48 protein-coding genes and 3 tRNA genes (2 of these 51 cut by a window edge) are annotated in these 57,671 nt (G+C 28.6%); 26 read left to right on the top strand and 25 right to left on the bottom strand.

Translation table 11 applies throughout. The features are described from left to right. The 5 genes in view from CXF68_RS08965 to CXF68_RS08945 are tightly spaced (at most 9 nt apart) and all read left to right on the top strand, a layout consistent with a single transcriptional unit that may run on beyond the window. Positions 1 to 202 carry the final stretch of a glycosyltransferase family 39 protein gene (locus CXF68_RS08965; RefSeq protein ID WP_157821885.1) on the top strand. Its footprint begins 1,235 nt before the window's first position, so the window shows 202 of its 1,437 coding nt (coding positions 1,236-1,437); the start codon falls outside the window, past its left edge; the stop codon is at positions 200 to 202. A 9-nt stretch (positions 203 to 211) separates the two neighbouring features. After that, positions 212 to 1,198, top strand: coding sequence for a polysaccharide deacetylase family protein (locus CXF68_RS08960; protein ID WP_101044023.1), 987 nt, complete (start codon positions 212 to 214; stop codon positions 1,196 to 1,198). A gap of 3 nt (positions 1,199 to 1,201) precedes the next feature. Beyond that, positions 1,202 to 2,131, top strand: a complete 930-nt coding sequence (locus CXF68_RS08955) for a GNAT family N-acetyltransferase (protein ID WP_101044022.1) — start codon at positions 1,202 to 1,204, stop codon at positions 2,129 to 2,131. Between the two features lie 3 nt (positions 2,132 to 2,134). After that, the gene (locus CXF68_RS08950) at positions 2,135 to 2,974 is read left to right on the top strand and encodes an FkbM family methyltransferase (RefSeq protein ID WP_101044021.1); all 840 of its coding nucleotides are present in this window, start codon (positions 2,135 to 2,137) and stop codon (positions 2,972 to 2,974) included. A 3-nt stretch (positions 2,975 to 2,977) separates the two neighbouring features. Beyond that, complete coding sequence (locus CXF68_RS08945; protein ID WP_101044020.1) at positions 2,978 to 4,024, top strand: glycosyltransferase; 1,047 nt, start codon at positions 2,978 to 2,980, stop codon at positions 4,022 to 4,024. Positions 4,025 to 4,047: 23 nt separating this feature from the next. Here CXF68_RS08945 and CXF68_RS08940 read toward each other — a convergent pair whose 3' ends face one another. Genes CXF68_RS08940 through CXF68_RS08930 form a run of 3 tightly spaced genes read right to left on the bottom strand, consistent with a single transcriptional unit; the run spans position 4,048 to position 7,616 of the window. Beyond that, a complete protein-coding gene (locus CXF68_RS08940; protein ID WP_101044019.1) occupies positions 4,048 to 4,887 on the bottom strand; it encodes a 2OG-Fe(II) oxygenase in 840 nt (279 codons plus the stop codon). A gap of 54 nt (positions 4,888 to 4,941) precedes the next feature. Beyond that, positions 4,942 to 6,561, bottom strand: a complete 1,620-nt coding sequence (locus CXF68_RS08935) for a glycosyltransferase family 39 protein (RefSeq protein WP_101044018.1) — start codon at positions 6,559 to 6,561, stop codon at positions 4,942 to 4,944. After that, positions 6,558 to 7,616, bottom strand: a complete 1,059-nt coding sequence (locus tag CXF68_RS08930) for a hypothetical protein (RefSeq protein WP_157821883.1) — start codon at positions 7,614 to 7,616, stop codon at positions 6,558 to 6,560. The genes CXF68_RS08935 and CXF68_RS08930 overlap by 4 nt, the downstream gene beginning before the upstream one ends. 326 nt (positions 7,617 to 7,942) lie before the next feature. On the opposite strand from CXF68_RS08930, the gene CXF68_RS08925 reads away from it, so the two are divergent. From CXF68_RS08925 to CXF68_RS08905, 5 genes are all read left to right on the top strand, one after another. Further along, complete coding sequence (locus tag CXF68_RS08925; protein WP_101044016.1) at positions 7,943 to 9,073, top strand: hypothetical protein; 1,131 nt, start codon at positions 7,943 to 7,945, stop codon at positions 9,071 to 9,073. A gap of 207 nt (positions 9,074 to 9,280) precedes the next feature. Then, the gene (locus CXF68_RS08920) at positions 9,281 to 10,360 is read left to right on the top strand and encodes a radical SAM protein (protein ID WP_101044015.1); all 1,080 of its coding nucleotides are present in this window, start codon (positions 9,281 to 9,283) and stop codon (positions 10,358 to 10,360) included. A 2-nt stretch (positions 10,361 to 10,362) separates the two neighbouring features. Then, positions 10,363 to 11,904, top strand: a complete 1,542-nt coding sequence (locus CXF68_RS08915) for a radical SAM protein (RefSeq protein WP_101044014.1) — start codon at positions 10,363 to 10,365, stop codon at positions 11,902 to 11,904. Further along, entirely contained in the window at positions 11,905 to 12,570 is a 666-nt protein-coding gene (locus tag CXF68_RS08910) for a methyltransferase (RefSeq protein ID WP_101044013.1), read from the top strand. An 11-nt stretch (positions 12,571 to 12,581) separates the two neighbouring features. Further along, positions 12,582 to 13,715, top strand: a complete 1,134-nt coding sequence (locus tag CXF68_RS08905; RefSeq protein ID WP_101044012.1) for a hypothetical protein — start codon at positions 12,582 to 12,584, stop codon at positions 13,713 to 13,715. Positions 13,716 to 13,717: 2 nt separating this feature from the next. On the opposite strand, the gene CXF68_RS20975 is transcribed toward CXF68_RS08905, so the two are convergent. From CXF68_RS20975 to CXF68_RS08855, 11 genes are all read right to left on the bottom strand, one after another. Next, on the bottom strand, positions 13,718 to 13,876 hold the full coding sequence (locus CXF68_RS20975) for a DUF5989 family protein (RefSeq protein ID WP_255398681.1): 159 nt from the start codon (positions 13,874 to 13,876) through the stop codon (positions 13,718 to 13,720). Continuing rightward, positions 13,877 to 14,278 carry an SxtJ family membrane protein gene (locus CXF68_RS08900; protein WP_101044011.1) on the bottom strand — a complete coding sequence of 134 codons (402 nt, stop codon included), beginning with the start codon at positions 14,276 to 14,278 and terminating at the stop codon, positions 13,877 to 13,879. Beyond that, complete coding sequence (locus tag CXF68_RS08895; RefSeq protein ID WP_101044010.1) at positions 14,265 to 16,016, bottom strand: carbamoyltransferase N-terminal domain-containing protein; 1,752 nt, start codon at positions 16,014 to 16,016, stop codon at positions 14,265 to 14,267. Before CXF68_RS08895 ends, CXF68_RS08900 begins: the two co-directional genes overlap by 14 nt. Continuing rightward, positions 16,017 to 16,979, bottom strand: coding sequence for a hypothetical protein (locus CXF68_RS08890; protein WP_101044009.1), 963 nt, complete (start codon positions 16,977 to 16,979; stop codon positions 16,017 to 16,019). Next, entirely contained in the window at positions 16,976 to 17,731 is a 756-nt protein-coding gene (locus CXF68_RS08885) for a class I SAM-dependent methyltransferase (RefSeq protein ID WP_101044008.1), read from the bottom strand. Before CXF68_RS08885 ends, CXF68_RS08890 begins: the two co-directional genes overlap by 4 nt. Further along, a complete protein-coding gene (locus CXF68_RS08880; RefSeq protein WP_101044007.1) occupies positions 17,731 to 19,098 on the bottom strand; it encodes a radical SAM protein in 1,368 nt (455 codons plus the stop codon). The genes CXF68_RS08885 and CXF68_RS08880 overlap by 1 nt, the downstream gene beginning before the upstream one ends. Next, positions 19,095 to 19,877: a class I SAM-dependent methyltransferase gene (locus CXF68_RS08875; RefSeq protein ID WP_101044006.1), complete on the bottom strand. Its 783-nt coding sequence runs from the start codon at positions 19,875 to 19,877 to the stop codon at positions 19,095 to 19,097. The genes CXF68_RS08880 and CXF68_RS08875 overlap by 4 nt, the downstream gene beginning before the upstream one ends. Beyond that, positions 19,870 to 21,336 carry a radical SAM protein gene (locus CXF68_RS08870; protein ID WP_101044005.1) on the bottom strand — a complete coding sequence of 489 codons (1,467 nt, stop codon included), beginning with the start codon at positions 21,334 to 21,336 and terminating at the stop codon, positions 19,870 to 19,872. Before CXF68_RS08870 ends, CXF68_RS08875 begins: the two co-directional genes overlap by 8 nt. Beyond that, positions 21,329 to 22,231: a nucleotidyltransferase domain-containing protein gene (locus CXF68_RS08865; protein ID WP_101044004.1), complete on the bottom strand. Its 903-nt coding sequence runs from the start codon at positions 22,229 to 22,231 to the stop codon at positions 21,329 to 21,331. The genes CXF68_RS08870 and CXF68_RS08865 overlap by 8 nt, the downstream gene beginning before the upstream one ends. Next, positions 22,228 to 23,049: a glycosyltransferase family 2 protein gene (locus CXF68_RS08860; RefSeq protein WP_101044003.1), complete on the bottom strand. Its 822-nt coding sequence runs from the start codon at positions 23,047 to 23,049 to the stop codon at positions 22,228 to 22,230. The genes CXF68_RS08865 and CXF68_RS08860 overlap by 4 nt, the downstream gene beginning before the upstream one ends. A 1,320-nt stretch (positions 23,050 to 24,369) precedes the next feature. Then, positions 24,370 to 24,558, bottom strand: coding sequence for a hypothetical protein (locus tag CXF68_RS08855; RefSeq protein ID WP_101044002.1), 189 nt, complete (start codon positions 24,556 to 24,558; stop codon positions 24,370 to 24,372). Positions 24,559 to 24,621: 63 nt separating this feature from the next. Here CXF68_RS08855 and CXF68_RS08850 point away from each other — a divergent pair, with 63 nt between their 5' ends. Together CXF68_RS08850 and CXF68_RS08845 are read left to right on the top strand one after the other, a co-directional pair. Continuing rightward, positions 24,622 to 25,059: a hypothetical protein gene (locus tag CXF68_RS08850; protein ID WP_101044001.1), complete on the top strand. Its 438-nt coding sequence runs from the start codon at positions 24,622 to 24,624 to the stop codon at positions 25,057 to 25,059. A gap of 1,043 nt (positions 25,060 to 26,102) precedes the next feature. After that, on the top strand, positions 26,103 to 26,540 hold the full coding sequence (locus CXF68_RS08845) for a hypothetical protein (RefSeq protein ID WP_198553778.1): 438 nt from the start codon (positions 26,103 to 26,105) through the stop codon (positions 26,538 to 26,540). Positions 26,541 to 26,764: 224 nt separating this feature from the next. Here the strand turns inward: CXF68_RS08845 and CXF68_RS08840 are convergent, their stop codons facing one another. After that, positions 26,765 to 27,217 (bottom strand): hypothetical protein, encoded by a 453-nt coding sequence (locus CXF68_RS08840; RefSeq protein ID WP_101043999.1) that lies wholly within the window; start codon positions 27,215 to 27,217, stop codon positions 26,765 to 26,767. A gap of 1,500 nt (positions 27,218 to 28,717) precedes the next feature. On the opposite strand from CXF68_RS08840, the gene CXF68_RS08835 reads away from it, so the two are divergent. From CXF68_RS08835 to CXF68_RS08825, 3 genes are all read left to right on the top strand, one after another. Further along, positions 28,718 to 31,411: a hypothetical protein gene (locus CXF68_RS08835; RefSeq protein WP_101043998.1), complete on the top strand. Its 2,694-nt coding sequence runs from the start codon at positions 28,718 to 28,720 to the stop codon at positions 31,409 to 31,411. After that, positions 31,408 to 32,445: a nucleoid-associated protein gene (locus tag CXF68_RS08830; protein WP_101043997.1), complete on the top strand. Its 1,038-nt coding sequence runs from the start codon at positions 31,408 to 31,410 to the stop codon at positions 32,443 to 32,445. The genes CXF68_RS08835 and CXF68_RS08830 overlap by 4 nt, the downstream gene beginning before the upstream one ends. 438 nt (positions 32,446 to 32,883) lie before the next feature. Beyond that, the gene (locus CXF68_RS08825; protein WP_101043996.1) at positions 32,884 to 34,638 is read left to right on the top strand and encodes a hypothetical protein; all 1,755 of its coding nucleotides are present in this window, start codon (positions 32,884 to 32,886) and stop codon (positions 34,636 to 34,638) included. A gap of 206 nt (positions 34,639 to 34,844) precedes the next feature. Here the strand turns inward: CXF68_RS08825 and CXF68_RS08820 are convergent, their stop codons facing one another. The 6 genes from CXF68_RS08820 to CXF68_RS08795 form a co-directional block, all read right to left on the bottom strand. Continuing rightward, on the bottom strand, positions 34,845 to 35,201 hold the full coding sequence (locus CXF68_RS08820; RefSeq protein WP_101043995.1) for a hypothetical protein: 357 nt from the start codon (positions 35,199 to 35,201) through the stop codon (positions 34,845 to 34,847). A 260-nt stretch (positions 35,202 to 35,461) separates the two neighbouring features. Continuing rightward, positions 35,462 to 36,445: a CARDB domain-containing protein gene (locus CXF68_RS08815; protein WP_101043994.1), complete on the bottom strand. Its 984-nt coding sequence runs from the start codon at positions 36,443 to 36,445 to the stop codon at positions 35,462 to 35,464. A 330-nt stretch (positions 36,446 to 36,775) separates the two neighbouring features. Beyond that, positions 36,776 to 36,849: transfer RNA gene (locus CXF68_RS08810), tRNA-Arg, on the bottom strand. A 29-nt stretch (positions 36,850 to 36,878) separates the two neighbouring features. After that, positions 36,879 to 36,953 (bottom strand) — tRNA-Pro (locus CXF68_RS08805). Between the two features lie 14 nt (positions 36,954 to 36,967). Continuing rightward, positions 36,968 to 37,051 (bottom strand) — tRNA-Ser (locus CXF68_RS08800). 99 nt (positions 37,052 to 37,150) lie between these two features. After that, on the bottom strand, positions 37,151 to 39,199 hold the full coding sequence (locus CXF68_RS08795; protein ID WP_101043993.1) for an HD family phosphohydrolase: 2,049 nt from the start codon (positions 39,197 to 39,199) through the stop codon (positions 37,151 to 37,153). A gap of 105 nt (positions 39,200 to 39,304) precedes the next feature. Between CXF68_RS08795 and CXF68_RS08790 the strand changes: the two genes are divergently transcribed. Both CXF68_RS08790 and CXF68_RS08785 read left to right on the top strand, forming a co-directional pair. Then, a complete protein-coding gene (locus CXF68_RS08790; RefSeq protein ID WP_101043992.1) occupies positions 39,305 to 40,480 on the top strand; it encodes an acetyl-CoA C-acyltransferase in 1,176 nt (391 codons plus the stop codon). Positions 40,481 to 40,498: 18 nt separating this feature from the next. After that, positions 40,499 to 41,272, top strand: coding sequence for a C40 family peptidase (locus CXF68_RS08785; RefSeq protein WP_101043991.1), 774 nt, complete (start codon positions 40,499 to 40,501; stop codon positions 41,270 to 41,272). A gap of 95 nt (positions 41,273 to 41,367) precedes the next feature. Here the strand turns inward: CXF68_RS08785 and CXF68_RS08780 are convergent, their stop codons facing one another. After that, positions 41,368 to 42,603 carry a lipopolysaccharide assembly protein LapB gene (locus CXF68_RS08780; protein WP_101043990.1) on the bottom strand — a complete coding sequence of 412 codons (1,236 nt, stop codon included), beginning with the start codon at positions 42,601 to 42,603 and terminating at the stop codon, positions 41,368 to 41,370. Positions 42,604 to 42,625: 22 nt separating this feature from the next. Then, a complete protein-coding gene (gene gyrA, locus CXF68_RS08775) occupies positions 42,626 to 45,145 on the bottom strand; it encodes a DNA gyrase subunit A (protein WP_101043989.1) in 2,520 nt (839 codons plus the stop codon). A 309-nt stretch (positions 45,146 to 45,454) separates the two neighbouring features. Here gyrA and CXF68_RS08770 point away from each other — a divergent pair, with 309 nt between their 5' ends. The 3 genes from CXF68_RS08770 to CXF68_RS08760 all read left to right on the top strand — a co-directional run bounded on the left by CXF68_RS08770 (position 45,455) and on the right by CXF68_RS08760 (position 51,106). Beyond that, complete coding sequence (locus CXF68_RS08770; protein ID WP_101043988.1) at positions 45,455 to 48,010, top strand: ATP-dependent Clp protease ATP-binding subunit; 2,556 nt, start codon at positions 45,455 to 45,457, stop codon at positions 48,008 to 48,010. A gap of 213 nt (positions 48,011 to 48,223) precedes the next feature. Further along, on the top strand, positions 48,224 to 49,603 hold the full coding sequence (locus CXF68_RS08765; protein ID WP_101043987.1) for a TlpA disulfide reductase family protein: 1,380 nt from the start codon (positions 48,224 to 48,226) through the stop codon (positions 49,601 to 49,603). A gap of 117 nt (positions 49,604 to 49,720) precedes the next feature. After that, positions 49,721 to 51,106 carry a TlpA disulfide reductase family protein gene (locus CXF68_RS08760; protein WP_101043986.1) on the top strand — a complete coding sequence of 462 codons (1,386 nt, stop codon included), beginning with the start codon at positions 49,721 to 49,723 and terminating at the stop codon, positions 51,104 to 51,106. Positions 51,107 to 51,165: 59 nt separating this feature from the next. Here the strand turns inward: CXF68_RS08760 and CXF68_RS08755 are convergent, their stop codons facing one another. Both CXF68_RS08755 and CXF68_RS08750 read right to left on the bottom strand, forming a co-directional pair. Then, entirely contained in the window at positions 51,166 to 51,963 is a 798-nt protein-coding gene (locus CXF68_RS08755; RefSeq protein WP_101043985.1) for a TIGR00266 family protein, read from the bottom strand. Between the two features lie 51 nt (positions 51,964 to 52,014). Beyond that, complete coding sequence (locus tag CXF68_RS08750) at positions 52,015 to 52,470, bottom strand: DUF4442 domain-containing protein (protein WP_101047434.1); 456 nt, start codon at positions 52,468 to 52,470, stop codon at positions 52,015 to 52,017. A 154-nt stretch (positions 52,471 to 52,624) separates the two neighbouring features. Between CXF68_RS08750 and CXF68_RS08745 the strand changes: the two genes are divergently transcribed. The 6 genes from CXF68_RS08745 to CXF68_RS08720 all read left to right on the top strand — a co-directional run. Continuing rightward, positions 52,625 to 53,053 (top strand): DUF4870 domain-containing protein, encoded by a 429-nt coding sequence (locus tag CXF68_RS08745; protein ID WP_101043984.1) that lies wholly within the window; start codon positions 52,625 to 52,627, stop codon positions 53,051 to 53,053. A gap of 18 nt (positions 53,054 to 53,071) precedes the next feature. After that, positions 53,072 to 53,416 carry a PadR family transcriptional regulator gene (locus CXF68_RS08740; RefSeq protein WP_028888427.1) on the top strand — a complete coding sequence of 115 codons (345 nt, stop codon included), beginning with the start codon at positions 53,072 to 53,074 and terminating at the stop codon, positions 53,414 to 53,416. After that, entirely contained in the window at positions 53,409 to 55,385 is a 1,977-nt protein-coding gene (locus tag CXF68_RS08735) for a PspC domain-containing protein (RefSeq protein WP_101043983.1), read from the top strand. The genes CXF68_RS08740 and CXF68_RS08735 overlap by 8 nt, the downstream gene beginning before the upstream one ends. 16 nt (positions 55,386 to 55,401) lie before the next feature. Beyond that, a complete protein-coding gene (locus tag CXF68_RS08730) occupies positions 55,402 to 55,908 on the top strand; it encodes a nuclear transport factor 2 family protein (RefSeq protein WP_198553777.1) in 507 nt (168 codons plus the stop codon). 350 nt (positions 55,909 to 56,258) lie between these two features. After that, positions 56,259 to 57,167 carry a CPBP family intramembrane glutamic endopeptidase gene (locus CXF68_RS08725; RefSeq protein ID WP_101043982.1) on the top strand — a complete coding sequence of 303 codons (909 nt, stop codon included), beginning with the start codon at positions 56,259 to 56,261 and terminating at the stop codon, positions 57,165 to 57,167. After that, a protein-coding gene (locus CXF68_RS08720; RefSeq protein WP_101043981.1) for a sensor histidine kinase crosses the window boundary here: on the top strand, positions 57,142 to 57,671 show its 5' portion. It continues 523 nt past the right edge of the window; 530 of the gene's 1,053 nt are visible here — the first part of the coding sequence; it begins with the start codon at positions 57,142 to 57,144; its stop codon lies off the right edge, out of view. Before CXF68_RS08725 ends, CXF68_RS08720 begins: the two co-directional genes overlap by 26 nt.

Below are 57,671 nucleotides of genomic sequence, written 5' to 3'. Positions count from 1 at the left end.
ATATAGGAATATGTTCATAAGTCTCTATAAAGACATACATAAAAAGGATTTAATATTGTTTGACCCTTTACGTTATTCATATCAATGGAAAAATAAAAACCCTATGTTAAATTGGGAATTCATTCATTCTAACTACGAATTGAAAGTACTGGAAACAAACCCTAATGGATGGAAACTATACGAAGTAAACTCAAAAAAATAAACGCCAATAATGCTTTTAAAACGTATTAAATATCGATTATTAATGCTCTATAGATCCTTTTATTTAAAATTTGGTCTTAGAAAATTTTTATTACAGAATCGTTATGGTGAACGAATTTTAGTGTTTCATGGTATAGATGCGATTGGAGAAACACGTTATAATAGTCGTTTTTTCTCAAAAAAATATTTTGAAAAATTTATTAAATATATTACTACACATTATAATGTAATTTCTTTAGACGATTACTACCAAAAGAAATTTAAACAGAAAACCCTAAACATTGCCTTAACATTTGACGATGGTTACTTAAACAACTATAAATATGCCGTTCCAATACTAGAAAAATATAAAGTGCCTGCGTGTTTTTACATTACTACTATTCATAAAAAAGCGCCCTATTTATGGCCAGACTTTTTAGATTTAGTTTCTTTTTATTCTAATAAATCCGATTTTATTTTCGAGCAGAATTTATACAAAAAAAATAAAAATGAATTTAGACGAAAAGACAACGTTTCAATAAAAAAAGCTGCTAAAAAACTAGCATACGATAAACTAGAGCTTATATACCCCATTTTTGACAGTGAATGGAAAAATTTGCTTCCAGAAAATTACGAAGATTATTGGAAATTAATGAGTATTGAGCAAATTAAAAAAATTGCAGACAACCCATTATTTACAATTGGATCACATGGGGAAACTCATGCTAACTTGACTAGTATCCCCCTAAAACATGCAAAAAAGGAGATTTTATCTAGTAAACGATATTTAGAAATTATTTGCAAGCAACCTGTAGAAGAATTTGCATTTCCATTTGGTTATTACACTAATGAACTTGCTGATTATTGTATTAAAATTGGCTATAAAAAAATTTTATTAATAGATTACAACACAACTGATGATAAAAAAAATGGTACTTTTCAAAATCGTTTTGTCATGAATCCTTATATTTCAATGGATTTACAAATAGTTTGTCTATTAAAAAATTCTTATTTTTAAATTATGCCTTATATTTTCAAACCTCTAAATTCAAATAACATTAAGGATCTCACATATCTTTATAAACATATTTTTGGGAATACAATGACTTTAAAAATGGTGAAATCAAAATTTAACACCTCATATTTAGGAATGGGATATTTTGGTCATCTTGCATATGATAATGAACAGCCTATTGCTTTTCATGGTGCCATTCCTGTTTTAATGCAATATAACGGAGTACAAGAAATGGCTGCTCAATATGGAGATGCTATGACCTTACCAAAATACACTGGAAATGGATTGTTTACCAAATTAGGAAAACTTACTGATGAGCAACTAAAAAAGGCAGGAATAAAATTTGTTTGGGGCTTTCCTAATCAAAACTCTGAATATGGTTATTTAAATAAATTAGATTGGAATTACAAAGAGCGTATGCAACGATTTAATTTTAAAGTTAGTTTTCCTATAGAGAAATTCGCTCGTAAATTTAGTATTACTAACAACTTGTACAATGCCAATATTCTAAAACGAATTGAAAAATATAAGACATTAAAACGAATTAAAGGAAGTGTGTATATTAAAGAAAATGTTGTATCTACTTACAGAAACCATTCTTATTATAAATATAAATCATTTACTAATAATTTCACTATTGATATTGACGGGGTTTTATTCTGGGTTAAAATTAAAAATGGTTTATTAATAGGAGATATTGAAGCTTCATCAGAAGAAAATTTTTTTATTTCTTTCGAAAAATTAAAGAAATTAGCAATGAATAATGGTATAGGAGAAATCAATATTCAAGCTTCACCAAATACCTTCATTACAGACTTAATGAAAAATTACACAAATGATTCTTTAGAATCTTGGGTAATTGGTTTTAAAAATTTTTCTTCGAAATTCCCATTGGAAAAACTAAAATTAACCTTAGGAGACTTAGATACATACTAATCTATGAATATTACACTTAGAAATTGTACTTATAAAGTTGACCCAGGCCAAAACAGATTCTACTGGAACGCTATACAAAACGGAAATTGGGAACCTCAAACTTTTGACATTTTTGATGCATTTATCCAAACTGATGATATTGTATTAGATATTGGTGCTTGGAGCGGTGTTTTAAGTCTATTCCTTGCAAAAAAAGCAAAAAAAGTGCATGCACTAGATCCTGATCCTGTTTGCTATAAAGAATTATTAGCTAACATAGAGTTGAACCCTGATTTATTAAATAAAATATCGGTATATCAAACTGCTATTTCAGATAAAGAAGAGGAAGTGTTCCTATCTGCTAGATTCCAATATGGAGCTTCATCAACGAGTATCTTACCCAGAAAAAGAGATACTAAAAATTCTTTTAAAATCACTACAAAAAAATTACATCATTTTTTAGAAGATGAAAACATACCTAAAGTCGATTTTATAAAAATGGATATTGAAGGTGCTGAATTTCAAATTTTACCTAACCTAAAATCAACATTAGAAAAAATAAACTACCCAACTTTTTATGTTTCTTTTCATTATCACTTTTTGAATGAGCATATTTACTATCAACATATTCCTTCAAGTTTTTTAAATAAAGTATTTTTGAAACTTGAAAAAACAATTGGTTTTTCATTGTTTAAAAAGAAAATAAACAAAAAAATACAATACTTATTTGATGATCTATTAGATTATAAATATATCTATACAGCAGACGGAGATTTGGTCTCTAAATATTTTTTACAACAACACCCTGAATTTATTAAAAATCATGATTTAGTATTCACCAATAAAAAATGGAATAAAGCATAACATTTGAAAAACACTTCTCAACACATCGTTTTTTTAACACCTGGCTTTGCTAAATCAGAAGAAGACTCTACTTCAATACCTGCTTTACAGGTATATCTAAAAAGCTTACGTAATGCATTACCAAATTGTAAAATGACCATACTTAGTTTTCAATTTCCTTACACGAAAAAAAAATATAAATGGCATAATATTGAGGTTATTCCTTTAAATGGCCAATCAAAGAGGTACAAAAAACTTTTGATTTGGAAAAAGGCATTACTCAAACTATCTAAACTTCATAAAAAGCATCTCATTACAACCATCCATAGTTTTTGGATTGGTGAATGCTCCATCATAGGCACACGTTTTTCAAATAAACACAATATTAATCATATTGTAACAGTAATGGGGCAAGATGCGAAACTTAAAAATTTGTATGCAAAATATTTAGCAAATACTAACGTAAAAATAGTAACGCTTTCTCAAAACAACTCTAATATACTGTATAAAAATTACCAGTTAACATCTACGGTTATTCCGTGGTTTTTAGATATTGATGTTTTTCCAAAAATACAACAGTCTGATATTGATATTTTAGGAGTTGGCTCGTTAATTCCTGTAAAGAATTACCCAGATTTTATAAATGTTATTTCAGTTTTAGTAAAAACACACCCCAACTTAATTGTAGAAATTATTGGTGAAGGTGATCAAACCCCATTAAAGCAACTTGTTAAAAAAAATAAATTGGAGGACAATATTTCCATAATTGGCGGGCTTTCACGGAATCATGTACTTGAAAAAATGGCAAATTCTAAACTATTACTTCATACAAGTAATTATGAATCTTTTGGTTTCGTATTCTCAGAAGCCTTATATTCAGGAATGCACATTGTTTCATATAATGTAGGAATAGCCAAACCTTTAAATGAGTGGATAGTTTGTTGTAATAAATTAGAGCTCATAAAATCTTGTGAAAAATTACTTTTATTACCAAGTAAAGTAAAAAAGAGGATTCTATTAAATTCTCAACAACAATCTGTAAATGATTACCTAGACCTATACAATAGTTAATTTGTATTCAAAAGCACCAAGCCTTATTCCCTGTTTTTTCTTTTAAACAGATTCAACATTCTACTAATAAAATCATCATTAATTCCTAAAATTCCTTTTAACGAAGTATAAATACTTATCATTTTTTTATCTGCCCAAATTAAAATAGCCTTGTTTCCATCATTTGGACGTGCACGATAATTAGTAGACCTCCTCTTAAATGAGCCTGACTCTTCTTTTGTAAAATAGTAAAGAGCAATTGATTTCCGAGTAACTTCTTTAGGGCATTCTATAGGGTCAGGAAAACCATGATAAGAGTCTTCATCTGTATTAAAAACAACAACTCTATTAAACATTGGTGCAATTTTCACAGCACATTTAGACATGTCTTTTTCCCAAAGTTCTAATGAACCACCGTAAGAATTTTGCCAATTATCATTTAAATAGACTAGTAAATTAACACGCCTTCTCCACAATTTTTTATGTGGATGTACCGTGAAATCAGCATGAATATTTAAATACCCTCCATTTTCACTTTGATGAATACCGCCACCTTCTATTGTTGCGTCTGGTAAAAGATTAGAAATTCCTGTTAATTTTTCTAAATACTCAATAAATGTTGGAGAATTTAATTCCTTAATTACCTCGTCTCTTATAAAAGGAGGTATTAAATCTAATTTATTTAAGCCATGTTTTCTTTCATTAACATGTACATAATGTATCCACCCACTGTCTTGTATTTTAGGAAATACTTCCAGCGCTTTTTCAGCAGCTTTTAGCTCCAAAAAATCATTAAAAACAATATGTGCATATGGCTCTGACTTTTGATAGTTTTCTTTATCAATAGTTAACGTTTTATTCCATTTCTGATAATCAAAGATCATATAGATATTTTTACTATTAAAATATTTATAACTACAGTTATCATATTACACGAATTATTGCAGTTTTTTATCCAAGTCTTCATTATAAATTAAATATATAACCGGTTTTCCTGGAAACCACCTACTGTACGAGTACTCTTTAAAAACACTCTCGTTTGGCTTAACATGAAATACTAATGAGTATACAGGTTTTATATTCTCCCACCACTTTTCGTCTTTTCCCGAAAAAAAGTACCAAGCAGTGTATTCTCCTCCTCCATGAATATGGTTTTTAGGAACTTCTTTAGCTACTAGCTCATCAACTATTTTCCACCGTACACGATTCCATGATAAATAATCATGAGTAGCTAATACCGAAAAAACACTTAATAGTCCAAGAAAAGTTAATGAAATACTTTTAAATATTCTTGTAGGTTTTTGCTTATAATTAGCTCCTAAAAACACAATTATTATTGGAAATAAAGGTAACAAGTATCTATCATACAAACCAACTACTAAAAAAGGGCTTAAATAAACTATAAGAAACACAAAAGACAATACAACAAGAGGTGAAATATTCTTTTTAAGAAATATAGAGGTTACCATTTTTTTTGCATGTAAAACTAAAGTTACACTAGAAAACACACCTATAGTCGTTACTATTTGCCAAAACAAACTAGGAGCCTTTATATATGGAGTAGACTTAACATCTCCGTAATAATCTGACAATAATGTAGGGCCGATTCCAAAATCAATCCAAATATTATCTAGACTAGGTATTGCATTTCCAGTTACTAATAATAAAGCAGTAACAATTAATGTATACATAATTGCTGAAATTTTATATCCTTTGAACGTAAATCTCTTAAAATAAAAGAGATGTATAGGAGCTAATAAAAAGCCTAAATAAGTCAAACTTTTTAACAAGTAACCAAAAATAGTTAAGAATATTCTTTTATCAAGGCTAATAATTTTTTCTATCAATAACTTAAACTTAGAGTTATAACGTTCTTGTAATATCTCATTCACTTCCATTATGTATGAAAAAAAGAAAGAAAAAATAATTAAAACTAATAAAGGTGTTAAGGCTCTTATTAAATTTCTCTTATCTTTCTTTTTAAGATAAAGTACTGTAATCAACCAAACAACAGGAAATACCCATGCTAGTTGACGAATAAGAAATGCCCAACAACAGAAAAAAATTGCCCAATACAACGATTTATCTGTGTCATCTATTATGGCTTTCGAAAAAAAGTAAAACCCCCATATTGTTAAACAACAAAAAGGAATATCAGTCATAAAAGAAAACGATAATGATAAAAAAATAGGATTCATTACACATAATAATGTACTAAACAATGCCATCCATCTTGGTAACTTGGAAAGCTTGAAAAGCTCATAAACTCCTAAAATGGTTGCAAACCCCATAATTAAAGTTGAAAAACGCAATACAGTAAATGAGAAACCAAATATCTTTGTGAAAAAATATCCCCAGTATACATGCCCTACTAAAGTCATTTCTCCCCAATTATAAATTTTAAGGCACCCATTTTCATACAATGTTTTTACTGATTTCCCATAACACCAATCATCGTTTAAAGGGAAATCTCCTAAAGGATTTATTATTAATATAATTAAAACCCATAGTGCTAATAACCATAGTTGATCTTTGTACTTTTTTAGAAAAAAAATCATTTTTTATAGTATGTGAAATGAGATTTAATTTTAGATTTTGCAAAAACATTTCCTTTCTCACTCCAATGGCCATCGCATGATAAAAATAATTCTTCACATTCTTCGATCGTTAAACTTTTTGTTTGAGGTAATAAATCTAAATATTCAACCCCGATAGTATTACAAATTTTTTTTAAATCGAAACCTAATGGATTTTTACCGTGTTTTCGGTATGCTTTTATTTCTTTAAACACAGGAATACTATACACCATTACAAAACGATTCCCTGCATTTTTTTTTATTTTTTCTATTGCATATCGCATACCATTTAACTGCTTTTGTGAATAGTTAAAATAGCTAGGTATTATAGAAGGAGACAAAAGTTTATCTTTAGGAATTGTTGCTATTCTCCTTCTAGTTCTTAAATAAGCAAGCATGTTATAAGAGTTTGTGAAATTTTTTAATATCTTGATTATAAATTTTCGTTTATACGGTCTAGCTTTTGATTTCTGTATACTATCTAAATGATATTTTATTGTGTAATTTGGATATTCTCCACGTAAAAAAGGTTGATATCGATTTGACTTGGTTTTTACATTTATTTCATAGTCGTTATCTATAAAATCATTTGAAGGCAAAATACCAACCAAAACTGCATCATGCGTATATTTTATAGCTAAAGTTTTATATAACAAGTAATATTGAGTTGTCCCAAAATTCCCGGCCATTCCAAAATTTATATGTGGTATATTAGTCTCGTTTTCTAGTAAATTTGTTAACCTACTCTCTTCTTTAACACCAATCCCTTCAGTAAAAGAATCACCTAATGCTACAACTCTTGTTTCTTTCTCCTTCAATTTACGCTCTACATCTCGAAAACCACTAGAGTTTGATTTATACAATACATCAAAACAAGTTTTTTTTTGCCGATAAGAATGATTTGGTAAATGAGCAGTTCCATAATTTACATTTAAATCAAACCAAAAATTTTGAGTATTTTGAAACGTATACGTTGGCAACTCTATTTTTACCCTAGCTACTCTAATATAAACGGCCAGCACAATTTCTAGTAACAAAAATGTGATTCCTGATATTAAAATATATCTTTTTATAATGGAAATGTATTTTTTATTGAACAAAGAGTTGTTTTTATATCATTTCTTTTTTAAAACATTATTACTCTATACAATAAGATATTTATTTTAATAATGTAAAACCAAATATACCTATTTGGAAGATATTTAAAAGGAGAAAAATAGAATTTTATTTAATAATTAAAATAACACCCCCTTATTATAAACCTATTAAAAATATTTTTTTTTAACTTGGCAACATCATTTTTCGCATCCACAATTTCAACTCAAACCAAATTAAGGAATATTATTATGATTTACGTTATATAATGAACAAGTTAAAACCCGCTTTATTTAATATAATTAGAGCTTATTCTACTTCAGTTTTCAACTTCTTAATAGCTCTTTTTGGAATAAAGGTTTATGGAAAAGAAAATTGGGGAGAGGTAGTAGCTGTACTATTATGGGTTTTCTTTGTTATCTTTTTCTCTAACTGGGGAAATCAAGAATATTTACTGCGAAAATATAGTAGAAACCCAAGTAAAATATTTGAACTATTTTCTAAAAACCTTTTTTCAAGAAGTTTCCTTTTAATTTTTTCTTTTTTAATTTTTCTCTTTTTCCCTTTTAAAATTGCCTTTTTAGCCTGTACTCTTATTTTTCTAATCTTTTTTTATAATTCGCTAAATAGTTTAGTAATTTATCATCAAAAATTTGGAGAGCAATTATTTGCAGAATCTTTAGGGCTAATTGTTTTATTGCTTACAATCTTTTTTTTTCCTTTTAACATTACCTCCATATTAGTTGGTTACTGCTTAGCTTTTTTTTTAAAGTTAACTTTCCTATCAATTAGCGTTCAATTATGGAGAGAGAAGATTGTGTTTGAATTTTCCTTAAAAGAATTTACTAATGCCAACTCATTTTTTCTAATTGGTTTAATTGGATGGTTGGTTTCTAAAACAGACTTATATATTGTTAGTTATTTCTTACCCAAAACTACATTATCATCATACCAAATTTTTATTACTGCATTTCTAATGTTACAAGCATTAAGTGGACTTATGTTATTACCTTATAATAAACATTTATATCGTTTTAATAAAAAAACAATCAACAAAATTCAACAAAAAATCACTTTAATCTCAATTCCTATTGTAGCAATAGGAACTTTGTTTATATGGCTTGTTTTAGAATTTATAGTGAAAATTAATTTCCCTTTATACTATTATTTTCTAGGAATTTTGATTGTTTTACCTCATTACTTTAGTGCGTTAGATTACGTAAAACTAAAGAAAATATATAAAGAGAAAAAAATTATTACTTTTAATATTGTTGGTTTTTTAATAGTAGTCATATTATCTTTCCTTCTAGTTACCCCCCTAGGCTTAAAAGGTATCTTATTTAGCTTATGTCTTTCTCAATGGTTTATTTTAGTTTTATTAAAGTATACTAATAAATAAAAATTTTTATAGATAAACTCTTTACTTAAAAAAAAATAAACAATAATTTTTTTGGTTAAAATATAAACACTATTCATTTAGAGACTAATACTCTAAAGTAAATATAAATAAAATTTCACCTAAAAACATGTATATTACGGACTCTGAATTTAAGATTAACTAAAATCATTTTACAAAACTAAATTTTTATTACCAAAGGAGATATAAATGTCAAATCAATTACTAAAAAAACTAAATAAAAAATTACTTCCTAGTAACTATCTATTTTCTCCAGAATGGATTATTTTAGGTGTAAACAATGTATGTAACTTACATTGTAAGATGTGTGATGTAGGTACAAAAAACATGGATACAAACTTTGCTCAAAATTTAGTTGGCACACATCCTTTAAACATGCCTTTAGAGTTAATTAAAAAAATTATTGACCAGATAGCAATGCATTATCCAAATACTAAATTAGGATATGCTTTTACAGAACCTTTAGTATATCCACATCTAGAAGCTTCTTTACAATACGCTCAACAGAAAAACATTAAAACATCTGTCACTACCAATGCTTTAACATTAAAGCATAAAGCAAAAATATTAACGCATAGTTTGTCTACTCAAATTTGTATTTCTTTAGATGGTCCTCAAGACATACATAACGAAATTAGAGGGCATAAAAAATCTTTTCAAAAAGCTATTGAAGGGATTAAAGAAGTATTTACTCTAAACCCTAAGGCACATGTCTCTATATTTTGTGTAATTACCGAATGGAATATTGGCTACTTGAAAGAGTTTTTAGATTTTTTCAAGGAATATCCTTTAACTCAAATAGGGTTTATGCACACCAACTTCACAAAACAAGAAATTGCTGATCAACACAATTCAATTTGGAACACATCATACCCCGCTACTGCATCAAATATTGATGAAATTAATATTGAAAATTTCGATTTAGAATTACTATGGACTGAGATGATGGAAATAAAAAATGACATTTATAATTTCCCTGTAACTTTTTCTCCAGAAATAATTTCAAAAGAGAAATTACACGAATTTTACCATAAACCAGAAAAAATTATAGGTAAAGGTTGTAACGATATTTTTTCTAACATCATGATTAAATCAGATGGTAGTGTAATTCCCGCTCATGGAAGATGTTATAATGTAACGTTAGGAAACATACATGAGCAATCATTAAAACAAATATGGCAAAGTAATATATTAAAAAAAATAAGAACTGATTTAAACAAAGCTGGAGGGTTATTTCCTGCTTGTAGTAGATGTTGTAGTGCCTTTTAATTATGAAAAACAATAAAATATTAATCTTCAACCCTAAAAGTGGAAATGCAAAACATAGAATACCAAATTCTATATTGCAAGTCGCTGCTTCTATTCATGGTAAATATGAATATGTTTTGGTAGATGGGAATTTAGAAAAAGATCCATTCCTCAAAATTTTAAATTATTTAGAAACAGGAGAATATAAATATTTTTGTTCTACAGTTATGCCTGGTCCTCAACTTAGGCAAGCAATTCCTTTTACAAAAAAGGTAAGAAAATTATTTTCTAATACTATAATAATTTGGGGAGGTTATTTCGCTTCCAATCAGTATGGAGTTTGCATGGATTCTAACTTGGTAGACTATATTGTAAACGGTCCAGGTGATGTCACGTTTCCTTCTTTGTTAGACATTTTAGAAGGAGAAAAATTAGATAAAATAGCCATTGATAAAAAGTTAGGCGAGATTGAAAATTTAGTTTTTAGAAATAATGATGGAAACATTGTTAAGACTAAAAAAGAACAATTGTTAGATCAAGATACCTTGCCAAACTTACCTTACACATATTTGGATACTTTTTATCCACTTAAAAATTACTTGGCAAAAACTTTTATGGGAAAGACCACTTTGTCTTATCATTCAAGTATGGGGTGTCCGTTTACATGTTCGTTCTGTGGAATTGTACCTATTTTTGGAGGAAGATGGAAAGGGAAATCAGCAGAAGGAATGTATCATGATGTAAAATACTTTAAAGAAAAACACAATATTGATGCCATCGAATTTCACGACAACAATTTTTTCACTTCAAAAAAACGAGTATTAGAATTTTCAAACTTGATTTTAAATGATAATATTAAATATTGGGGAGAAGGAAGAATTGATACGCTCAATAAATATTCAGATGATGAATTAAAATTGATGAAGCAGGCAGGTTGCGAAATGATTTTTTTAGGTGCTGAAACAGGAAATGATGAAGTATTGAAACAAATGAACAAAGGAGGTACACAATCTGGAAAAATGATTAAAGAATTTGCTGCACGTATGGGAAAATCTGGAATTATTGCAGAAATGTCTTTTGTTTTAGGAATGCCAGCAGATACAGAAGAACAAGTTTACAAACAGATACTTTGGGATATTAATTTCATTAAAGAAATCAAAGAAATCAATCCAGATACAGAAATTATTATTTATTTATACAGTCCAACTCCTACAAAAGGATCAAAATTGTATCAACAAATTTTAGATGCAGGATTCTCTTTCCCAGAGACTTTAGAGGAATGGATTTTACCTAGCTGGGAGAACTTTGATTTACGTAAAAACCCACTTACTCCTTGGTTAAAACCTTATATGATAGACACAATCAAAAATTTTGAAACGGTCTTAAACGGAAAATACCCAACAGTTTCAGATTTCAGAATTCATGGATATAAGAAAAAAGCATTAGGTTTGGTTTCTAATTGGCGTTATAAAACTGGTTTTTATAAATTTCCCTATGAAATAAAAGTATTACATAGACTATGGAAATACCGTCAACCTGAAATAGAAGGTTTTTATTCAGAATAGATGAAGAGACTGATTAAAAAAATAATAGAGCCAATATTTAAAAAATTATTTTTTAAATATTACTCTAAATCACGAAAGTATACATACAAAGGTATTAGTGTTAATATTCACCCAGAGGTATTCCCTCCACATTTTACGATTAGCACTAAAATTTTATTAGATTTTTTAGAAGGAAAAGACTTAAAAGACAAAACACTTTTAGAACTAGGTTGTGGCTCTGGTATTATTTCATTGTTTTGCGCTTCTAAAAGAGCTGAAGTAACAGCATCAGATATTAATAACATCGCTTTAAAAAACTTAAAAGAAGCTAGTATTGCTAATGGTTTACCTATAGAAGTAATTCATTCAAATTTATTTGATACAATTTCTAAAACTCATTTTGACTATATTATTATTAACCCACCTTACTACCCCAAAACACCAAAAAACATAAAAGAACAGGCTTGGTTTTGTGGTGAAAATTTCGAGTATTTTGAAAGATTATTTAAGCAATTAGCTACTGAAATTAATTTTGAAAATATTTTCATGATTCTATCTGAAGATTGTAATGTGCTGAAAATAAAAAACATCGCTTTAGTAAACAAATTACAACTTTCTTGCGTTTTAGAAAAAAGCGTTTTTTTAGAAAAAAACTTTATTTATAAAATAAATAATAGCCCCCTTTAAATATTATTGATATGAATTTTTTAAAATCTTTTATAATCAGCTTCCGTAATATTGCACTAATATTCGTGATTATTGAAGTTCTTTTAGGTATCTTTTTAGGATTAAAAGAAAAAAGAAGTTTTAATAAAAAAACTGAAAGCATTATAAAGTCAAAAGCATATAAAAATGCTCCCGATTATATAATTAGAGAAATTTATGATGATTTATTTGCTATAAAATCTGAGTGGAATTCTTATATCCATTACAAAGGAAAAACTTTTAGTGGTAAGCATAATAATATTAATGATAAAGGAATTAGGCTTTCTACAAACTTCAACCAACAAAACAACACCGAAGCTATAAAAATATTTTGCTTTGGAGGATCAACAATGTATAGTACAGGAGCTAGAGATGAGTATAGTATTCCCTCAGAAATCTCAAAATTATTACACATAAAATTTCCTGACAAAAAACTAGAAATTTCAAATTTTGGATACATGGGATATCAAAGAAATATAGAAAACATACTGCTTCAAAAAGAGCTTATTAAAAACAATATACCCGATTTTGTTATTTTTTATGATGGCGTTAATGAAATTACATCTTCTTTTCTTACCAAAACCCCAGGTCAACCAACTATAGCTCATATAGCCCATACAGAAACAGGAGCGTCTTTTAATTACGGAAAAAAAATAAAACTAGTTTTAAATACTAGCAACATTTATAAAGTAATAAAATCGATAAAAAATAAAATTTTTAAAGTTAATACTATAAATTCTAAGCTGACATTAGAAAACAAGATCGCAAAAAACTATAAAAATTGTGTAAAAATAACAAATGCATTAAGTAAAAGCTTTAACTTCAAAGTCCTAAATTTCTTACAACCTGTTATTTACACAAAAAACAAATTAAGTACTGTTGAAGAAAAATTGGCTCGCGAAACTTTTGTTTACAAAGACTTATATATTAACAGTTATAATTTAATTCAAAAAGATTCTTTACTAAAAAAAGACATAACCTTTCACGACATTAGTAATGTTTTTAATAATATAGAAAGCACTATTTATACTGATTTTTGTCACACAAATGAATACGCAAATAAACTTGTTGCAGAAAAAATTACAAAAAAATTAGTTCCGTACTTTAAAACAACTGAAAATAAATAGTTCTAAAACAATGTATACACAAATGGAGATATTACAGAATTTTCTGTAAGAAAGATCAATCCCATTAATAATATCATCACAATAATTATAGGGATAAGCCAATATTTTTTACGTTGCATTAGAAAACGTATAAGCTCAACAAAAATATCTGTTTTTTTCATTTAATATAACTTTTCGTAATTACTCGATTCTTCTTTTGTTATCCACCCTGCCTTAGACTTATGTTTTAATCTTCCAAAAAACACGATAGGTGTTAAAAATAAATAATAAATAATACTTAACAATATAAAAGAACTTATTAATCCTAAAAAATCACCTAACAATAACCAAATAAAAAGAAATGGGTAAAATAGCTTGGGTACTAATAAGGTAATTAAAGCAATTATACTTATGGCAATACTAATCTTCTTTTGGAGAACATCAAAATAGAATCCTTCTTTTTTCAGAGATAAAAAAAGAATTACGAAACAAATAACCATTAATAGCCACCCAAATTGACGTTGTTTTTTTCGCTGACTTGTGTTTTCTATTACGCTTTTTAAAGTATTTTTAATCGAGTTCAAAATCTATCTTTTTTAAAAATTGTTTATGTGGCTTTTTATTATTTTCTTTGAATAGTACATAGTTTTGAAGTACTAAAACATCCATGTGAGTGCGAAAAAAACAGTTTAAGGCATCAAAAGGTGAATTAACAATAGGCTCTCCTCTAACATTAAAAGAAGTATTTATTAAAATAGGACAGTTCGTTTTTTTCTCAAAAATTGAAATTAAATTATGTAAAAACTCGTTGTCTTTTTTCTGTAAACTTTGGACTCTGGCCGTATTATCTTCATGAATACAAGAAGGTATCTTATTTTTATTTTTCCCTTTAAATGTAAAGAGCATATATTTTGATGAATCTTCCATTTCAAACCAGTTTTCTTTTTTTTCTTCTAAAACAACCGGGGCAAATGGTCTAAAACCTTCGCGCATTTTTATTTTCATATTAATATGTTCTTTCATATCTACATACAAAGGACTCCCTAAAATACTTCGATTTCCTAATGCCCTTGGTCCGAATTCTGCTCTTCCCTGAAAACATCCTACTATTTTCTTATTCTTTAACTCTTCAGATATTACCTCCAACAAATCTAAATCACACTTTTTATCATAAACTATATTATACTTTTTTAGTACTTTTTCAATTTCGAAATCTGAAAAACTACTTCCTAAATAAATCTGTTCTTTTAAACTATCTTCAATTTGTTTTCTTTCTTTTTTCAAATAGTTATAATACCCAACAAATGCAGATCCCATTGAGCCTCCACTATCACCAGAAGCTGGTTGAACCCATATGTTTTTAAATATGTTTCTTTTCAATAACTCTCCATTAGCTTTACAGTTTAAAGCAACTCCTCCAGATAAACATACATTTTCAGATTTTGTTATTTCTTTAGCATATTCTAGTAATATTGTCATAAAATCCTCAGTTACAGATTGAATTGAACTAGCTATATCACAATAAAAATCAGACATTTTTTCTTCTGCCTTTCTAGCCGGTCTACCAAAAACACTACAAAAATGATTATTTATAGTAGTTTTACCCACGTCAAAAGAAAAATACTTCATATCTAATGAAACTTCACCTTTTTTAGAAATACTAACTAAATTCTCTAATATTTGTTTCTTATAGATAGGTTTTCCATACGGAGCTAGTCCCATTAATTTGTATTCTCCAGAATTAATTTTAAATCCGCAATATTGGGTAAAAGCACTGTATAACAATCCGAAAGAATGTGGATAATGTTGTTCTTTTAAAATTTTCACATGATTATCTTTCCCATAACCTATCGTAATACATGCTTTCTCACCGACACCATCAACTGTTACAATAGCACTCTCTTTATATGGTGACGTAAAAAAAGCTCCTGCAGCATGAGCTTCATGATGTTCAGAAAAAATCATCTTTCCTTTATAATTAAGCTCTTTTCTTATAATAGAAGGTATCCAAAGTTTAACTTTCACCCAAGATTGAATGGCTTTTTTAAAGAATAAAAAGCCAAATGGAACCGTATTTTTAATCGAATCAATAATACGTTCAAACTTAACAAAAGGTTTTTCATAAAAAGTAATTAAAGAAACATCATCAATTGAAATACCGGCTTCTTTCAAGCAAAAATCAATCGCTTTTTTAGGGAATGATGCATCGTGTTTTTTTCGAGTAAATCGTTCTTCTTGAGATGCTGCAATAATCGCCCCATCCTTTAACAAACAAGCTGCTGAATCATGATAAAATGCTGATACTCCTAAAATGTAGGTCATTTATTTAATTATTTTCTGTTCTAAATACTCCCCTAAAACTTGTTGTCCATAGTTATTCAAATGTGGGTCATTTGCATAATATAAAGGTTCTTTTTTATCTTTTTTCTTAAAATACGCCAATGGGTTCAAAATAGTAACACTTTTATATTTTCGAAGCTTCTTTACTGTTTCTTCATAAAAAGGGTATTCAATTGTAGTGAACTTAGCTGTTTCAGGAAATTCTCCACCAATTTCCTGCATCCGTTTTTTATATTTGTTATTGAGTTGAGCACAATGCGGCACCAAAATTATATAAACGGGAATATTGTTACTTTTTTCAATAAACTCTTCAATTTCTTTCATCCAAATATTATATCTGTTTAAAAAATCACCTTTAAGCATTACTGTGTTATGTAAGTATAAACTATCTGCTAAAAAATATAATTTGCTTCGATTACTATATTTATTTTTAGCGTATTTTTCATCAAAAATATAACTTCTCCTAAATTCATTACTTCCAAAACTTAATCTTTTATTTATGTATAGAAGACTAATAAAGTAATCTGACAAATACCAATAAAAACTTCTTGATAAAGAAAGTTTTTTTATATTTGAAAGATTCTTTACATCTAATAAATCGTTTCCTAAATATACTTGATAAATTATTTTTTTAGGCTTAAATTCTTTCACTCTCATCGAAGCAAACAAATTTACTTCTTGTATACCAATACCACTCGACGCAGAATTAATTAACTTATTATTTGTTTTCTCTTCTAAATATTCTATATATGTATTTGAGGTTGTAAAAGAGTCACCAAATACTAAAAAATCTACTTTTTCGGTATTTAATTTCCCTTTATTTAATTCTTTTAATTCAGTATTATAAAAATCTAAAATATATAACCTGTAACAACCTTCAAATAGAATTAATGTTATTAAAAGTATGCCTAAAGCTTGTTTTACTATAATAAAAAATTTTTTCATTTTTTTATAAATCTAATCCAAGGAAAAGGGGTGTCCTTTGCAAAAAATCTTTTTACCCTGCCTTTTTCAGGCATGTATAGATACTCAAAGTTTTTAATTTCCTCTATACAATGATGAAAATAATTCGTCTTCATTTCAGGAAATCCAAGATTTAAGTAATATTGATGAGTTCGCTTTTTTGCCAATTCAATTTCAGTAAATTCATAAAATGGACTATCAATAATATGTATTTCCCCTTTAGCTTTAATAAATGTTTCTAAATTTTTAATGAGTTTATCAAAATCAGGAAAGTACTGAGCAGATGCATTTAAAACCACCATATCAAAACTATTTTCAAAAAACTCTTTTCTTTCAAAAATATCTGCGCAGACAAACCGTAAATTTTCCTTTTTAAAAACTCTATGAGCTTGCTCTAGCTCTAATACGTTTACATCTAATCCTACTATTTTATTACTGGTTGAAATAGTTGCTAATTTGTTTGTAAACCATCCATTACCACAACCAATGTCTAATATAGCTATATTCTCCTTTTTTTTTAGGTATTTTAAAAATCTATTTGCTGACTTTTGTCTTACTTTCCATTCTTTTTTATATGGATTATCTTTACTTATATAAGGAAGTTTTAATACCTGTTCATCAGAAAGCACTCTGTTTTCCTTTTTTCTAACAGCTATGTACTTTTTTGAAAATTCAAAACCGTTCTTCTCCAAAACCCTTAAATTCTCTTCATTAAAAATCGCCTCTAGTCCCATTATTTATATAGTCTCATTCCTATTTGAGCTGCTATTGATTTTAGTTTTAACTTACTATAAGATAAAAACGTATTTCCTTTAGCACTATTTACCTCATTAACAACATATTTAACAGCATAATCATAATATTTTCTAGAATATGTTCTTTTAAAATCGATATCTCTATCAGTTGTAGTTTTCCAATCAGGCTGTATCGTAATATTTTTTTCTATTTCATTATACAATGAAGTTCCTTTTATAGGATATGCAACGGTAATTGTAAAATGTGTTGGATTTGCAGCTTTTAAATACCTAACTGTTTCATAGATATCTTCTTCTTCTTCTCCAGGATAACCAACCATGATAAAAGTACCTGTTTCTACCCCTAAAGCGTTTGTCTTTTGAATTGCAGCTTTTACTACATTAATATCTACACGCCTATCCATAGCGTCAACAATTTTTTGCGAACCACTTTCTGCTCCAATCCAAATTCTAGAACACCCCGCTTCTTTTAAAAGTTGTAAAACTTCATCGGTTAATCTCTCAGCACGCGTAATACATTCAAAAGGAATAATAGCATCTTGTTTTATAACTTCTTCATGAAAACTTTTAATCCATTTATGACTTACTGTAAAAACATCGTCAACAAACCAAATAGAATCGGGCTGATACCTATTTTTTAATAATTTTAATTCTTGAGCAACTAAGCTAGCAGACCTTCTACGGTAACTTTGCCCATAAACGGCAGTACTACACCATTTACATGTATATGGGCAACCACGTTGTGTACTTACAGTCATAGAGCTTTGTCCGTGGTGTTTTTTCCAAGTTTGCAAATACTTATAAACGGGTATTGCTTCTCTATTAGGCAATGGTAAATCAGTTAAATCTTTTATTTTTACTCTTGGAGCTGTTTTAATAACTTTTTCATCAAGCAAAAAAGCTATTCCCTGAATCGTATTATAACTTTTATTATTAAAAATCGCTGAACATAGTTCTAAAGTAGTTTGTTCTCCTTCACCTATAACCAAAAAATCAGCACCTGCTTTTAGGTAATTCTCACAGTTATAAGTTACATCTGGTCCGCCAAGTATAATCTTAAGACCTCTTAACTTAGTGTTTGTTTTAAGCTTTTTAATCAATTTAATGACATTAATTTTTGTCATTAAATTAGTATAAATAGCTATCGCCTTAGGTTTTTTCTCTTCAATAAACTCTAATTGCTCTTGAAATGAATAGAAAGTACTATCATATACATGGTTTTCAATTTTATTTTTATTAAGATAACTTGATATATACAATAATCCTAAAGGAGCATAAGGCCGCATAATTTTTTGCTCCTTATCATCTTCATATAAATAATATGCATGGGTTAAAACTACATTCATTTTTTTATCAATTCAATTATAAAATGATCTGCATATCTCGCTAAAAAACGATTTGACAATCTTTTTTCGATTATTTTTAAAACATTCCAAATAGGCTTTTTCGTTAAAAACGATTTTTCTAAATAAGAAGGTGGAATTACGATTCCTACAGGAGAATAATTAATTACTGTATAATTTACCTTAGACATTTCAATTATTTCTTTTGGGTTAAAATACCAAGTTGGCACTTGTACATCATCAACATTCACCAATAAAGCTTCATTTGTATTTCTTCTTTGAGCCTTTTTAAAACTTCCTTTAACTAAAAAATAAAGTTGTTCCCAAACACAATTTTTAGGCATCAGTACCATTACTAATCTTCCTTCAGATACTAGTAATTCGGAAGTCTTTTTCATAAATTTTCTTAACTCTTCATAAGAGAGGCAATTCAATCCTCCAAAATTCGAAAAAATAACATCAAATTCTTTTTTAAAAGAATCTTTTGAAAGTTTTTTACAATCTAAAACTTCAAAATTTAAATTATTATAGGTATTCTTTTTATTTGCTACTTTAATCATTTCTTCTGAAATATCTGTAGCTATTATAGTGTGTCCTTTTTTTGCAAGAGCAATTGCATCTACACCTGTTCCGCAATTTAATTCTAAAACATTTACTTTCTTTTCTGATGAAAATACATGCTCAATATTTTTATAAACTTTTTTACGTTGTTCCCTACCTATTTTAGTATTTGTAAAGGTATCATCGTATGTTTTTGCTGCAATATCAAAAAAATTAGTCATTAATATTCTCTAATTTATTTAATTGCAATTTATTTACTATTGAGGTAGTTATGTAATATGGTAATAAGAAAACTAAACGCCACTCATACATTTTTAAACTAAAAGGGTTTCTAATCATTTTTTTTAAATTAAAAATTCCTTGAGTTTTTCTAAAAACCTTGTGAACATATCGTTGCAATTTTTTATAAAATTTAGAATTAAATGATCCTTGAAACATCATTGCTAAATCATCAGAGTCTGTCCAATTAGCTTTTAACTTTAAATCATCTTTTACTTTTTCATAAAACGCTGTTTCAGGTAATGGATAAGATACCGAAACACCTATATTGTCGGGCAATAAGTTTTGTATCATTTTAATTGTTAAATCGATATCTTCTTTAGTTTCGTTTAAATATCCAAACTGAATAAAGAAAGCGACTTTAATATTTTTTTCTTTTAGTAAACGAGTAGCTTTTTCTATTTGAGCTATGGTAGTTCCTTTATCCATAGCATCAAGAATTTTTTGAGACCCACTTTCTGCACCAATCCAAACCTCAGAAAGCCCACTTTCTGCTAATGCTTCTATATTTGCTTCTTTTAATAATAAATCTGCTCTACTTTGTATATAATAGTTAATAATTAAGTTTTCTTGCTTAAGTAAAGTATTAAACTCTTGTACCCATTGTGGTTTTAAACCAAAAATATCATCGCACATCCAAAACTTTTTAACTCCAAAATTTTTCTGTAAATAACTAATGTGCGCAACAATATATTCTGGAGAATGTGAATTATATCTGTTTCCATAAATTGGTTTAGCACACCAATTACATTTAAACGGACATCCTCTAGTAGTAACCATGTTTAAACTAAATTCTTTCCCTCCTTCTTCCCAAATATTTTTATAATCATTAACATTTATTAAATCCCAAGCAGGCATTGGGAAACTATCAAGTTCCTTATAAACAGCCCTTTTAGGGTTTTTAATAATTTTTCCTTGATCATTAACATAAACAACTCCATCAATTACTGTGGCATCTTCTTTATTCTGAAACTTATCTACTAATTCTTTTAATGTTACCTCTCCTTCTCCTTGAATTATAAAATCTGCTCCAGCATTCAAATATTTTTCATAATGATCAGTAGCGTCAGAACTACAAACTACTATTTTACAATTATTACCTTTTGCTTTTAAAATCATTTCAAATGCTGCTTCTCTCATGTTGGTTAAACACATCTTAGTGAGGTAATTAAAACCATCATCATAAATTACAAAAACATCAGGTTTATTAACTTCTAAAAACGAATGTAAAGGGTCAATATTTTTGAGTAAGCAGGTATCAAATAAACTAACAGCATACCCTTTTTCTCTTAAAAAAGATGCAGCATACATAGTTCCAAGCGGTGGAAAAGGAGTTTTATTATTCCACTGCTTTTCGTCAAACGGATAAAAATAAGAATGTGAAAAAGCAATATTAAGCATGTTCTGGCGCAAGTTTTATATTATGTGTTTTTTCGATTTCTTCGTATTTTTCATTTAATAAAGATAGCACCTTTTTTTGAAAATTACTTGGATGGTGTTTTGAAACATTCTCTGAAGACTTAAAAGCTATTTCAAAATCTTCTTTAGGTAAATGATTAAATTTATCTCTCCATTTTTTTATAGTTATTTTCATAAAAACCTTTTCTATATAATCTCCTATCTTATAATTCAATAGTTTTTCAACCGTTTTAGTAAAAGTGCTTTTAGATATTGTTTTAATGCTTTTTTCTTTTCTAATTAAATTCGGAAAAAAATCATACACCCATTTATTTTCTTTTAGAAATTGTTTAAATGTAATTTCTCCATATAAAGGGATTAACGTAGCGACTTCTGTAGCTGTAAATCTATTTTTTTCATCTACATTTAAATAACCGCTGCTCATAAAGTAATTTACACAAAAATATTTTTTAGAATTTAACAAGAATATTTTCTTATATAGTATTAGCAAAGTTCTGGCAATCCAAATTCTATTTTTTCTGGTGATAATAAAAAAATCAATATCACTCTTTTCATCAAAATATCCTTTTGATAATGACCCAGAAACACAAACACTGTCTATATACGGGAAATTGGATATAAACTTAGCTATCTTCCAAGCTCTTGGCATTATATTTTCTGCATTTTTATTTCCTTCTAACCTTCTAGTTAAAATATTCTTATCATTAAGCACAGAGTAATACCCATTGTTGTTATAGATGATTCCTTTTTTCTCTAAACTTAATATTTCTTTAGCTGTTTCTTCTTTTTCTTTAGAATCTGAAAAACGAAAAACTTCCTCAAGTGATAAAGGATAATTAAAAATAGAAAAATATAATATGCTTTTTAAAATATTCATTTTTTTATATCTATTTGAAGAAGTGTTCTTTTATTTATTTTCTTTCTTTTTTTATCAAAAATCCATCCCCATTTATTAAAGTATTTAATTGACGATACTAAATGATATAAAAAAACTTTGTTATTTTTATATGATTCTTTATTGTAAACGTGATAAATAAATGCTTCTGAAAAAAAAACTGTTCTGCATAACTCATTTACTCTCCTGGTTAAATCTAGGTCCTCAAAATAAAGAAAAAAACGCTCATCGAACCCATCTACTTTTTTTAAAACACTAGTTCTAAAAAACATAAAACAACCCGATACATATGGAATTTCTATATTACTATTGTAATCGAAATTTCTTAACTCGTACTTCTTATCTCTCTTTTTAACAATCTTTTTAACTGGTGAAAAACGTCTAATAATTAAATCTTTTGGAGCTGGAATTAATTTACACAAAAATTGTAATTTACCTGATGGATATAATACTTTAGGACTACTTAACCCAATTTCCTTATTTTTATCCATAAAAAGAATTAGTTGATCTACCAGATTACTACCTAACCTTATATCAGGATTAACAACTGCATGATATTTAGAACTTAATTCAATTGCTTTTCTTATACCTATATTATGTGCTTTTCCGTAGCCCAAGTTTTCATTATTGTGAATATATTCTAGATTTTTATATTCTTTAAAAGAGTCTCCATTATTTTCATTTGAATTATCTATAATAAAAACATATAAATCAATAGTTGATGAGAAAAAATCAGAAAGCAACTTCTTAATATCACAAATTTTATTATTATATAAGACTATTGAAATTGTTAAAATCATTAAATCCTTTTTTAGCTAAGTTATTCAATTTTATAATGAAAAAGGAAATCTATAAAAATTAACTAAAAAAATAAAATTTTTGAAGATATGATTAAGGTTTATATGTAAATTATTCTAATCATAAATAAATACTATTTTTTTTTTAAAATATTCATTTTACTACAATTTATTTAAAACGTCATTACGGTACTATAACCTGTTAAGCTCCTCAAACCAAAAATTAATTTATAACAGATTTTTTTGCAACACGTAATGACGAAAAAAAAAAGCTTCTTTTTAAGATAAAATAACGTAACTTATTGTAGCAATGCTATCTTTTTTTAAACTACCTACACACACTAAATAACTATTTTAAAACGTCATTGTGGTACTACGACTTGGTTACCCTTCCCGACACCAAGAACAATCCTATAACAGCTTGCTTCGTAACTCACAATGACGATAATTAAAACCTCTTTTTTAACATATACAATGCAACTTCATTGTATATGTTACTATTTTTTTAAACGCCATTACGAGGAGAAATGGGGCAGCAATCTTATAACTATAACGGTACCACAAAAGATTGCCTCTTACCTCGCAATGACTGCATTTAAAAAACTACTTTAACTACTTACATACTAGTAAAAAATTATTTAAATACGCCATTGCGGTACTACGACTTGAGACCCCCCGATGCCAAGAACAAACCTATAACAGCTTGCTTCGTAACTCGCAATGACGATAATTAAAACCTCTTTTTTAACACAAACACAATGCAATTTCATTGTATGTGCTACTATTTTTTTAAACGCCATTACGAGGAGATATGGGGTAGCAACCTTATAACTATAAAACGGTACCACAAAAGATTACTTTTACCTCGTAATGACTACATTTAAAAAACTATATTAACTTTTTATTTAAAACGTCATTGCGGTACTACTACTTGGTAGCCCTTCATCCCGATACCAAGAATGAATCTATAATAGATTACATCGTAACTCGCAATGACGATAACTAAATATTTTTTTCTACTAAAAACAATACAACTTCTTTAATTTAAACTTCTAACAAATATTCTAAATCTAATGAACACAATTGATTGTATATCGGCAACACTACTTTAACCCCAACATGATTACTTTTTTTAATGATTATGTTACTTAGCAATTTTACTTTTAAAATATATTACTGATGTAGCATAAATTTTAATGTTACTTTTTTACTACTGGTTACGCTATTAAAAAGGGGGTTGTTTTTAATACAATTATCTACGTATTTTATGTTTTCATGATTATTATTTTAGGGGATAAAAATATTTTATGAAGCTAATTTTACTTATTCTAATACTGCTTCTACTTGTTTTACTAATCTTTTGTATTCTTTTTTTAATTTCTCTGCTGTTTCGCTTTCTCTGTCTGCTCGTAAACTCATGGTTACAAAACGTGTTGTAACACCCCATTTCTTTGCTAACTGCATTACAACTAACGTGTTATATTTATTTCTTTTATTCGTAGATTTGTTCATAATTTTTCTTATTCTTTATCGCACAACAAGTATACAAACAAAAGATTATAAAACAAACAAAAGATGATAAATTTTATTAACATCTCAGACAGAATACAATATATAATTAATACGCTACACAATGGAACTCGCGCAAGGTTTGCTAAGAGCATTGGGTTTTCAGCTCAAGTTATAGCAAATATAGTTTCTGGAAGAAAGACAAAACCTAGTTTTGATGTTTTAAACGCCATACTATCCACAAATGATGATATTAATGCATCTTGGCTGTTAACCGGTAAGGGAAAAATGTTAAAAACTAATAATTTTGGTATTAAAGATACAGTTGATTATAAAGAAAAATGTATTGAGTTGCTAGAAGAAAACAGAAAGTTGTCGGCCGACAACATAGCGCTTCAGAAAAAGGCTTTTTATTTACAGCTAGAAAATTTAGATTCTGATGGTTCTGATATTACCAAACCAAATACAGCTGTTACTTATCCTAAAAAAAAGAATACTAAATAGGGTTTCGTTACTTTCTTTATTTTAATTTACTTCATAAAATAAATTGACTCATTTGTTATTAATGAGCTATTATTTAATCTTCGTCATTACGAGGCACGAAGTAATCTGACATTAGATACCTAACTCAACATTTAAAGATTGCCGCGTCGTACCTTCTCACAATGACGTTTGTTAAAAGTATTGGTTAACTACCGTAATTACGAGGTACGAAGTAATCTGATATTAGATACCTACCTCAACATTTAAAAATTGCCGCGTCGTACCTTCTCGCAATGACGTTTACTAAAAATATTCGTTAACTACCAACATTACGAGGTACGAAGTAATCTGATATTAGATACCTAACTCAACATTTAAAAATTGCCGCGTCGTACCTTCTCGCAATGACCTTTGCTAAAAGTGTTCGTTAACTACCAACATTACGAGGTACGAAGTAATCTGATATTAAATACCTACCTCAATATTTAAAGATTGCCGCGTCGCACCTTCTCGCAATGACATTTGTTAAAAGTATTGGTTAACTACCAACATTACGAGGCACTAAGTAATCTGATATTAAATACCTACCTCAATATTTAAAGATTGCCGCGTCGCACCTTCTCGCAATGACATTTGTTAAAAGTATTGGTTAACTACCGTAATTACGAGGTACGAAGTAATCTGATATTAGATACCTACCGCAACATTTATAGATTGCCGCGTTGTACCTTCTCGCAATGACGTTTGCTAAAAGTGCTCGTTAACTACCGTAATTACGAGGTACCAAGTAATCTGATATTAGATACCTACCTCAACGTTTATAGATTACCGCGTTGTACCTTCTCGCAATAACGTTTGCTAAAAGTGTTGGTTACCAACCATAATCTTATGTTTGCTAAGTAATCTTTTGTTGGCTTGATTACAAGTTCTTTTATTCTCACATCTATTTGCTAACTACACTACATACTAAGGCATTGTATTTGTTTTATTTATTCGTAGATTTGTTCATTGACATTTTTGTTCCTTATTCAGGAACAAAAGATAAACAATTGATTGTAAAAAGAATGAAATTAAACTTTGTTAACATAGCCGACCGTGTACAGTATATTATTAATACTAGATTCAATGGCAACAAGAGAAAATTTGCAAATAGCATCGGCTTTGTGCCACAGGTTATATCAAATATTGTTGCTGGTAGAAAATCGAAACCTAGTTTTGATGTTTTAAAAGCTATAATAGAAACTAATAGTGATATTAGCACTCATTGGTTTTTAACTGGTAAGGGGGAAATTTTAAATAGTAATGTGAGTTCTGATGCTAATGTTAAAAAAATAACTGATTATAAAGAAAAGTATATCGAGTTACTTGAAGAAAACAGAAAGTTATCGACTGATAACATCGAACTTCAAAAAAAGGTATTTTATTTACAAGGTGATAATTTAAATTCCGATCAGCCTATTGCTGCCGAACCTAATGAGTTTGATAGCTATCCTAAAAAATAAAACACCAAATAACGTTTAGTAATTATTATTACTTCTTTTAACTTCTTCTCTTTTAATTTATTTCTTAAAAAAAATGACTCATTTCTAAGGTTAAGGTTACTGCACAGTGCCTTATCGTTAGATCGTTAAAATAGCGCTTAACTTTCGTCATCGTGAGTTACCAAACAAACTGTTGTTGGTTAAGTTTTTACTTTATATAATTGCCTTGTAAGTTTATAAACTAATTAAATGTTTTGCATTATTAAAAATAAAATCCCTCCACTAAAAATTACCAACACCAACAATCCCATTAAAGGTAAAAAGGTTTCCTCTACTTTATTTATAGTTACTTTATTAGGGTCATTATTTTCTGGTACATAAACTTCTATCTTACCTTCTATTTTAGGTAAAGATTTCAAATTTATTTTTTTAAACTTAAAATGAATATCTAACTCCGTTTTCTCATACATATCATCACCTAAAACAAACCTAAAGGTAATTTCTAATTGTTCTTTAGGAAGCAAATAACTTAACCTTGCTGGCGGGGCTTTTACCCACGAAAAACTAATTAGCTCAGCTTTTAAACTTTTTCCTTTTTTATAATTATAAATGCTTGAAACCCCACTTACTAGTTTATAGATAAAAAGAATATTTAAAAGACTTAGAAGAAATATAAAAATGTATATATCGTCGCTCATAATTTAATTTTAACCTAACATTAATTGTAAAGAACTCATATAAAAGGTTCGGTATATTATACACCAAAAACAATTCACCCTTATTTTTCTTAACAAGAATATTTAGCTATATGAAATACTTTACTGTACCTTATAATTCTTTTAACTAATATAACTATTTAACTTACTGTAGTAAAACTCACAAAGTACTAACCTTACTTTTTATAGAAGCTTTATATATGTAAAACTATATTAGTTATAACATTTTTTGGTTGTTGCTTATCACTGAGATCATTTGTAAACACTCATCATTTAGTTACTAAGATATATTAGTAAACTATCAAGGTTTTTTCCCAGCTCCTTCTCTATGTATAAATAAGTAATTCTATTAAAACTTTAGCCTAAAGAAGGATTAAATTTTAAACTTACTCCTTCTTCAGTATTCTATATACTATATTTAATATCTGAAATAGAAAAATGCTTGTACCTAGCTCCAATTACTCTCTTATTCCCTTCTTATAAAAATATCATTTTCAGAATATTGAAATAATTAATAGTAATTTTTTTAACTTTTTTTTCTGATTTTTTTTAAAAATTTTATTAATAAGAATACAATAATTGTAATTCCTATTAAGTTTAAAATTTGCCACAAAAGAATATTCATAATTTTAGTATTTAGTTTAACATAGCGTTTATATGTTACAAAGGTATTATTTAAAACACCACTTAAAACTAAATTATATTAGTAGTTTAAATAAAAACAAACAATTTATTATAAATATTTTTAACAATACTCCTGTTCAAAAAAATATTACTTGTGTTTTTCTACAAACTAAAATAACCTATTATTAGCTCTTTTTTTTATAATAAAAAAAATTGTGTAACGAAATTACGAAACACAAAACAGCTTACTATTTATTAAATTCATATAACAGTTTATTTACCACAAATAACTGTACACTCATTTTTATTTTATAATTTTGAGTGTACAGTTTTATTAATTTTGAATTTTAACTGTACATTAAAAATATAATACTATAAAATTGCCAAGTAGCACCTCTTTACAATCACATTAAAAAAAAACGTGCTTTTAAGGTAACCCGTAATTTTTTAATGATTAAAATATTTAATTTTAGCAAAAATTAATGTTAAAAAGAACGTTCACTACTTTTTTTAATATGGAATCATTTTTAAATCAAATTTGTAACAAAAGAAGGGTAAAACCGTACTTATGTTACGGTTTTTTAGTTCGTTTTCTATTTCTGACACCCTACTTTTGGCTAAGAAAAATAAAAAGGATTAATTAACATAAAGTTTGTTTTATCTGGGTGTATGAACCGATGATTGAGAACTTTATTTTGCGTGTAACTAGTTACCTGCAAGCAAAAAAAAGCCAGCCGCACAAATTGCACATTTGGTTTTTGCCAAAGCTTAAAGCCAAAACACAAAAAACCAAAAGAGCAATTTCTTGCCAACGCTTCAAAATAAATAAAAATTGAATATATAAATAAAACAAATTCTATGGGAGGAAACGCAGGAATGAGAGGTTACATTATACAAACAATTATTTGCTTGTTAGATGCCTTGGAGAAAGATAATGATTGGATATCTGTAACCTTAGAGCCTCTTGATGAATCTGAAAAAGTAGATATCAGATGGAAATATCCTAATAGTATTATTAAGCTTACCCAAGTAAAATCTTCAGAGAACACTATTGGACGTGCAGCTGCTGAAACTTATTGTAATGAACTCACAAGCCATTCTCCAAATGCATCTGAGTACGAACTATCATTAATAGGGCCTCTTGCTAAAAATTTACTCAAAGTAAAAAGTATTGCCAATGTTCGTATCAGTAAATTAGGCACATTGGATACTAAAATTTTAATAGACCAAGCTTCAAATAAAATTGATCACTATTATACCAGAAAAAATAAACCAAAAATTTCTCCACAGGTTCGGGAAATTATTGTCCATAATTTAAACTCTCGATTTGCAACTAGTTCTATAATTGGAACTGAAATAACTAGAGCTGATTTTGATACTGAATTATTAAAGTGGATTAGTTCAATTGAAGTTCAAATTGAAAGAAACCCTTTCACTTCATTAGCACCACCAATTGAAAATCAAAACATCCCTCTTAATCATAGAATAACTAAAAAAATACTAGATCTTATTGGTTGGAATCAATTTGGAGAAAATCAAACAATAGAAATATTCAATGAACATACATCTGATAATGATGTACATACTGTAAATTTCATAGGTGATTTCACGAATCAACTAAAAGAAAAAACAGGTGATTTTGTTATGGTATCTTCTCTACACAATTTTAATTACCCAAATTCATCAAAATCTGAAATAACTAAATATTTAAAAGATGTAGATGTTATATTAGCTGATTCAAAAAATAAAAATGAAGTTCCTTTAAAACGATTTGAATCAACAAATTATCATAGTCTTTTGTTTTGGTTAACAACAGATAGTGACGATTTACTCACGGACTTCATCCATCCAACCAAGGATAATTATAAAAGAACTTTACTTAATGATAAATTAACTTACTATTTAATAGATAATAAGAGAGCGAATTTTTTAATCAGTAGTATTATTACTGCAAAAAATTATAGAGATGATGTCTCAGTTAAATTCCTTTATCCAATAACAGAAGCGAATCAAAGTCCTGATAAAATTGGTCAAAGAGGTTTAAAATTACCTGTTGAATACATCAATTCATCAGTCATTCCAATAGCTAAAGAAGATAAAACAAAAATTAGCTTCTTACTCTTTTGTTCTGATTCTTTTTCTCCAGAATCATTAAAAAAATTGATTTGGTTAACAATTCGCTTGACAAGTGGGTTTGGTAACGAATACCTATTGTATTTCCCTGATTATAATGAAGACCAACATCAAAATGAAGCGTTAAAAACCATACGTTCTTTTGATGAAGAACTTTTAGACGATAAAATAAAGGTACTGAGATATAATCAAGTTGAAACAGAAGTATTAGACTCATTACCTAACACACAAACAAGAATAAGTAAAAATGAAATATACCAAGAAAACAATGAGGAATCTTTAAGTAATTCTAAACACCTTAATGAAGCCTTTATAAATATTTTGCCTTATGGAGATATATTAAAACCTTTTTTAAATACAGAAGCAATTAACGCTAATGATTTGAAAATATTCTTAGCAAAAAAAGGGGTTTTTGTAAAAAATGCAGACAAGGTTAATTTAATTAAACTAATGACTACTTTATTATTTAGCCCTAACGAATTAGAGGATTTCAAATCTCTAATTGATGTGAAAGAAAAAACTACTAACAGTATAAACGAACATTATACAATAAAGCAAAATGATAGTTTAGAAAATATTTTCAAGAAAGTAAATCCTAATTTTGATAATATAACAGAAGGGCTTAATACTAAAATCGTTCACTCAAATTCAACTTTAAAATTCACACAAAATGCTAAAGACAAAGAAGAGTTTGTTTTAAGCTTAACAACGGAAATAAAAGACCCAACAAGTTTTCTTTTAGTAAACACTAAATGGGGTAAAATTGAAATTGTAGTAAAAAAAGACAATGACCGTCTTGTTGTAGTTACTCAAAATACTATTACAAGAGAAGATAAGTTAATTGCAAATCGTGCATTAAAGCTATTACATCAAGAATTCAAACAAATTGACTTTGTTGAAGAAACAAAGATAAAAGTAATGTTCAACAGCTTCAAGTCTAATTTAGAAAGAGTAAATTTTCTTCTTAGTTTCACTAATATTTCCTCTTCTTCTATTTTTAAAAATCCAGAGATATTATCAATCACATTCAAATTTGATGATGACACTGAAATTCCAGAAAAATTTAAGGATAAAGCAGATAAAGATTTAGTAATAAAATTTGATGGTAAAAACCTTACAACCCTTACTGAATTATCAATTGAAGAAGCTAAAGGTTCAATTTTCTTAGAAGAAATTAAGATTCGATACAAATTTGATTACCTTAATATCCAAAATGGATACTATTATGTAACATATAATTTTTCTAAAGCATTAAGAAATAAAAGAGAACTTAATGGAGTTTTCAATTCTGAACCATATTTATATAAAACGGATACTGTAAAAAAACTTAGCGACATAAAAGGTCTTGAAAGGGAACTTTCAAGAGAAATAGAGAGGTTTAAAATAGAAAAACTTAAACAATTCAATATTATAGAATGATAGAATTTACAGACATTAATCTTGAAGGTATTTACGTCCATCAAGTAGGTAATAAATTACGTGATGAAAATTTCAAAATTTCAAACGAGAACATTACTTTTTCAAATGATGAAACACAAAGTTATTTGTTAAAATATTTTTTATCTCCATTTAACAATAATGAAGTTTATAACTTCTGTCACCCATCGGAACTTGAATTAAATGAAATATACTTATTTGTAAAAAGATTGTTTTCTTCTCCAGAGCAACTCTATAAAATATCAATTGATATTTCAAAACATTTATATGAACAATCCACTCACCCAAAAATTAACGGTGGTGATCTTTGTATTTGCTTTTTTAATAATTGTTCTTTTGATGGTGTCAAATGTAATGCTATTGGCTTTTTCAAATCAGAAGTTAAAGATGTCTTTTTAAAATTTGATTCAATTGATGATAATGTTAATATTAAACACGTAAATGGTATAAATATTAATAAATTAGACAAAGGGTGCTTGGTATTCGATTTAGAAGAAGAGAAAGGCTATAAAGTTTGTGTGATTGATTCTAAATCAAAGGACACTCAGTATTGGAAAAATGATTTTCTTAATATTAAACCTGCTTCTGACGAATATCATTTTACTAATGATTTCCTATCTATAACAAAAGAATATGTTACTAAACAACTATCGGATGAGTTTGAAGTAAATAAAACTGACCAAATTGATTTATTAAATCGTTCTGTTGATTATTTTAAAACCAATGATAAATTTGAAAAAGAAGAGTTTGAGAAATCTGTTTTTCAAAGTGAGGAGCTAATTGAATCATTTAGAAGTTTTGATAATTCCTATAGAGATGATAATGAAATAGAAGTTTCTGACAGTTTTGATATATCATCACAAGCAGTAAAAAAACAAGTCAGGGCTTTTAAAAAAGTATTGAAACTTGACAAGAATTTTCACATATATATACACGGAGATAAAGAACTGATAGAACAAGGAGTGGAAAAAGATGGTCGGAAATTCTATAAAATATATTACAAAGATGAGAGCTAGTCCCACGCTAAAAGCCATACACATTGCCAAGTCGCTCAAAAGCCAACTGCTAAAGCCAAAACTTGTCAAAGAGTATGTCTTCTGCCAACGCTAGCAAGTTTGCGAAAAGAAAAGCCAGCAGGCAACAATGTATATAAAAAATAGGGCGAAAAGTTCTAAAACAAAGGTTTATGCTTGTTTGCAAAGTCCGCCATATATATATTAGAAAAAACGAAAAGATAAAAATAAAAAATAGGGCTAAGTGTAAATCCGAAAGTAAGTGCTTATCAACTGCCCTACTTTCCATATACTAACCGTCAGACTGTCTAAAAACCTATTTTTGTAACTTTAATATTCGGAGGGCTATCTTTAAAAAAAACAAATACAGGATTCTCTGAGGGGTTATTTTAAGTTATTAGACAGACTGCCGTTAGCAGCAAGGCACTACAAATATTGACAATGGAATTTAAAATTGACAGTTCAAATTATAAAAGTCTACTTAGAGATAACAAACATATTCTCATAGATGATACATTTATTATAGACAATAATATTTCAGAAAAAGCTCTTATAATAATTCAGGGAATTGAAGACAAAGATGTTATGTTATATGTAAAAGACATAAAACTTAATGACTTAGAAATTGAAGTAAAAGATTCATCGCTTTATGGAATCTTTTTTGAAGATGCTACAATAAAAGATTTAAAACTATTGTGTTTAGATATTTCAGAATACAAAGAGGCTAAGTTTAAAACCTTCAAAACTTATTTTGATAATTCAAATCTTCAATCTATTTGGGTTCACGAATCGAAATTCTTCAATGGTTTTTTAGTGCGTAATGAGTCTACAATAGAGAATATTCGTATTAATGACTCTTCGATAGATCACTCATTTTCACATATCGATTCAATTTCTTCAAAAATAACCATAGAGTCATCTACAGTTGATGATTTGAATTTTGAAAATAATGATATTCATAAAAAAGGAATAAAATCTAAAATAGATAACATAAACGTATTTAGAACTGAAATTAGAATTGGTTTTAAGATATCAAAAATTGAATTTAAAAATTTGAATCTACATAAAACAAATGTGCTTAAAAGCACAGAGTTATCTAATTTCAAACAGGACATTTTCATATCATTGCCTGACGACTTCGATGAAGTAGATAAAATTGAGTTCACAGAATGCAATATTGATCGCAGAATAACTATTACATTAAACAACCTTAAGGACTTTTATTCTCACGACTGTAGTTTTTTTTCTTTTAGAATTAATTTTTGGAAAATTATAAGCTTTAAATTCATTAAGAATACAATCATCGAAAATATCTTTTGGGGGTTTCAAAATAGACTTAAAACAATTGAAAAATTTGTCTTTAATAACTGTGACGTAAAAGGACAATTTTATTTGAGTGATACTCATTTTAGTAACGAATTATTTATACAAGGAACTACATTCCATTCTTACCCTTCATTCTTTGACCATAATAAGATTTATGATACTTGTAAAGTAGACTTTGGATATACAAACTTGACAAACTTTGTTTTTCAAGACATAAATTTTAAAAATATTGGTTTCAAAAATCTGGACATTGACAATGCAAAATTTAAAAACTGTGAGTGGGAATTAGTAACTAAAAAATTCTTCAACAGATTTAAAGTCCAAGACGAAAATAAAGTCAATGATAAGATTGAAAATTTATTGATTAACAAAAATATCTATTCAAAACTTAAAGCAAGTTTTCAAAAGAATAGTGATTACATAAATTCTGGTAAGTTTTATATTTCAGAACAAGAATCTAAAAAAGAAATCTCATTAAAAAATAAAAATTATTTTGAGTATTTTTTATTATCCTTACATAAAAATATAAGTTCATATGGAGAAAACGTTTCAAAATCACTGATATTATTACTCTTTCTTATATTAATCTCCGCTTCAATTTACCTATTTACAGGTTTTAATTCAGGAGGGAGATTAGTTGATTATCGATTTTCCTTAAACTTAGATAATACGACTCAAACTATCAAGGATTTTTTGCAATCGATTATATTTAGTATTAAAAATGTTGTTCCCTTTTCTGTGGGGACAAAATTCTTTTTAAACGGTTTTGATATAAAGATTACACAAGTTATTGAGCTTATTCAAAAAATATTAAGTCTAATTTTGTTAGCAAGTTTTACGGAATCATTTGTTAGATACCTGAAGAAATAAAACCCAACTGCTTACAACGTGCATAAAACATAACTAATAAGTGCAAACTCCAAAGTTCTGTGAATATTAACAAAATCCGTTGAATATAAAATTTGGCATTAATAATAGAAAAAATAAAAGCAAAATATTTATATATAGCTAAGTAATAAACCGAAACGAAAGTGCTTATCACCTGCCCTACGTTTCTTATACTAACCGTTAATAAGCTATTTTTTTATAACAGGTAAATAAGCTTGAGTAGAAAGCTTAAAAGACTTTGTTGTTTCTTTATCTTCTAATTGTGCTGTTTCTAGTAAAAAAGAGGAATACATATACTTTTTTATTCTATTAGCGCTATTATTAATTAAGTATTCTAATTCATACACATACATTTTAGAAATGTTCGTTTTATTATTCGCTATAATTTTAAGATGCCATTCATCTCTTAACGCTTCAGGATATACATCTTTATAAATAATATCAACATCATCGCGTTCATTCCCCATTAAAGCTCTTAGCACATCAGGCTCTACAAATAAACGTGAACCAATGGTACCAAAAGTATGTCGCGCTACCTTTAGCAATAAATCACCTCCTAAGAGATTAACTACTATAAAATGATACTCAACATTTAATCGTTTTGAAAGTTCGGTAATATGATCATTATACTTTGTTTGAACTGTTATTAAATTATTCTGTACTCTATCTTATAAAGTTTTTTTATACCAATTCATTTTAACCAACTTATGTTGCTCTTCATTACATGCTAATAGGCATCAAAAGCTTTTATAAATAAAAAAAACTCACTTTTTACAGTGAGTTTTTCTTTTATTCAAAAAAAAAGTTAATTTTGTTTGTATAATTTACTCTTTTTACCATTTTTTTCTATAAAGTATAAGCCTTTAGGTAAAGTTGTAATTATTTGTTTTTCTTCTTCTTTATTAGTAATAATAGTTTTTTTATTCATTAATTGACCATTAATATTTCTAACAAATAAAAGATCTTTTATTAATCTACCTCCTGATCTTGAATTAAAATTTTCTCTATATCTAACAGGAATAATAAATGTATTATTATTTTCATTTTCCTCTGTTATTTGATTTTCTCCATCAATTTCCCCAATAATATAATAGTAACCAAAAGTTATAGAATTACCTATATCACTACCAAATATACTCTGACCTACTGACTTAGATGAGTTTGCATTTATGGCAGGTATAGCTGTTTCAGTTGTTAAAACATAGTCAATATTTTCTTCTATTGTAGTATTAGAAGATAAGTAATATTTTATTTTAGTTGTATTTGATTTTACTGATCCTGAATTTTTGATAATAATTTGATTAATATTAATTGAGCCTCCATATTTAGATAAAATATGTCGATTACCATTTAAATTACTTAATGGAGAGCTGCATGAATTACACTCACTTGTAATTAATGCTTCGATATATTCTAAATCAGGATTACCTGAATTTGAATCCTTGGGACACTTGTTTAAATTTACGCTATATAAAGCAGTTGGAACAGTTACTGGAAAAAACAGAACTTTAACGACAACATCTGTCATAAGTGTAATGGTGATGTCTTTTGAAATATTTGTTATAGTTGTAACAGTTTGACCATTATTATCTAATGTTAAAGGTATTTTATCTGGTCTATCATTCAGGTTTAAATAATAGGTTTTTTCATCATTTTCTTGAAGGTTAATTTTTACATTAAACTGACTTACACAATTATTAGTATCTAGAATTTTGTTACTAATTTTAAGTATTTGTGAATGTGATATTAAAAAAGTAAGAAAAGAAATGAGTGTGAATAATTTTTTCATAGTTTTATTTTTTTTTGTTTACCGCAAATATAATTTTTTATTTATACTTTAAAAGAAATTAATTAGATTTTAAATAAAAGCTTAACAATATCTTAAACTTAAAAAGCAATTAACAACAGCTTACTTAGTATCTCTCAATGACAGTTTTCAAATAACATTTTTTTAAACGTCATTCCGAGGAGGTACGACGTAGTAATCTCATAAATTAAAAGCACAAACTAATAGCAGCTTACTTAATACCTCGCAATGACTGTTTTCAAAATAACTTATTATTGATTCTTACAAAGTTTATAACAACAAAAAAGCCTCACATTTCTGTGAAGCTTTAAGTGAGCCCTGGAGGATTCGAACCTCCGACCGCCTCCTTAGAAGGGAGGTGCTCTATCCAGCTGAGCTAAGAGCCCGTAGTTTTTATGTTTCTACGAAAACAGTGTCGGGGTGGCAGGATTCGAACCTGCGACCTCCTCGTCCCAAACGAGGCGCGATGACCGGGCTACGCTACACCCCGAGTGCAATTTGTTGCGGAGAGACAGGGACTCGAACCCTGGAACCAGTTACCCGGTTACAGATTAGCAATCTGCTGCATTACCACTCTGCCATCTCTCCGTTGAGATAATTAAACTCTCTAAATAAGAGTTCAAAATTGCGAGTGCAAATCTACGAAGAGATATCTGTTTTCACAAGTTTTTTAAAAGAAATTTTATCCTAATCTGGATACTCAACACGTAAGTGGTAGATATTCATCAACTTATTCTTAATAATTTTTTTTATTTTTTCTATTTCTCTAAACGTAATATCAGAATTCAGGAACTGATTATCGTTTTTTTGCTTGTCTATAATTTTATCAATTAAATTATCTATTGATTGTGCGGTTGGGTTTTTTAAACTTTTTGATGCTGCTTCTGCCGAATCACACATCATTAAAATTGCTGTTTCTTTTGAAAACGGAATTGGTCCTTGGTATTGAAATTTTTTAATATTAACTTCTTTACCTGGATTATTCTCTAATTCTTGCTTATAAAAATAATACGTTACACTTGTACCATGGTGGGTTCTTATAAAATCAATAATTCTATCTGGTAATTTGTTTTTCTTTGCTATTTCAATACCATTAATAACATGATCTAAAATTATCCTGGCACTATCTTTAGGCTGTAAAACGTTGTGTGGGTTTACTCCTGTTGATTGGTTTTCTGTAAAATACATTGGTTTTGCCATCTTACCAATATCATGGTACAAAGCGCCTGTTCTTACCAACATTGAGTTAGCACCTATTTCGTTTGCTGCGGCTTCTGCTAAATTTGCTACTTGCATTGAATGCTGAAAGGTTCCTGGTGCTTTCTCGTTTAGTTCTCTTAATAATTTTGAATTGGTGTTTGACAGTTCTAATAAAGTTACATCTGAAACCAACCCAAATAATTTTTCATAAAAATAAATAAAGAATACTGCAAGGAAAGACATTAAACCATTTGCGGCAAACAAACCAAAATACTTCCAATTTATGGTATCTGCACTCCCCTCTTTTAAAATAGAGAAAGCAAAATAGGTAATCATATAAATTAAAGTAATTTGCCCTATTGCTACAAACAAACTTGCTCTTTTATAAAGCTCAGAAACAGTTAATATAGTTACGATACCTGCAATAATATGCAAGTATATAAACTCAAAACTATTAGGCACTATAAACCCTAATAATAACACTGTTAGTACATGTGTAAACAACCCTAATCTTGCATCAAAAAAAGCTTTTAACACAATTGGCAAAATACTTAACGGAACCACATACAAATACTCAGCATTGTATTCAACTACAAGTGTTTGTACAAAAATCATTAAAAAGATATTAAAGAAAATAAAGGTTACTTTATTATTATTATTAAAAATATCTAATCGGTATTTATGAAGAAAAAGTAGCTGCATTAACAAGGCTAAGGCTACTAGAATGGTGTATCCAAATATAATCCAATAAGAGTTTACTTTTGTCCATGTTTGAGAACCAGAAGCTGTTTCATACGACTTTAAAACATTAAAATTTTTCCCTTCTACAATGTCTCCTTTTAAAATTATTAATTCCCCCTTAGATACTTTTCCTTTAGCATAAGAGATACTCTTTAAAGCTTCTTTTAACTCTTTATCGCTATACTTAGCATCAAAAGTAACGTTCGCCTTAATTACTTCCGATAAATGATCTAAAAGCAGCCCTTTTTGATATACCCCGATTCCTTTTAAGTTCTTAGATATAAATTTTAATACATCTTTAGATTGAATTAGCTTAGAAAAAGAAATATCTTCTATTGAATTCCCTTTTCTTAAAATTATAAGTTCTCCTTTCTTTGCTTTATTTATACTTATATCATCTAAAAAGCCATACTTATATATTTTTTTTATAATTCGTTTTCCTAAAACTTTTAAAGTATTTATTTCTTTTTTGGTTAAAGAGTCTGTTGATTTTTTTTTATCGTTGTAAGATGTTAAAACTTGATTTTCAATTTTTTTATCATAAACAAAATACTTTTTAACATTGCCTCTAATTTCTCTAGTTTCTTTAACGATTTCATCATCTGTTTTTTGAATTGCAAAGTCAAATGGAGCATACAAATTATCATACTGCCAAGGTTTTCCCTGAGGAAAATCATACTTAAATTGCCCACCTTTAGGAAACAAATATACTATTGCCACAACAGCAATTAAAAATAATAATACCTTATAAATAATTGCATTATTCTTATATAACTTGTTTATGAAATTGCTCATATTTTTTGTTTAAAAATGTAAATATAACCTTTCTCTATTATTTGAGTACTTATTATAAAATGGTTATTTTCGCAGAACAAATCTTAACACAATACACCCAAATATATGAAAGAAGTAGTTATTGTATCAGTTGCAAGAACACCGATAGGTAGTTTCTTAGGATCTTTATCAACAATACCAGCACCAAAATTAGGAGCTATAGCAATTAAAGGTGCCCTAGATAAAATAAACTTAAAACCAGAAATGGTTGAAGAGGTTTTTATGGGAAATGTAGTTTCTGCCGGATTAGGACAAGCTCCTGCACGTCAAGCCGCTATTTTTGCTGGAATTCCGAATACTGTACCTTGTACTACTGTTAATAAAGTTTGTTCTTCGGGTATGAAATCTATCATGTTAGCTGCGCAAACAATTGCTTTAGGTGATGCAGAAGTTGTAGTTGCTGGTGGTATGGAAAACATGAGTATGATTCCTCATTATCAACATGCAAGAACTGGTTCTAAATTTGGACCTATTAAGATGGAAGACGGCCTACAAAAAGATGGTTTAGTTGATGCTTATGAGCAAGTTGCAATGGGAGTTTGTGCTGATGAATGTGCTACTGAATATGAGTTTACTAGAGAAGACCAAGATGCTTTTGCTATTGAATCTTATACACGTTCTGCAAATGCATGGAAAGAAGGTAAATATGCTGATGAAATTGTACCTGTAGAAATACCTCAACGTCGTGGTGAACCAGTTATTTTTTCTGAAGATGAAGAATATAAAAATGTGAAAATGGAGAAAATTCCTGCTTTACGTGCTGCTTTTACTAAAGACGGAACAGTAACTGCTGCAAATGCATCAACTATTAATGATGGTGGTGCTGCATTGGTTTTAATGTCGGCAGATAAAGCTTTAGAATTAGGTTTAACTCCTCTTGCTAAAATTAAAGGGTATGCTGATGCTGCTCATGAACCTAAATGGTTTACAACTGCTCCTGCAAAAGCTTTACCAAAAGCATTAGCCAAAGCTGGTGTTGCTATAGATGATGTAGATTACTTCGAACTAAACGAAGCATTCTCTATTGTTGGTTTAGCAAACATGAAAATATTAGGTTTATCTGCCGATAAAGTAAATGTAAATGGTGGTGCTGTTTCTTTAGGACATCCATTAGGGGTTTCTGGAGCAAGAATAATTATTGCTTTAACATCAATACTTAAACAAAACGATGCAAAAATTGGAGCTGCTGGTATTTGTAACGGTGGTGGTGGTGCCAGTGCAATGGTAATAGAAAGAGTTTAACTTTTAATAAACGAATAAATGTCTTTCGGAATTTGTAATTTAAGTATTGTACCACTTCGACTTGAACCAACTGACACGTCAGAAATGGTAAATCAAGTAGTTTTTGGTGAACCTTTTAAAATTTTAGAAAAAGCTAAAAAGTGGAGTAAAATTCGGTTAAGCTTCGATAATTATGAAGGTTTTATCGATAATAAACAATATGAAGAAATCACCGAAGAGGTATATATTTCTTTATCCGAGGAAAACAAAAGTTATGCTGGTGAGTTAATTGATTTTATTACTGATAATAACCATAATTTAACAACTATTCCACTAGGAGCAAGACTTCCGTTTTTAAAAAATAAAAGTATCAACATAAATACGACTTCCTATTTTTACGAAGGAAAGGTATGTGCTAAAAAATTATCTAAAGCAGCTATTATTGATACTTCATTTTTATTTTTAAATGTCCCATATTTATGGGGAGGAAAATCTCCTTTTGGTATTGACTGCTCTGGTTTTACACAAACAGTTTATAAGCTATGTGGTTATAATTTATTACGCGATGCTAAACAACAAGCTACGCAAGGTGAATTTTTAAGCTTTATTGAAGAAAGTGAACCTGGTGATTTAGCCTTTTTTGACAACGAAGAAGGTATTATTACGCACGTAGGTATTATTATGAATGATTATAAGATTATTCATGCACATGGTAAAGTTAGAATAGATAAGCTAGATCATAGTGGTATATACAATGTAGACACAAATAAGCATACGCATAAGCTAAGAGTTATTAAACGATTAATTAAATAACACTTTAGTGTAACACTATTTCAGAACGAGACACATTATAAAACAAAAAAAACCGAAACTTAAGAGTTTCGGTTTTTTATTTTATGAAATAATATCTATTTCATCGACTTATATAAGTCTCTATATTTCGTTGCTTCTGTTTCCTTTTCTAAAACCTCATATAAATTCATAAGTGTTTTAACAGTATCAATACTTCTTTTTAAACCATCAGCCTTTTCTAAGAAAGGTAACGCTTCTTTATAAACTTCTTTTTGTTGTAAAGCTAATGCATCATACTTTTTAAAGTTGTTTAAATTGTTATTCATATCTTCAACAATCTTCTTATCCTTATCTAAAACTACTACAGCTAAATTCATATAAGCATCAGCATAATCAGGTTTTAAGTCAACTGCTTTTTGGTAATATTTTTTAGCATCTTCCATTCTACCTTCATTAAAGTTAACAACACCTAGGTTGTAATATAATGTAGGGTTTTCTGGATCTAAAGAAATAGCTTCACTCATTAATGTTCCAAACTTTTCCATATCTCCCATATCAATATACAGCTGAGATTCGTTTAAGATTAAGTTTAAATCTTTGGGGTTTGAAGCGCGAGCATCTTTAAAAGCCGCTATAGCTTCATCTGTTTTACCTTGTTGTTGTAAAAGCAATGCTATATTTTTAACAATAACAGCTGTTTTAGATTCAGATGATTTATCTTCAGGCTTAATGTATTTCTTTGATTTTACCATTAAATCTCTTTGAGCTTTAGAATCTAAGTTTTCTACCTTACCTGTTAATTTGTTTGTTGCTAAATATTGAGTTTCAACACCTGTATAACCAATTTTTCTTAATTCTTTATAATACTTAATAGCAGTATCATACTCTTTTGCTTGTGTTGCAGAAATAGCTGCATTATAAACAAAAGAAGTATCTGTCGGGCTTAAAACATATGTCAAATAAAAATTATCAGCCGCATTCTTAAAATCTTTTTTATTATTATATAAATCAACAGCTTTTTTAGAAACTTCTTGAATCATTTCATTCAAGATTGGCTTAGCTTCTTCTGAGTATTTATTTTTACTCATAGCCAACAACTCTTTAAAAGCTGCTGCAGACGCTTTATAATCTTTTTTAGCTGCTAATGCTTTTCCTTTTAAAAAGAAGAATTTAGATTTATATTTATCTTCACCATTTATCATTACTGCTCCTTCTACTGAATTTAGAGTCGTAATAGCACTTGTAAAATCTTGTTTCTTTATAGCTTTCTCTGCTGCTTTTAACTCAGTTTTCTGTGCCATTAAACCTAATGACATTAACCCTAAAGACAGCGTTAATAGTTGTTTTTTCATTTTAGTTCTTATTTATTTATTATTATTCTTGACCTTCGTTTGTTTCATTTTCAATTTCCGTGCCATTATCTTCCTCTCCTTCAACAACTTCTTCATCTTCATCATCTTCTCGCATAACTTTAGCTACTGCTGCTATACTATCAGAATCTTTAATATTAATCAAACGAACACCTTGTGTTGCTCGTCCCATTACACGTAAATCTTCAACAGCCATACGAATTGTTAAACCAGATTTATTAATAATCATTAAATCATTTGAATCATCTACATTTTTAATAGCTACTAACTCACCTGTTTTTTCAGAGATATTTAATGTTTTAACACCTTTACCTCCTCGGTTAGTTACACGATAATCTTCTAACTTAGATCTTTTACCATATCCTTTTTCAGAAACCACTAGGATATTACTTTCCATATCATTTACAGCAATCATACCAATAACCTCATCTTTATCGTGCTGTAAAGTTATACCACGAACTCCTGATGCAGTTCTTCCCATAGGACGGGTCTTTGCTTCTTCAAAACGAATAGATTTACCTGATTTTAATGCTAACATTACTTGGCTATCACCAGTCGTTAATTTTGCTTCTAAAAGCTCATCTCCTTCTTTAATAGTTATTGCATTTATACCGTTAGTTCTTGGTCGAGAATATTGCTCTAATGATGTTTTCTTAACCTGACCTTTCTTGGTAGCCATAATTACATAGTGACTATTAATATAATCTTCGTCTTTTAAATCTTGTGTAACTAAGAAAGCTTTTACTTTATCATCTGGCTCGATATTGATTAAGTTTTGCATTGCTCTACCCTTAGTATTCTTACCTCCTTCTGGTATTTCGTACACACGCATCCAGAATACTTTTCCTTTTTGGGTAAAGAACATCATATATTGATGATTTGTTCCTACAAATAAATGTTCTAAGAAATCTTCATTACGTGTTGTTGCTCCTTTTTGTCCACGCCCTCCTCTATTTTGAACTTTATATTCATCAAGATTGGTACGTTTTACATAACCTGCATGAGAAATAGTTACCACAACTTTAGAATTAGGTATCATATCTTCGATACGCATATCACCTCCTGCATAATGAATTACAGAACGACGCTCATCTCCATACTTATCTCTAATATGAATTAACTCATCTGTAATTATTTGGTAACGTCTTGATTCGTTTGCTAAAATATCTTTTAAGTCAGCAATTGTTAACATAATTTCGTCAAACTCTGCACGTAACTTATCTTGCTCTAGTCCTGTTAACTGACGCAAACGCATTTCTACAATTGCTTTTGCCTGAATTTCAGACAATTCAAAACGCTCGATTAATTTCTCTCGAGCTTCATCACCATTTTTAGAAGCACGAATAATTTTAATTACTTCATCAATATTATCAGAAGCAATAATTAATCCTTCTAAAATATGTGCTCTCGCTTCAGCTTTTTTCAATTCAAACTCCGTTCTACGAACAACAACCTCATGTCTATGTTCTACGAAATAATGAATTAATTGTTTTAAATTTAATTGTTCTGGACGTCCTTTTACTAAAGCAATATTATTTACACTAAACGATGTTTGTAATTGTGTATATTTATATAACTTATTTAAGACAATATTAGGAATAGCATCACGCTTTAAAATATAAACGATACGCATTCCGTTTCTATCCGATTCATCACGAATATTCGCAATCCCCTCTAGTTTTTTATCATTTACTAACTCCGCAGTTTTTTTAATCATTTCTGCTTTGTTAACCTGATAAGGAATCTCAGTAACAATAATACACTCTCTTCCTTTTACTTCTTCAAAAGAAGTCTTTGCACGCATTACAATACGTCCTCTACCAGTATGAAAAGCATCACGAACACCTTCATAACCATAAATGGTTCCTCCTGTAGGGAAATCTGGTGCTTTGATGTGTTCCATTAACTCATCAATCTCTATATCTCTATTTTCAATATAAGCAAGCGTACCGTTAACAACTTCAGTTAAGTTATGCGGCGCCATGTTTGTTGCCATACCTACTGCAATTCCAGAAGCTCCGTTTACTAATAAATTAGGTATACGTGTTGGTAATACTGTTGGTTCTTGTAAAGTATCATCAAAATTCAAACGATGATCAACAGTTTCTTTCTCAATATCAGCTAACATATCTTCTGATATCTTCTGCATTCTAACCTCAGTATAACGCATTGCTGCTGGTGAATCACCATCAACTGAACCAAAGTTACCCTGACCATCAACCATCATATAACGCACACTCCAACTTTGCGCCATACGTACCATAGAATCATATACAGATGTATCTCCATGTGGGTGATACTTACCTAACACTTCCCCTACAATTCTTGCTGATTTCTTATATGATCCTGTTGCTTTAATTCCAAGCTCATGCATACCAAATAAAACTCTTCGGTGAACTGGTTTTAACCCATCTCTTACATCTGGTAATGCTCTTGATACAATAACCGACATCGAATAATCGATATACGCTGATTTCATTTGCTCTTCAATGTTGATAGGGATCAACTTTTCGCCATCTGCCATATATATTTCTTTAAAATATTAGTTCTCATTTTCGTTAAAAAAGTGAATTTTACACTTGATAAAACTCACTTCTAAAATACACTAAAATTAGCTGTATTTCTTAAAACATTGCAAGATAGTATAATGCCTTGTTTTACACAAAAAATATATTTATAGTTTTAACGATACTTATCAACAATTTTAGCCATTTTTAAACATTAATATCTTATATTTAACTTGTCATAATGACTGCAAAAAAACTATTGGCACCTTTTTTGTTATTTTTTAAGAAAAAAACTTACTAACTTTACACATATACAAATTAAATTTATGGACGATAATTTTTCACCACAAGTTAGAGATGTAATTACTTACAGTAAAGAAGAAGCCTTACGATTAGGGCATGATTTTATTGGTACTGAACATCTTTTATTAGGTTTAATAAAGAAGAGAGATGGAAAAGCCATTGAAATACTAACTACTTTTGATGTAGATTTAGATTTGATGCGCAATAAATTAGAGAAATTAAACCCTAGTACTCCATCAATAGCAAATATTGAAAAAAAGAGTTTGCATCTTACTAGACAAGCAGAAAAAGCTATAAAAACCACGTTTTTAGAAGCTAAATTATATCAAAGCAATTCAATTGATACTGCTCATTTATTATTATGTATTTTACGTAATGAAAATGACCCTACAACGAAATTGCTTCAAAAATATGATGTAGGTTACGAACAAGCGAAAATACTATACAAAGAGCTCCACGTAGATGACTCTTATGCTTCTCCTACCGCAGAAACACCTTCTGATGACGATTTTAAAGAAGGAAAAACAAATCCTTACGGGCAACAAAGCCCAAAAGACAAACAATCAAAAAAATCTAAAACACCCGTTTTAGACAATTTTGGACGTGATTTGACTGCTTTAGCTATCGCAGGAAGATTAGACCCTGTTGTTGGTAGAATAAAAGAAATTGAGCGTGTTTCTCAAATTTTAAGTAGAAGAAAAAAGAACAATCCAATGTTAATTGGAGAACCTGGAGTAGGTAAATCTGCTATTGCAGAAGGGCTTGCCTTAAGAATTATTGAAAGAAAAGTATCAAGAATTTTATTTGATAAACGAATTGTTTCTTTAGATTTAGCTAGCTTAGTTGCTGGAACAAAATATAGAGGGCAATTTGAAGAACGCATGAAAGCGTTAATGAACGAGTTAGAAAAAAATGATGATATTATTTTATTCATTGACGAAATTCATACGATTGTTGGCGCAGGTGGTGCAACCGGTTCTTTAGATGCTTCAAATATGTTAAAACCAGCCTTGGCACGTGGTGAAATTCAATGTATTGGAGCTACAACACTAGATGAGTTTAGAACAAACATTGAGAAAGATGGTGCTTTAGAACGTCGTTTTCAAAAAGTAATTGTAGAACCAACAACTGTAGAGCAAACGATACAGATTTTACATAACATTAAAAATAAATACGAAGCCCATCACCAGGTTTCATTTACTGATGAAGCCATAGAGGCTTGTGTGAAATTAACAAATCGTTATATGACAGATCGCTTTTTACCTGACAAAGCTATTGACGCTTTAGATGAGGCTGGATCTCGAATTCATATTACAAATATTGTTGTTCCTCAACAAGTACTTGAGTTAGAAGCTAAATTAGAAGAAATTCGCGAACACAAAACAAAGGCTGTAAGCGGTCAAAAATACGAAGAAGCTGCAAAGCTTCGTGATGATGAAAAAAATATTGAAACAGCGCTAGAATCTGCCCAAAACCAATGGGAAGAAGATTCTAAGTTGAACAGAGATATTGTAACTGAAGATAATGTAGCCGAAGTTGTTTCTATGATGACAGGAATACCTGTTAATCGTGTGGCTGAAGCTGAAAATAATAGACTTGCAGACCTTCCTAATTTAATTAAAGGAAAAGTAATTGGTCAAGACGAAGCGGTTACTAAAGTGGTAAAAGCAATACAACGTAACCGTGTAGGTTTAAAAGACCCTAACAAACCTATTGGTTCTTTTATTTTCTTAGGATCTACAGGAGTTGGTAAAACGCAATTAGCAAAAGTATTAGCGCAAGAATTATTTGACTCAACTGATTCTTTAATTAGAATAGATATGAGTGAGTATATGGAGAAGTTTGCTATTTCTCGTTTAATTGGAGCACCTCCGGGATACGTAGGTTATGAAGAAGGTGGTCAGTTAACAGAAAAAGTAAGAAGAAAACCATATTCGGTAATTCTTTTAGATGAAATTGAAAAAGCACATCCAGATGTTTTTAACATGCTTTTACAAGTACTAGATGACGGTCATATTACTGATAGTCTTGGTAGGAAAATAGATTTTAGAAATACCATTATTATAATGACATCTAATATAGGTGCTCGTAAAGTAAAAGATTTTGGTGGAGGTGTTGGTTTTGGTACTTCTTCTAAAAAAGAACAAGAAGATGCACATACAAAAAGTATCATAGAAGGAGCTTTAAAGAAATCATTTGCTCCTGAATTTTTAAATCGTATTGATGATATAATTATTTTTAACGCCTTAGAACGTGAAGATATTCATAAAATCATTGATATTGAATTAGATAAACTTTTAAGTCGTATCGACGACTTAGGGTATAAACTAATGCTTAGTGAAAAAGCTAAAGATTATATTGCCGACAAAGGGTTTGATAAAAAATATGGAGCAAGACCTTTAAAAAGAGCTATTCAAAAATACATTGAAGATGCTTTAGCTGAAGAAATTGTGAACTCAAAACTAGATGAAGGTGATACTATTTTTATGGATTTAGATGAAAAAGACAGTAAGCTTATCATTAAAATCGAAAAAGGAGAAAAGCCAAAAGAATCTCGTACTGAAATAGACAAAGAATAGGTTTAATGTCTTAAAATAGCAGTACAAAATATAAAACTAAAAAGGTAATGATTTAAAATCATTACCTTTTTTATTACACCTTTACAAACTCCTAAATGTTAATATTTACAAAAAAAACAGGTAAATAGCTAAATATATTACTAAATTCTTTGATAAAAATCCTAAAAAAAGTAACTTGGGCGCCTTAACCCCATTAACATAAACATTAAATAGATGAAAAGACTAATACTTTTAGCCCTCATTGGGATTGTCATTATCTCTTGTGACAAAGAAAAACCAGTAAAAGATTATCTTATTTTATCAGGTAAAATTCAAAACTTCAAGAAGAAAGATGTTACTCTAGAAGGTTTTGATTTTAATAAAAAAATAAAATTTGATAAAAAAACTGGTTCTTTTTCAGACACCTTAAGAATTACTAAAAACGGATACTATAAATTAGCTGTAAATAAAAAACGCTTTGATTTATACCTAACAGATACTGTTAATACCGCAATAATTCTTGATTATAAAAAACCTGAAAAAGTAACTTTTAAAGGTACTAACGCTAACATTAACAATTATTTTATTGAAAAAAAGAAAGCGTGGAAAGAATTTATTGTTAGCGCTAATCAATTTTTCTCTTTACCAGAAGAAGATTTTTTAAATAAAGCTAATGAATATAAAGATGCCTTAACAGAGCTATCAATATCTAACAAATTACCTACCAATTTTCTTAAAAGCGAAGTTAAAAATATTGATTACGAATATTTAAGAAACCTAAGTAACTATCAAGATTACTTTAGTACTTTAACAGGTGATGAAGAATTTACTCCTTCAGAAGATTTCCCAAATCCACTTGAAAATTTCAACTATAGTAGTAACGAAGATTATGTTAACTCGTATTCTTATCGTGTAATGTTACAAACCCAGTTAAAAACTATTACTCAAGATAAAGAAACAGATGACTACTATTTAACTTACTTAGAAACTGTAGATAATAAAGTTAATGATAGTTTAGTTAAAAATGATCTATTATATAAAGACTCTAAGCTAGGTATAACTCGTACAGATAATTTAAAAGAATACTATGATAAATTCATGGCATACTCTACCAACAAAGAGCATAAAGATGAGTTATCTAAAAGTTATAACATTTTAAAAACTACTGCAAAAGGGCAACCTGCTCCTAAATTTAAGGATTTTGAAAATTACGCAGGAGGAAAAACATCTTTAGATGACTTATTAGGTAAAGGAAAATATTTATACATTGATGTTTGGGCTACTTGGTGTGCTTACTGTAAAAGAGAAATTCCTTTATTAAAAAAATTAGAAGAAGAATATCACGGAAAAGACATAGAGTTTGTAAGTATTAGTGTTGATGATAAAAAACAACACGAAAAATGGAAGCAAACAATTATTGACCGAGAAATGACAGGAGTACAGTTATTTAGTGGTAAAAAACAAGGAGATTTAGAATGGGCTCAAAAATTCTTAATTAAAGGATTACCTAAATTCATTATTATTGATCCTGATGGAAATATTGTAAACCCTAACGCACCACCACCATCACAAGGAGAAAAATTACTTGATATATTTGATGGTTTAGGTATATAAACATCTACTATATTTAGCATAAAAAAAACCGCGACTTCGTGGTTTTTTTTATGCTAAATAATTTTATTAATAACTTTAAAATAAAAAAAGTATATTTATATTAAATTAAAACAAAAAATGAGAAAGCTCTTACTTCTAACCATTATTAGTATGGTATTATTTTCTTGTAAAAAAGAAAAACCAATTAAAAACTACCTTATCATATCTGGTAAAATAGAAAACTTCAAAAAAAGAGAAGTAACTTTAACTGGGTTTGATTTTAATAAAAAAATAAAATTTAATAAGAAAACAAAATCCTTTTCAGACACTATAAAAATTAATAGAGACGGTTACTATACACTTATACTTCAAGCAAAAAAAGTAGAAGTAAAACTATACCTTAAAGACACCGTTAACACAAATATAATTATTGATTACAAAAAATCTGACGCTGTTAAGTTTAAAGGAACTAATGCAAATATTAATAACTACTTTGTTCAAAAAAGAAATCTATGGAAAAAGCAATTAGTAAGTGCTAATAAATACTTTGCTTTAGAAGAAACTGTTTTTTTAGATAAAGTTGAAAAATATAAAGATGATTTAACGGAACTATTAATAGCTGAAAATTTACCTGCTGATTTCCTAAAAAAAGAAATTAAAAATATTGATTACGATTATTTAAGAAATTTAAGTAACTACGAAGATTATTACAAATATTTAAATGACGATAAAGATTTTGTTGTTTCAGAAAATTTCCCTGACCCTTTTGATAATTTTAATTACAATAGTAACAAAGATTATGTAAATTCATTTTCTTATCGTGTTATGCTAGGAACACAACTAGAAACCATTACCAAGAATAAAGAAGCAGAAGACTATTATTTAGCATACTTAACAACCGTTAATAATAAAGTTACCGATAGCTTAGTTAAAAATGACTTACTATACAAAGATTCTAAACTAGGTATAACTCGTACAGATAATTTAAAAGAATACTATGATAAATTTATAGCATATTCAACAAACAAAGAACATAAAGATCTCTTATCTAAAAGCTATAATTTATTAAAGGTTACCGCAAAAGGACAACCTAGTCCTAAATTTAAAGGCTTTGAAAATTACACAGGAGGAACAACTTCTTTAGATGATTTATTAGGTAAAGGAAAATACTTATATATAGATGTTTGGGCTACTTGGTGTAGTTCTTGTAAAAGAGAAACACCTTTGTTAAAAAAATTAGAAGAAGATTACCATGGTAAAAACATTGAATTTGTAAGTATTAATGTTGATTCTAAAAACCTGCACGAAAAATGGAAACAAACAATTGTAGATAGAGAAATGACAGGTGTACAGTTATTTAGTGGTAAAAAACCAAAAGATTTAGAATGGGCTCAGAAATTCTTAATTAAAGGATTGCCTAAATTTATTATTATTGACACCGATGGAAACATTGTGAATCCTAATGCACCAGCACCTTCACAAGGAGATCGATTAATCAATGTGTTTGATGATTTAAATATATAAATACCTACCATAAAATAAAAAAACCGCGAATCGCGGTTTTTTTTTATTTCTAATATTTTTTAAAACCGATTGTCTCCATCAAGAATATTCCCTATTCCTCCTAATATGCTTCCTTCCCCTTTATCTCCTCCATTTTGTGGCGCCATCGCCAATACACGTCCAGCTAATCGACTAAACGGCAATGATTGAATATATACTGTACCTGGACCTTGAAGTTTTGCGAAAAACAATCCTTCACCACCAAATACTGTATTTTTAATTCCTCCTACAAACTCTATATCATAATCAATATTTTTTGTAAAACCAACAATACATCCAGTATCTACTTTTAAAATCTCTCCAGGCTGTAATACTTTTTTTGCCATAGTTCCTCCAGCATGAATAAATGCCATCCCGTCACCCTCTAGCTTTTCCATAATAAAACCTTCGCCACCAAATAAACCTCTACCTAATCGCTTAGAAAACTCTATACCTATAGAAACTCCTTTTGCAGCACATAAGAAAGCATCTTTCTGGCAAATAAATTTCCCTCCAAACTCCGATAAATCAATAGGTACTATTTTTCCAGGATATGGAGAAGCAAATGACACTTGCTTTTTTCCTTGCCCTTCATTTGTAAAAACAGTCATAAATAAACTTTCTCCCGTAAGAATTCTTTTACCCGCAGAAAATATTTTACCCAGTAAACCTGTTTCTTGATTAGAACCATCACCAAAAATAGTATTCATTTTAACGTCGTCATTCATCATCATAAAACTTCCTGATTCTGCTACGACTCCTTCTTGTGGATCTAATTCAATTTCAACATACTGCATTTCTTCTCCGAAAATGCGATAATCTATTTCGTGTGCATTCATAGTTTTATTTTTTTTATAGTTCAATAATGTGACGCTAAAAATTGATTTTTGTTACGCCTTAACTTTTAAACTCCATTCAAATTCAAATTTAGAGACTGAAACTCCGTCTTTATTAATACCTTCTGAGGTTACTAAAACTGTTTGCCCCTCACCTGTTTCTACAGATCTTTGAATAGCTTCCTTAATTGCTAACCCAGCATTACACTCAAATACGATTCTACCAGTTGCCTTTTTAGTAAAAGTTGCATTCATATTGGTAACCAACATAGACACCTTTCTTTTAGAAGCATCTATAGATTGCATTACTAATATTCCAGTAGATAATTCTGCTGCCATTCCTTGAACAGCCCAAAACATGCTATTAAAAGGATTCTGATTTATCCATCTATGTTTTACTGTAACCATAGATTTCTCTTCAGTAATCGACTTTACTTTAATTCCGCAGATATATGCAGAAGGTAATTTAAACAAGGTAAAAAAATTAATTTTTCGAGGTGTAAACTTCATTTTATCAGTATTTACGGGCAATTTACAGCTTTTTTATAAGATTTTACAAAAATAACAAATGTTAAATAAATGTTAATTACAGTACTATGTATTGCATAATACCTTTTTAAAGATATATATTTGCATAGTACAGTATTATATAAAACATTTTATCATGCAACAAAACAAAGAAAACACCAACGCTTTTTTAATACATATATCTGCATTTGCAGGATATTTATTTCCATTAGGTAGTATTATAACACCTTTAGTTTTATGGCAAACTCTAAAAGATAAAAGCATTTTTTTAGATGAGCATGGAAAAGAAGCTGTAAATTTTAACATTAGCTTTGGTTTGTACATTTTTATATTAAGTGCTTCGTTTTTCTCATTCTTTTTCGGAAGTTTTTTAGATATTTTTAACGGAATAGATATTGACTTTGGAGGACATCATTCATACAATGGTCTCTTTGGTTTTATTGGTATTGCTTCTTTAGTAAGTATTGTTTCTCTTATTAAAATAGCCTTAATTATTATAGCAGCAATGAAAGCAAATAAAGGTGAAAATTACAAATACCCTTTTACAATTAATTTTATAAAATAACCTCATAAACCGCATTATATGAAGATAGAAAATACAAAGGCACAAATGCGTAAAGGTGTTTTAGAATATTGCATTTTATCAATTTTACAAAACGGTGATGCATACACTTCTGAAATACTTTCAACATTAAAAAGTGCCGAAATGATTGTGGTTGAAGGAACTATTTATCCACTACTAACCCGATTAAAAAATGCAGGGTTACTAAGCTATAGATGGGAAGAATCAACCTCAGGACCGCCACGTAAATATTATGTTTTAACTGAAAACGGAGGAATGTTTTTAAAAGAGTTAAACAAAACATGGGATAATTTAGTAAACGCAGTAAACCTAGTAACAAGTACAAAATCAACTAACAATGAATAAGACAATAAATATAAACTTAGGTGGATTCTTCTTTCATATAGATGAAATTGCTTATCAAAAACTAAAACGTTATTTAGAAGCCGTTGGGCGTTCTTTAAGTGATGACCCACAAGGAAAAAACGAAATAATTTCAGACATAGAAGCTCGTATTAGCGAATTATTATCTGAAAAAATTACAGATGCTCGTCAGGTTGTAAATGAAAATGATATTGAAGAGGTTATCACAATTATGGGACAACCTGAAGATTATGCTGAAGCTGAAGAAAACTATAATGACAACTCGTCATACAACACAAAAACAAGAAGCCAATCATCTAAAAAATTATTTAGAGATGGGAGTGACAAATTTTTAGGAGGTGTTTGTTCTGGTATCGCACATTATTTTAATATTGATGTTATTTGGATAAGAATTGCTTTTATTGTTTTAGTTGCCTCAGGATTTTCTCCTTTAGCATACGTTATTTTGTGGGTATTGTTACCCGAAGCAAGAACAACTTCTGAAAAATTACAGATGGAAGGTGAAGCTGTAAATATTGATAACATTGAAAAAAAAATTCGTAACGAGTTTGAAAACATTTCAACCAAGTTAAAAGATGGTGCTAATGAGATAACAGATAAAATTTCGAGTGCTGATTATGAAAAACTACGAGCGCAAACCAAATCTGGATTTCAAGACTTTATAGAAACTATGGGTAAGATTTTATTGACACTATTTAAAGTGTTTGGTAAATTTATGGGAGTATTATTAATTTTCATTGCAGGTGTCACGATAATTTCATTAATATTTGGTGCTTTTTCTGTAGGCAGTTTAGAATTTTTAAATGTTGATAATGAATTTGTTAATTACCCTCCATTTTTCTATAATTCTGTTTTACCAAAATGGTTACTATCTATTTCATTATTTATATTAATAGGAATACCGTTTATAGTATTATTTATTTTAGGTTTAAGAATATTATCTCCTAATATTAAAAAATTAAGTACCCCAACTATTCTAACCTTATTAAGTATATGGCTAGTATCATTATTAGCTGTTGCTTTTTCTGGTATCGAATATGCTACAACGCATGCTTATAATGGTGCAAATATTAATAAACATAGCATTACTTACACAAAGAGTGAGCCTTTAAAAATTAGAGTTGTTAATGATGATAATATCTATTACAATCATAACTTACGTAACAGAAATAATGCAATAAGTGTTACTGTTAACGATACAGAAATGAAATACTCTAACGACATTAATATTAATGTTCGTAAAAGTGAAACCAGTAATGCATATATAGAAATTAAAAAAACTTCAAAAGGTCGTAAGCGTAACATAGCAAATGATAATGCTGAAACTATTCAATACAACTTTAAATCAGCAAACAACACGATTGTTTTTGATGCTTTCTTTTTAAGTGAATATAAAAATATTTGGAAAGATGAAGAGATTAAGGCTACTGTATATATTCCTGAAGGTACAATAGTATATTTTGAAGGCTCATCTCGAAGATTTTTAAATGATGTTAAAAATAGCCAAGACATTTATGGTCGCGACATGGTTAACCATCATTTTAAAATGACATCAAATGGGTTTAATTGTACCGATTGCGGTAGTGATAATAACAATGATGATGATGAAAGTGATAATTGGGATTCGGACAATGACAAAGAGGTTAGTTTTTTATTCGACAGCACTATTAACGATGTAAAAGCAGAACTTATTATTACTAAAGAGACCACAAAAAAAGAACTAAATAAATTAGCTCGTTGGTTTAAAAATCGCAAAGATATAGACGTTGATTTTTCAGAATCTAGCTTTTATGATAACGGAAAAATAAAAACATACTCTTTACAAGTAAATTGTAATGATGGTTTTAAAGGAAAAACAAAAGCTACAAAAAGTATTATTATTGGAAATGGTAAACACGGTTTTACTAGAAGTTATAACGAAAATGATTCTATAACTTTTAAAATCTGGTAATCTAAAAACAAAAACTATGGGAACTATTTTTGACTTCTTCTTTAAAGGAAATTTTTTTATTAAACTGTTAACATTATTATACGCTTTATTATTCTCTTGGGTAACAAACGGACAAGTACATGAAATTAGAGATTACAAAGCTTCTGATATTAATTTACATAATGAGATTGTAAAAATGGATAGTATTTATTTTAACGCTTATAACACTTGTGATATTAAAACGCAAGCAAATATTTATCATGAAAATTTGGAGTTTTTTCACGACAAAGGAGGATTATCAACTTCTAAAAGTGATCTTTTAAAAGCTTTAAAAAATAATATTTGCGGTAAAGTAACAAGAACCTTAATAAAAGGAAGTATTGAAGTATACCCTATAAAAGATTACGGAGCTATTCAAATTGGTTATCATAAGTTTTACAACGATCAAGAACCAAATGCAAAATCAATACCGAGTAAATTTATTGTTATTTGGAAACAAGAAAATAAACAATGGAGAATAACAAAAGTTATTAGCCTACATTAAAACATAGTTAATACTAAAAACATTAGTTCATTTGTTATAGCTAACTCTAAAATGACACTAATACTTGGTTTTATTAATTTACTAAGCCAAAGCTTCACTGCTTTGGCTTTTTTATGCTTAAAATTTAGTTTGTTTCTAAAAGAAAAAATATCAAACTTTATTAACTCCTGGTATAAGTCATTAAAACGAACTCATATCATAAAAGTTACCAATAATTACCAATGACCAAAAAACTACAACCTTTTTAACTTTAATTATTACTGCTTTAAGCAAGATAATTACTGTTTAACAATTTTTCGCCTTTTTCTATATTAAAAATACCTTAGAATTATTCTTTAAAACAAAAGATAATGTTAGAAAAATTCAGAGAACTGTATAAAGAAAAGTTATCAGTAAAAATAGTAACCGTAATACTAGTTGTTTTTTTATCAGTAGCAGCAATGTTACCGATAAAAAAGATTGCAGAATTGTTGGGTATAAATATTGGAGGGAATACAGGTATAAATTTTAAAGTTACATTTGGTATTGTATTTTCTTTCTTCCTAATTGGAGTTTGTACTACTACCGTCATATGGTTAGCACAAAAATACATTCATAAAAAACCACTATCAGAATTAGGGTTTAGCCGTAAAATATGGTTACACTCATTAATCGGCTTCATTCTTGGTATTATTATGTTCTCTTTAAGATATGTTTTTTTCTACTTCAATGGAGCTAGCGTAACATTTACCAAAATTATTTCAGAAGATGTGCCGTTGATTACTTATTTAAGTTACTATTTATACTTCTTCATTGGTTTTCTTTTTTGGAACTCATTTATTGAAGAAATAGGAATGCGAGCATACCCAATTCAAAAACTTAAAAAACATATTAATCCACATATTATTTTTACAATCATGGGGCTTATATTTAGTGTTTTTCACTTTGTTGTACGCGACTTTAATTTAGGATATTTTTTAAACTTATTTTTGTATTCATACATTTTTTCGTTAATATATTATTACTCAAATTCTATTTGGTTGATTATTGCAATGCATAGTGGTTCTAATTGGGTCGCATTTTCATTTTTTGGAAATAACAATTGGAAATTAGGAGGACTTTATAATACTGAATTAACTGGTATTTCAAGATGGACATCTGATTACGCCAATGTGTTTATTTTATTTGCTCTTTTACTTTTTGTTGTATTTTTAAACAATAAAGGATTTTTTAGAAAATATTTTCCTAAAACAAATGAAATTCCAAATACAATTAAGTAAATTTCCTAATATGAAAAATAATGTGTTTAGAATATATCCTTTGATATTTATTCCGCTGCTTGGAGTAATCTATTACGCTACTTTTTTTATGATGAGTAAAACTGTAGATTCGAGTTATGGTTTTGATTGGTTTATTGTATGTATAATTACAATTCAATTCGGAATCATTTGGCTACTCGCTCAATTATCTCTTAACAAATTGATAAAGAGAGGTTGGAAAATGAATTTAAAATTATTTATCCTTGGAATTTTTGCAGTGGTTCTTATAAACAACTGTCTTTACTTCCTCCTAAGAACAATTTATGTAACCATTTATCATTCTGAATTCCAAATATTCAACACCTTCATGTTAGAATTGAATACTCTTGAAGGTTTTTTAAAAGGGATTATAATAATTAGTATGTTATTTAGCCTTAACTTTTTCAAACGCTGGAAAATTGAGTATAAGGAAAATGAACGTTTAAAGAGAAACGAGTTAGAGCTTCAAAATAGAGCGTTAAAAAG

It is taken from the genome of Tenacibaculum sp. Bg11-29, from assembly GCF_002836595.1.
Classification (GTDB): domain Bacteria; phylum Bacteroidota; class Bacteroidia; order Flavobacteriales; family Flavobacteriaceae; genus Polaribacter.
The sequence above is the reverse complement of the archived record's forward strand: the minus strand, read 5'-3'. Positions and strand labels throughout refer to the sequence as shown.

Bases quoted from the DNA above. Each gene is read 5' to 3' on its own strand.
- CXF68_RS08960 (WP_101044023.1), top strand. From the start codon at position 212: ATGCTTTTAAAACGTATTAAATATCGATTATTAATGCTCTATAGATCC.
- CXF68_RS08955 (WP_101044022.1), top strand. From the start codon at position 1,202: ATGCCTTATATTTTCAAACCTCTAAATTCAAATAACATTAAGGATCTC.
- CXF68_RS08950 (WP_101044021.1), top strand. From the start codon at position 2,135: ATGAATATTACACTTAGAAATTGTACTTATAAAGTTGACCCAGGCCAA.
- CXF68_RS08940 (WP_101044019.1), bottom strand. From the start codon at position 4,887: ATGATCTTTGATTATCAGAAATGGAATAAAACGTTAACTATTGATAAA.
- CXF68_RS08935 (WP_101044018.1), bottom strand. From the start codon at position 6,561: ATGATTTTTTTTCTAAAAAAGTACAAAGATCAACTATGGTTATTAGCA.
- CXF68_RS08925 (WP_101044016.1), top strand. From the start codon at position 7,943: ATGAACAAGTTAAAACCCGCTTTATTTAATATAATTAGAGCTTATTCT.
- CXF68_RS08920 (WP_101044015.1), top strand. From the start codon at position 9,281: ATGTCAAATCAATTACTAAAAAAACTAAATAAAAAATTACTTCCTAGT.
- CXF68_RS08915 (WP_101044014.1), top strand. From the start codon at position 10,363: ATGAAAAACAATAAAATATTAATCTTCAACCCTAAAAGTGGAAATGCA.
- CXF68_RS08910 (WP_101044013.1), top strand. From the start codon at position 11,905: ATGAAGAGACTGATTAAAAAAATAATAGAGCCAATATTTAAAAAATTA.
- CXF68_RS08905 (WP_101044012.1), top strand. From the start codon at position 12,582: ATGAATTTTTTAAAATCTTTTATAATCAGCTTCCGTAATATTGCACTA.
- CXF68_RS20975 (WP_255398681.1), bottom strand. From the start codon at position 13,876: ATGAAAAAAACAGATATTTTTGTTGAGCTTATACGTTTTCTAATGCAA.
- CXF68_RS08895 (WP_101044010.1), bottom strand. From the start codon at position 16,016: ATGACCTACATTTTAGGAGTATCAGCATTTTATCATGATTCAGCAGCT.
- CXF68_RS08890 (WP_101044009.1), bottom strand. From the start codon at position 16,979: ATGAAAAAATTTTTTATTATAGTAAAACAAGCTTTAGGCATACTTTTA.
- CXF68_RS08885 (WP_101044008.1), bottom strand. From the start codon at position 17,731: ATGGGACTAGAGGCGATTTTTAATGAAGAGAATTTAAGGGTTTTGGAG.
- CXF68_RS08880 (WP_101044007.1), bottom strand. From the start codon at position 19,098: ATGAATGTAGTTTTAACCCATGCATATTATTTATATGAAGATGATAAG.
- CXF68_RS08875 (WP_101044006.1), bottom strand. From the start codon at position 19,877: ATGACTAATTTTTTTGATATTGCAGCAAAAACATACGATGATACCTTT.
- CXF68_RS08870 (WP_101044005.1), bottom strand. From the start codon at position 21,336: ATGCTTAATATTGCTTTTTCACATTCTTATTTTTATCCGTTTGACGAA.
- CXF68_RS08865 (WP_101044004.1), bottom strand. From the start codon at position 22,231: ATGAATATTTTAAAAAGCATATTATATTTTTCTATTTTTAATTATCCT.
- CXF68_RS08860 (WP_101044003.1), bottom strand. From the start codon at position 23,049: ATGATTTTAACAATTTCAATAGTCTTATATAATAATAAAATTTGTGAT.
- CXF68_RS08855 (WP_101044002.1), bottom strand. From the start codon at position 24,558: ATGAACAAATCTACGAATAAAAGAAATAAATATAACACGTTAGTTGTA.
- CXF68_RS08850 (WP_101044001.1), top strand. From the start codon at position 24,622: ATGATAAATTTTATTAACATCTCAGACAGAATACAATATATAATTAAT.
- CXF68_RS08845 (WP_198553778.1), top strand. From the start codon at position 26,103: ATGAAATTAAACTTTGTTAACATAGCCGACCGTGTACAGTATATTATT.
- CXF68_RS08840 (WP_101043999.1), bottom strand. From the start codon at position 27,217: ATGAGCGACGATATATACATTTTTATATTTCTTCTAAGTCTTTTAAAT.
- CXF68_RS08835 (WP_101043998.1), top strand. From the start codon at position 28,718: ATGGGAGGAAACGCAGGAATGAGAGGTTACATTATACAAACAATTATT.
- CXF68_RS08830 (WP_101043997.1), top strand. From the start codon at position 31,408: ATGATAGAATTTACAGACATTAATCTTGAAGGTATTTACGTCCATCAA.
- CXF68_RS08825 (WP_101043996.1), top strand. From the start codon at position 32,884: ATGGAATTTAAAATTGACAGTTCAAATTATAAAAGTCTACTTAGAGAT.
- CXF68_RS08815 (WP_101043994.1), bottom strand. From the start codon at position 36,445: ATGAAAAAATTATTCACACTCATTTCTTTTCTTACTTTTTTAATATCA.
- CXF68_RS08795 (WP_101043993.1), bottom strand. From the start codon at position 39,199: ATGAGCAATTTCATAAACAAGTTATATAAGAATAATGCAATTATTTAT.
- CXF68_RS08790 (WP_101043992.1), top strand. From the start codon at position 39,305: ATGAAAGAAGTAGTTATTGTATCAGTTGCAAGAACACCGATAGGTAGT.
- CXF68_RS08785 (WP_101043991.1), top strand. From the start codon at position 40,499: ATGTCTTTCGGAATTTGTAATTTAAGTATTGTACCACTTCGACTTGAA.
- CXF68_RS08780 (WP_101043990.1), bottom strand. From the start codon at position 42,603: ATGAAAAAACAACTATTAACGCTGTCTTTAGGGTTAATGTCATTAGGT.
- gyrA (WP_101043989.1), bottom strand. From the start codon at position 45,145: ATGGCAGATGGCGAAAAGTTGATCCCTATCAACATTGAAGAGCAAATG.
- CXF68_RS08770 (WP_101043988.1), top strand. From the start codon at position 45,455: ATGGACGATAATTTTTCACCACAAGTTAGAGATGTAATTACTTACAGT.
- CXF68_RS08765 (WP_101043987.1), top strand. From the start codon at position 48,224: ATGAAAAGACTAATACTTTTAGCCCTCATTGGGATTGTCATTATCTCT.
- CXF68_RS08760 (WP_101043986.1), top strand. From the start codon at position 49,721: ATGAGAAAGCTCTTACTTCTAACCATTATTAGTATGGTATTATTTTCT.
- CXF68_RS08755 (WP_101043985.1), bottom strand. From the start codon at position 51,963: ATGAATGCACACGAAATAGATTATCGCATTTTCGGAGAAGAAATGCAG.
- CXF68_RS08750 (WP_101047434.1), bottom strand. From the start codon at position 52,470: ATGAAGTTTACACCTCGAAAAATTAATTTTTTTACCTTGTTTAAATTA.
- CXF68_RS08745 (WP_101043984.1), top strand. From the start codon at position 52,625: ATGCAACAAAACAAAGAAAACACCAACGCTTTTTTAATACATATATCT.
- CXF68_RS08740 (WP_028888427.1), top strand. From the start codon at position 53,072: ATGAAGATAGAAAATACAAAGGCACAAATGCGTAAAGGTGTTTTAGAA.
- CXF68_RS08735 (WP_101043983.1), top strand. From the start codon at position 53,409: ATGAATAAGACAATAAATATAAACTTAGGTGGATTCTTCTTTCATATA.
- CXF68_RS08730 (WP_198553777.1), top strand. From the start codon at position 55,402: ATGGGAACTATTTTTGACTTCTTCTTTAAAGGAAATTTTTTTATTAAA.
- CXF68_RS08725 (WP_101043982.1), top strand. From the start codon at position 56,259: ATGTTAGAAAAATTCAGAGAACTGTATAAAGAAAAGTTATCAGTAAAA.